The sequence below is a fragment of the Streptomyces axinellae genome (assembly GCF_039532135.1).
Lineage (GTDB): Bacteria > Actinomycetota > Actinomycetes > Streptomycetales > Streptomycetaceae > Streptomyces > Streptomyces axinellae.
The window spans coordinates 1-57,671 of the sequence record NZ_BAAARJ010000008.1; the positions used below are offsets into that span (position 1 = coordinate 1).

The 57,671-nt window shown below is 72.6% G+C and carries 42 protein-coding genes and 4 pseudogenes (1 of these 46 running past the window's edge); 29 read left to right on the forward strand and 17 right to left on the reverse strand.

Features of this window, described 5'->3' with window-relative positions; all coding sequences use genetic code 11:
• Positions 1-831: 831 nt before the first annotated feature.
• Entirely contained in the window at positions 832-1,434 is a 603-nt protein-coding gene (locus tag ABD339_RS13530; protein WP_344565686.1) for a TetR/AcrR family transcriptional regulator, read from the reverse strand.
• A gap of 587 nt (positions 1,435-2,021) precedes the next feature.
• Between ABD339_RS13530 and ABD339_RS13535 the strand changes: the two genes are divergently transcribed.
• From ABD339_RS13535 to ABD339_RS13565, 7 genes and pseudogenes are all read left to right on the forward strand, one after another.
• A complete protein-coding gene (locus tag ABD339_RS13535) occupies positions 2,022-2,201 on the forward strand; it encodes a hypothetical protein (protein ID WP_344565687.1) in 180 nt (59 codons plus the stop codon).
• Complete coding sequence (locus tag ABD339_RS13540; RefSeq protein ID WP_344565688.1) at positions 2,194-2,694, forward strand: flavin reductase family protein; 501 nt, start codon at positions 2,194-2,196, stop codon at positions 2,692-2,694. Before ABD339_RS13535 ends, ABD339_RS13540 begins: the two co-directional genes overlap by 8 nt.
• A 94-nt stretch (positions 2,695-2,788) precedes the next feature.
• A complete protein-coding gene (locus tag ABD339_RS13545) occupies positions 2,789-3,142 on the forward strand; it encodes a VOC family protein (protein ID WP_344565690.1) in 354 nt (117 codons plus the stop codon).
• Between the two features lie 57 nt (positions 3,143-3,199).
• Positions 3,200-3,381, forward strand: a pseudogene (locus ABD339_RS13550) (hypothetical protein); the annotation flags it as partial.
• Positions 3,382-5,314: 1,933 nt separating this feature from the next.
• A complete protein-coding gene (locus ABD339_RS13555) occupies positions 5,315-6,337 on the forward strand; it encodes a helix-turn-helix domain-containing protein (RefSeq protein ID WP_344565693.1) in 1,023 nt (340 codons plus the stop codon).
• A 164-nt stretch (positions 6,338-6,501) separates the two neighbouring features.
• Positions 6,502-8,772: an AAA family ATPase gene (locus ABD339_RS13560; RefSeq protein ID WP_344565695.1), complete on the forward strand. Its 2,271-nt coding sequence runs from the start codon at positions 6,502-6,504 to the stop codon at positions 8,770-8,772.
• Between the two features lie 77 nt (positions 8,773-8,849).
• Positions 8,850-9,404, forward strand: coding sequence for a sugar O-acetyltransferase (locus ABD339_RS13565; RefSeq protein ID WP_344565697.1), 555 nt, complete (start codon positions 8,850-8,852; stop codon positions 9,402-9,404).
• Positions 9,405-9,525: 121 nt separating this feature from the next.
• On the opposite strand, the gene ABD339_RS13570 is transcribed toward ABD339_RS13565, so the two are convergent.
• Together ABD339_RS13570 and ABD339_RS13575 are read right to left on the reverse strand one after the other, a co-directional pair.
• The gene (locus tag ABD339_RS13570; RefSeq protein WP_344565699.1) at positions 9,526-11,160 is read right to left on the reverse strand and encodes a hypothetical protein; all 1,635 of its coding nucleotides are present in this window, start codon (positions 11,158-11,160) and stop codon (positions 9,526-9,528) included.
• A 241-nt stretch (positions 11,161-11,401) separates the two neighbouring features.
• Positions 11,402-11,625, reverse strand: a pseudogene (locus ABD339_RS13575) (hypothetical protein); the annotation flags it as partial.
• Between the two features lie 127 nt (positions 11,626-11,752).
• On the opposite strand from ABD339_RS13575, the gene ABD339_RS13580 reads away from it, so the two are divergent.
• From ABD339_RS13580 to ABD339_RS13590, 3 genes and pseudogenes are all read left to right on the forward strand, one after another.
• Entirely contained in the window at positions 11,753-12,577 is an 825-nt protein-coding gene (locus tag ABD339_RS13580; RefSeq protein ID WP_344565700.1) for an SCO6745 family protein, read from the forward strand.
• Positions 12,568-12,864, forward strand: a pseudogene (locus ABD339_RS13585) (glycosyltransferase family 2 protein); the annotation flags it as partial. The gene ABD339_RS13580 and the pseudogene ABD339_RS13585, both read left to right, overlap by 10 nt.
• Positions 12,865-13,484: 620 nt before the next feature.
• Complete coding sequence (locus ABD339_RS13590; protein ID WP_344565702.1) at positions 13,485-13,745, forward strand: class F sortase; 261 nt, start codon at positions 13,485-13,487, stop codon at positions 13,743-13,745.
• 60 nt (positions 13,746-13,805) lie between these two features.
• Here ABD339_RS13590 and ABD339_RS13595 read toward each other — a convergent pair whose 3' ends face one another.
• Positions 13,806-14,249, reverse strand: a complete 444-nt coding sequence (locus ABD339_RS13595; protein WP_344565704.1) for a MarR family winged helix-turn-helix transcriptional regulator — start codon at positions 14,247-14,249, stop codon at positions 13,806-13,808.
• Between the two features lie 191 nt (positions 14,250-14,440).
• Here ABD339_RS13595 and ABD339_RS13600 point away from each other — a divergent pair, with 191 nt between their 5' ends.
• The 4 genes from ABD339_RS13600 to ABD339_RS13615 all read left to right on the forward strand — a co-directional run bounded on the left by ABD339_RS13600 (position 14,441) and on the right by ABD339_RS13615 (position 21,802).
• Positions 14,441-15,679 carry an MFS transporter gene (locus tag ABD339_RS13600; RefSeq protein WP_344565706.1) on the forward strand — a complete coding sequence of 413 codons (1,239 nt, stop codon included), beginning with the start codon at positions 14,441-14,443 and terminating at the stop codon, positions 15,677-15,679.
• A gap of 553 nt (positions 15,680-16,232) precedes the next feature.
• Positions 16,233-17,579, forward strand: coding sequence for a glycoside hydrolase 5 family protein (locus ABD339_RS13605; RefSeq protein WP_344566116.1), 1,347 nt, complete (start codon positions 16,233-16,235; stop codon positions 17,577-17,579).
• Positions 17,572-20,667, forward strand: coding sequence for an alpha-mannosidase (locus ABD339_RS13610; protein ID WP_344565708.1), 3,096 nt, complete (start codon positions 17,572-17,574; stop codon positions 20,665-20,667). The genes ABD339_RS13605 and ABD339_RS13610 overlap by 8 nt, the downstream gene beginning before the upstream one ends.
• Positions 20,668-20,758: 91 nt before the next feature.
• A complete protein-coding gene (locus ABD339_RS13615; RefSeq protein ID WP_344565710.1) occupies positions 20,759-21,802 on the forward strand; it encodes a zinc-dependent alcohol dehydrogenase in 1,044 nt (347 codons plus the stop codon).
• A gap of 42 nt (positions 21,803-21,844) precedes the next feature.
• On the opposite strand, the gene ABD339_RS13620 is transcribed toward ABD339_RS13615, so the two are convergent.
• The 3 genes from ABD339_RS13620 to ABD339_RS13630 form a co-directional block, all read right to left on the reverse strand.
• Positions 21,845-21,964, reverse strand: a complete 120-nt coding sequence (locus tag ABD339_RS13620; protein WP_344565711.1) for an LPFR motif small protein — start codon at positions 21,962-21,964, stop codon at positions 21,845-21,847.
• A gap of 186 nt (positions 21,965-22,150) precedes the next feature.
• Positions 22,151-22,657: a methylated-DNA--[protein]-cysteine S-methyltransferase gene (locus tag ABD339_RS13625; RefSeq protein ID WP_344565712.1), complete on the reverse strand. Its 507-nt coding sequence runs from the start codon at positions 22,655-22,657 to the stop codon at positions 22,151-22,153.
• A gap of 198 nt (positions 22,658-22,855) precedes the next feature.
• The gene (locus ABD339_RS13630) at positions 22,856-24,319 is read right to left on the reverse strand and encodes an FGGY family carbohydrate kinase (RefSeq protein WP_344566118.1); all 1,464 of its coding nucleotides are present in this window, start codon (positions 24,317-24,319) and stop codon (positions 22,856-22,858) included.
• A gap of 156 nt (positions 24,320-24,475) precedes the next feature.
• Between ABD339_RS13630 and ABD339_RS13635 the strand changes: the two genes are divergently transcribed.
• The 3 genes from ABD339_RS13635 (at position 24,476) to ABD339_RS13645 (ending at position 27,703) form a co-directional block, all read left to right on the forward strand.
• Positions 24,476-25,180, forward strand: coding sequence for a histidine phosphatase family protein (locus ABD339_RS13635; RefSeq protein WP_344565714.1), 705 nt, complete (start codon positions 24,476-24,478; stop codon positions 25,178-25,180).
• 15 nt (positions 25,181-25,195) lie between these two features.
• Positions 25,196-26,005, forward strand: coding sequence for a DeoR/GlpR family DNA-binding transcription regulator (locus ABD339_RS13640; protein WP_344565716.1), 810 nt, complete (start codon positions 25,196-25,198; stop codon positions 26,003-26,005).
• Positions 26,006-26,194: 189 nt separating this feature from the next.
• Entirely contained in the window at positions 26,195-27,703 is a 1,509-nt protein-coding gene (locus ABD339_RS13645) for an FGGY-family carbohydrate kinase (RefSeq protein ID WP_344565718.1), read from the forward strand.
• Positions 27,704-27,785: 82 nt separating this feature from the next.
• Here the strand turns inward: ABD339_RS13645 and ABD339_RS13650 are convergent, their stop codons facing one another.
• Positions 27,786-28,670: a phosphotransferase gene (locus tag ABD339_RS13650; protein WP_344565720.1), complete on the reverse strand. Its 885-nt coding sequence runs from the start codon at positions 28,668-28,670 to the stop codon at positions 27,786-27,788.
• Positions 28,671-28,957: 287 nt separating this feature from the next.
• Between ABD339_RS13650 and ABD339_RS13655 the strand changes: the two genes are divergently transcribed.
• From ABD339_RS13655 to ABD339_RS13665, 3 genes and pseudogenes are all read left to right on the forward strand, one after another.
• Positions 28,958-29,758 carry a polysaccharide deacetylase family protein gene (locus ABD339_RS13655; protein ID WP_344565722.1) on the forward strand — a complete coding sequence of 267 codons (801 nt, stop codon included), beginning with the start codon at positions 28,958-28,960 and terminating at the stop codon, positions 29,756-29,758.
• Between the two features lie 191 nt (positions 29,759-29,949).
• Positions 29,950-30,465, forward strand: a complete 516-nt coding sequence (locus ABD339_RS13660; RefSeq protein WP_344565724.1) for a lytic polysaccharide monooxygenase auxiliary activity family 9 protein — start codon at positions 29,950-29,952, stop codon at positions 30,463-30,465.
• A gap of 464 nt (positions 30,466-30,929) precedes the next feature.
• Positions 30,930-31,832 (forward strand): annotated as a pseudogene (locus tag ABD339_RS13665) (MFS transporter); the annotation flags it as partial.
• A gap of 287 nt (positions 31,833-32,119) precedes the next feature.
• On the opposite strand, the gene ABD339_RS13670 reads toward ABD339_RS13665, so the two are convergent.
• A complete protein-coding gene (locus ABD339_RS13670; RefSeq protein ID WP_344565726.1) occupies positions 32,120-33,280 on the reverse strand; it encodes a baeRF2 domain-containing protein in 1,161 nt (386 codons plus the stop codon).
• A 219-nt stretch (positions 33,281-33,499) separates the two neighbouring features.
• Between ABD339_RS13670 and ABD339_RS13675 the strand changes: the two genes are divergently transcribed.
• The 5 genes from ABD339_RS13675 (at position 33,500) to ABD339_RS13695 (ending at position 38,212) form a co-directional block, all read left to right on the forward strand.
• Positions 33,500-34,291, forward strand: coding sequence for an alpha/beta fold hydrolase (locus ABD339_RS13675; protein WP_344565728.1), 792 nt, complete (start codon positions 33,500-33,502; stop codon positions 34,289-34,291).
• Positions 34,292-34,396: 105 nt separating this feature from the next.
• Entirely contained in the window at positions 34,397-34,666 is a 270-nt protein-coding gene (locus ABD339_RS13680; RefSeq protein WP_344565730.1) for a hypothetical protein, read from the forward strand.
• A 96-nt stretch (positions 34,667-34,762) separates the two neighbouring features.
• Complete coding sequence (locus ABD339_RS13685) at positions 34,763-35,794, forward strand: glutathione S-transferase family protein (RefSeq protein WP_344565732.1); 1,032 nt, start codon at positions 34,763-34,765, stop codon at positions 35,792-35,794.
• A gap of 116 nt (positions 35,795-35,910) precedes the next feature.
• Positions 35,911-37,362 carry a membrane-associated oxidoreductase gene (locus ABD339_RS13690; protein WP_344565734.1) on the forward strand — a complete coding sequence of 484 codons (1,452 nt, stop codon included), beginning with the start codon at positions 35,911-35,913 and terminating at the stop codon, positions 37,360-37,362.
• Between the two features lie 43 nt (positions 37,363-37,405).
• Positions 37,406-38,212, forward strand: a complete 807-nt coding sequence (locus ABD339_RS13695) for a nucleotidyltransferase domain-containing protein (RefSeq protein ID WP_344565736.1) — start codon at positions 37,406-37,408, stop codon at positions 38,210-38,212.
• A gap of 92 nt (positions 38,213-38,304) precedes the next feature.
• On the opposite strand, the gene ABD339_RS13700 is transcribed toward ABD339_RS13695, so the two are convergent.
• The 4 genes from ABD339_RS13700 to ABD339_RS13715 form a co-directional block, all read right to left on the reverse strand.
• Positions 38,305-39,693 carry an NADP-dependent succinic semialdehyde dehydrogenase gene (locus ABD339_RS13700; protein ID WP_344565739.1) on the reverse strand — a complete coding sequence of 463 codons (1,389 nt, stop codon included), beginning with the start codon at positions 39,691-39,693 and terminating at the stop codon, positions 38,305-38,307.
• Positions 39,694-39,704: 11 nt separating this feature from the next.
• Positions 39,705-39,908: a hypothetical protein gene (locus ABD339_RS13705; RefSeq protein WP_344565741.1), complete on the reverse strand. Its 204-nt coding sequence runs from the start codon at positions 39,906-39,908 to the stop codon at positions 39,705-39,707.
• Between the two features lie 149 nt (positions 39,909-40,057).
• Positions 40,058-40,678 carry a helix-turn-helix domain-containing protein gene (locus ABD339_RS13710; protein ID WP_344565743.1) on the reverse strand — a complete coding sequence of 207 codons (621 nt, stop codon included), beginning with the start codon at positions 40,676-40,678 and terminating at the stop codon, positions 40,058-40,060.
• Positions 40,679-40,741: 63 nt separating this feature from the next.
• On the reverse strand, positions 40,742-41,158 hold the full coding sequence (locus ABD339_RS13715; RefSeq protein ID WP_344565745.1) for a CBS domain-containing protein: 417 nt from the start codon (positions 41,156-41,158) through the stop codon (positions 40,742-40,744).
• Positions 41,159-41,397: 239 nt separating this feature from the next.
• On the opposite strand from ABD339_RS13715, the gene ABD339_RS13720 reads away from it, so the two are divergent.
• Together ABD339_RS13720 and gdhA are read left to right on the forward strand one after the other, a co-directional pair.
• A complete protein-coding gene (locus tag ABD339_RS13720; RefSeq protein WP_344566119.1) occupies positions 41,398-43,161 on the forward strand; it encodes a glycoside hydrolase family 15 protein in 1,764 nt (587 codons plus the stop codon).
• Between the two features lie 92 nt (positions 43,162-43,253).
• Positions 43,254-44,606: an NADP-specific glutamate dehydrogenase gene (gene gdhA / locus ABD339_RS13725; protein ID WP_344565747.1), complete on the forward strand. Its 1,353-nt coding sequence runs from the start codon at positions 43,254-43,256 to the stop codon at positions 44,604-44,606.
• 334 nt (positions 44,607-44,940) lie between these two features.
• Here gdhA and ABD339_RS13730 read toward each other — a convergent pair whose 3' ends face one another.
• The 4 genes from ABD339_RS13730 to ABD339_RS13745 all read right to left on the reverse strand — a co-directional run bounded on the left by ABD339_RS13730 (position 44,941) and on the right by ABD339_RS13745 (position 50,623).
• Positions 44,941-46,314: a glutamate-cysteine ligase family protein gene (locus ABD339_RS13730; protein WP_344565749.1), complete on the reverse strand. Its 1,374-nt coding sequence runs from the start codon at positions 46,312-46,314 to the stop codon at positions 44,941-44,943.
• 330 nt (positions 46,315-46,644) lie between these two features.
• Positions 46,645-48,561, reverse strand: coding sequence for a bifunctional metallophosphatase/5'-nucleotidase (locus tag ABD339_RS13735; RefSeq protein WP_344565751.1), 1,917 nt, complete (start codon positions 48,559-48,561; stop codon positions 46,645-46,647).
• Positions 48,562-48,872: 311 nt separating this feature from the next.
• Positions 48,873-49,616, reverse strand: coding sequence for an MIP/aquaporin family protein (locus tag ABD339_RS13740; RefSeq protein WP_344565752.1), 744 nt, complete (start codon positions 49,614-49,616; stop codon positions 48,873-48,875).
• A 233-nt stretch (positions 49,617-49,849) separates the two neighbouring features.
• The gene (locus ABD339_RS13745) at positions 49,850-50,623 is read right to left on the reverse strand and encodes a VOC family protein (RefSeq protein WP_344565753.1); all 774 of its coding nucleotides are present in this window, start codon (positions 50,621-50,623) and stop codon (positions 49,850-49,852) included.
• A gap of 169 nt (positions 50,624-50,792) precedes the next feature.
• On the opposite strand from ABD339_RS13745, the gene ABD339_RS13750 reads away from it, so the two are divergent.
• Positions 50,793-57,050: an SDR family NAD(P)-dependent oxidoreductase gene (locus ABD339_RS13750; RefSeq protein ID WP_344565755.1), complete on the forward strand. Its 6,258-nt coding sequence runs from the start codon at positions 50,793-50,795 to the stop codon at positions 57,048-57,050.
• Positions 57,047-57,671, forward strand: partial view of a thioesterase II family protein gene (locus tag ABD339_RS13755; protein WP_344565757.1) — the 5' portion only. The gene runs 149 nt beyond the window's last position; only the first 625 of its 774 coding nucleotides appear in the window; its start codon is at positions 57,047-57,049; the stop codon falls past the right edge of the window. Before ABD339_RS13750 ends, ABD339_RS13755 begins: the two co-directional genes overlap by 4 nt.

A 57,671-nucleotide genomic window follows, 5' to 3' on the forward strand; every position in this document is an offset into this window, starting at 1 on the left:
AGCAGCACCTCCTCGATCAGCTCCCGATAGCGGTGCTCATGCGTGAGCCCGACCGGGGTGTCCCCCTCAGTCATGAGGATGAAGTCCATAACGCCCCTTCCACCAAATGTTAATTGCCGATAACGTAGAAGGTGGTCCATCCCAGGTCAAGACTCCAGCAGGAGACACGTAGGGTTAGGGGGTAGTAACAATGAAGGCCGGGCTGAGCATGCATCGCCGACCATGCCCGGGGGCGTACCGACGTCGACCAGGAGACGGTCTCGCTATCCGGTCCGGTGGAGAACGGCTGCGCCGCTGAGGGGTCGTCAAGGTTGCGGACGGTGACACCGCCCCGGTGCCACGCTTTCGCGGATGGCACGGCACGCGCAGCGGGCGACACGCCCCACGGCGCCTGAGCCCGCCAGGCAATCAACGATCCCCTGCGACGCCTACGATGTCCCGTCATCGGCGGGCGAGCGTCGGACCTGCCGTGGAGCGACTGCGGCCGGGGATCAAGCCCTGCCCTGCCGACACGGAGGGCAAGTGCAGTGACTTAGCGCTTCGGCCCTACCCCAGGGCCCCGCCGCCCCATCTCACAAGCCTCCTCAGCCACGACCACACCTGTGATGTGGTCGCCATGGCGGTGGCCGGCGCTGATACCAAGCACGGCACCCGTCGAGGCGATTACACATGGGTGCTGGCACTTTCGCAGAATGAGCCGTGCCGCGAAGGAGGGCCGGCCCGCTCACGCTTCCGCCAAGCAGTTGACTGGCAAGAACCGCGTGTCCTCTGGGTCTTGGAGCTCAGTGCCGTTCAGCGCGCATAGACGGATGTACTGCGCACTTCTCCGTATCAGATGGTGTCCGTTGGGATGAGCAGTGCGTTGATGGCGGCGGTGCGGATGGTGGTTGCTACGGTCTCGGGGTCGAGTCCGCTGTTGAACTGCGGGACGGCGTTGATCATCGAGAAGACGGCGTGGGTCAGGATGCGGGTCTGGGCGTCTGACAGGTCGGGTCGCAGCCGGGTGACCAGGCCGCTCCACTCCTCGGCGTAGAGGCGCATCATGCGTCGCATGCGATGGCGTTCGTCGTCGGGGATGTTGTGTTCGTTCTTCAGGAACACCAGCGTGGACGGCACGCTGTCGAGGGTGCGTCTGACGTGGTAGTCGATCATCGCTTCGAGTGCCTGGCGTGGATCCGAGATCTCGGCCGCCGTCTTGCGCGCGTTCTCCAGCAGCTCGTTCAACGGATCCTCGAGCACGGCGATGAGCAACGCCTGCTTGCTGGGGAAGTGCCGGTAGAGGGCGGGGCCGGTCACGCCGGCGCGGGAGCCGATCATCTCCGTGGTGACCGCATCGAAGGCGCGCTCGTTGAACAGCTCGCCGGCGACCTTGATCAGCACCTGCCGACGTGTCGCGCGCGGAGATGCAGTACGAGGAGAAGGTGAGCTAGTCATGTACGAAGCTTACGTGAGTCGTCGATAACGGATCGTTGCGTGCGTCGTGAATAGTCGGCGACGGCGTTCTGGCAGGCAAACCCCAGCTCAGAGGACATGCCGTGAGGGTTGCCGAGTACTCCGTCGGACGCGGCAGCCTGGATGCCGTCGGTAAACAGCCGCGTCGGAAGTCGGCTCGCCGGGATCAGCAGCGGCACCGGTGTTCTCGAGCCTCGGCCCGCAGCGAAAACGTCCAGCGCACGGTCCGCACCGGCGATCGAGTGCGCTCCTTCTGTTCAGGGCGACAGCGGGTCGTACCGATCGGCTAGGGGGCCCAGTCGCCGCGGCTTGGCGTGCACCGTGCTGCTCCCTGGCACATAGCGACATGACCGCGTGCGCATGCCGCTCCCGGGGAGTCCGCGATCTCGACGAGCCCGGATGCCCGCGACTCTCGCTCACGTGTGGTTGCTCCTTCCCGGTCGAGCCTCTCGTTGTTACTGCCACTTAACGCCATTCGCTCATCGGTAGCCACTTGACCTGGGGAGAGCCATCTTCTATGTTATTGACGCCTAACATTCGGTGGAAGGGGCGTTATGGACTTCATCCTCATGACTGAGGGGGACACCCCGGTCGGGCTCACGCATGAGCACCGCTATCGGGAGCTGATCGAGGAGGTGCTGCTGGCGGAGCGGGTCGGCTTCGATGCTTTCGGCAGTTCCGAGCAGCACGTCGCCCTGGGTGCGACTTCGGTCGCCGCGCACCCTGCCCGTGAGGTGTGGAATGGCTAATCAGGTCCAGGGGCTGGATGCGGCCGCCTTCCGCTCGGCGCTGGCTCAGTTCCCTTCAGGTGTGACGATCGTGACGACCGGAGGTGCTGGCGGCACGCCGTACGGATTCACCGCGACCTCCTTCGCGGCCTTGTCGCTTGACCCGCCACTCATCCTCATTTGTCTGGATCAAGGGGCCGACTGCTTCCCGGTCTTCGTCGCGGCTGAGCAATTCGTGGTGAACATCGTGACGGCCGAACATGCGAAGTTGGCGATGAAGTTCGCCACGAAGGGCGAAAACAAGTTCGCACACGGGAGCTTCGAATCTGACGAAAATGGTCATCCGGTACTGCCCGACGCCGCCGCGGTCATCCGCTGCGATCTGGAGGACGTAGTCCCCGGAGGAGACCATGTAATCCTCATCGGCCGAGTGCGCGGCACCCGGATAGGCGGCGGCAAGCCGGTGACGTGGTATCGAGGCGACTTCCTCCACCTCGGAGAGAGCGTTGCATGAACCACATCGGGCCCAGGCCGACACTCGTGGTGGACCGCAGCGCTGTGGCGACCCTCCGCTCGAGCCGTGCTGCGACGGTACGGTGAGTGATCCCGTGAAGTCCGACCGCGTGAAGATCGGAAACGTACTGCACCCGGTGGCAGACGTCGACGCCGCCGTGCGCTTCTACACCGACATCTTCGGCCTGGCCACGATGTTCGTCGATGGTGACCGCTACGCCGCCCTCGATGCCGGCAGCACCACGTTGGCCCTGGCCGGCCCGACCGAGGACGTTACCGGCGGCGTGCCTGCGGCGTCGTTCAAGGTCCCCAACGTGGCCTCGGCGCTCGCAGCCCTCGTGCAGGGTGGCGGGTCCGTAGTCCGGGAGCTCGAGCGTGGTCCGCATGAGATTCGGGCCGTAGCCCGGGACCCATGGGGCAACACCGTGGTGATCTACGGACCGCAGTAGGTGAGTGCGATAGCGGGTCCATGGCGTTCGGCATGTCCCCGGACTGAGACGTCGGGGCTGGCCGACGGCGAGCTCGTCACCACCCTGGGCACCGAGGAGAAGCGCACTGGTGCCCTCGTCCTGGACAGGAACAACAAGGAGATCGCGCGGCCGAGAACTGCCTGGGTGCGCACGGCGAGGCCGCCGCCAAGGGCGACGTCGTCGGTCTCGGCCGCAAGAACGGCGCACCCCTCTACAAGGCCCTGTTCTCGTACAGCTACAGCCAGGTGGCGTGTAGCGCTGAGTAACGGTCTGGGCCTCGTATCCCGCCGCCGGTCGGCTCGTTGAGCTGAACGAGTGATCTCGGCGGGCGAGGAACGCGGATCCGGAGGACCTGGTCGAGGTCGGGACGCTACTCGAAGACGACATGAAGAGGGGGGCGGAACAAGTCCGGGGCGACCAGGCTCGGATTCGCGCTGCTGCCGAAGTTCTTCGAGGTGGAGGCTCGGTTCCCGGAGACGGCCAGGGAGGTACCGGTCGCTGCGGTGGAGTACGTCGCCCAGCAGGTGAAGTCCCGGCCGAAGCGTAGGCGGCATACGACTGCAGGGCGACCGGATCAAGCGGCACCGCAAGGAGATCCGGGCGGCGTACGGATTCCGGGCGAACACCGAGGAGGACCAGGAGCGGCTGGCCCAGTGGCTGACCGCGGAGCTGTGCCCGGTGGAGCTGTCGCGCGAGCGGCTGTCGCCGGCAGTGGTAGCACGGTGCCGCAACGGCCTCATCGAACCGCCGACCCCAAGACGGGTCGGGCGCCTGGTGGGCCGGGCGGTCAAGGAATTCGAGGCCCGCGTCCGGCTGGTGCCTGAACTCGCCAAGGCACTCAACGTGCCGACCCCGCCGTGCGCAAGCCCGGCGGGGTCTGGGCCGAGCTGCCCCGCCGGTCAACGCCGACGCCCGCGCCTCGACCGCCCGGCAGCCCCTCGACGCACAGCTCGACTCCCTCGGCGGGGCCGGTGTCACCCGGGTCTTCTCGGCGAAGATCTCCACCCGCGCCACCACCCGGCCCGAGTTGTACAAGGCGGTCACTCTCGCCGGTGAACTTCGGGCGCTTCCGGTGTCCACGTCCCCCTCGTCGTCCACGAGCACAAACGGCTCGGCCGCGGCATCGGACTGGCGACGCTCGCCCCGCCCCCTGGAGGGCCACGAATCCGCCCGCACCCGCGGCAAGGCCGTCGGCCGGAGGCGGGGCTGACGCAGCTTCGGGCGACAGATGTCCCCCGATCTCGCAGCAGCCCCCTGTGATGAGGCGAAGCATTGTGTTATCAGGCGAATATGGCTGACAAGAGTCTGTTACTCGCTGGTGGGGCGAGGTCGTTACCCCTCCGTGTTGGCCGATTCTCGGACCCCCGGCACCGGGAAGTCCTGCATTGCGCCGGGGTCACCCGTAAAGGTGACCAGCGGTGCGTACGCTGCGACTGAGGCGATTCATGCTGACCTCTCGATCGACCGGGGGAAATGTCCGTCTCTTCGATAGTTGCTGCTCAGGACGGCCTTCCCGTCAGGTAAACACCCAGGTCAGCAAGACTGCTCCCCGCGCATGCGGGGATGGACCCTGTTCTCGTCGCGCTTCTGTGGCGTTCGGCTCCTGCTCCCCCGCGCATGCGGGGATGGACGCGGCAGCAGCCACAACAAGGCCGGGAGGCACTGCTCCCGCGCATGCGGGATGCCATTGCATGTGGTGCCACTGGTGGAGCTGACGGAGCTGGATGCCGTCCACGAATCCGCCCACCCCCACCCCAGCCCCCATCCCAGCACCATCCCCGGCAGCCGCAGACTGCCGGAACCGCAGTGGCCCGGCCCCACCCGCGCGTCGCCTGCCGCCATCGCGCCCCTCCGTCCCTCGGGTCGGCGCGGTCTGCGGTGCGCGCCGCCCGCCTCGGGTGTCCCGCACGGGCGCGGGCCGAGCACGCGGTCTCCGCTGTTTCCGCCGTCCGATCCAATCCGTCGGCTCGCCCCACGCCCGCCCGGGTCCGGCCCGGCGGCTCGCCTCGCGCCGTCCGGGTCTGTCCGGTCCACATCCGGTCGCGGCAATGGGGCGAGGGTGGTGGCCTGGTGCTCGCGTGCTCGCGTGATTGCTGATGCATGCATGTCCGGCTGTGGCGTGTGGGGCGGGTGGGTGCTAGAAAATCGAACATGGCGCAAGACTCCCCGCACCGGGTCGTCGCGATCGTGGACGAGAATTCCAACCCCTTCGAGCTGGGCTGTGCGACCGAGGTCTTCGGTCTGAGCAGGCCCGGCATCGGCCGTCGGCTGTACGACTTCACGCTCTGTTCCCCGGAGCCGCACACGCTGATGCGCGACGGGTTCTTCACCCTCACCGGGGTCGCGGGCCTGCACGCCGCCGAGCACGCCGACACCCTCATCGTCCCCAACCGGCCCGACACCGAGGTCCCGCGCCGTCCCGCCGTGCTGCGGGCCGTCCGTCGGGCGCACGCCCGAGGGGCCCGGCTGGTCGGCTTCTGCAGCGGCGCCTTCACTCTGGCCGAGGCCGGGGTGCTGGAGGGACGAAGGGCCACGGCCCACTGGCAGTGGGCGGACCAGTTCCGCGCGCGCTTTCCCGGGGTGCGGCTGGAGGCCGACGCGCTGTTCGTGGACGACGGTGACATCCTCACCGCGGCCGGGAGTTCCGCTGCCCTGGACCTGGGCCTGCACCTGGTGCGACGCGATCACGGTGACGAGGCCGCCAACGCGGTCAGCAGGCGGCTGGTCTTCGCCGCGCACCGGGACGGCGGCCAGCGGCAGTTCGTCGAGCGCCCGCTGCCCGCCGCCCCCGACGAGTCGCTGGCCCCCGTCGTCGCCTGGGCCCAGGAGCACTTGGCCGAACCCCTCACTGTCGGCGATCTCGCGGCCCGTGCCGGGGTCAGCTCCGCCACCCTCCACCGCCGCTTCCGCGCCCAACTGGACACCACTCCGCTGGCGTGGCTCTCCAGCGAACGGGTCGCCCTCGCGTGCCGCCTCATGGAACGGGGCGAGGATCGCCTGGAGGTGGTGGCCCGCCGCAGCGGGCTCGGCACGGCCGCCAACCTGCGCTCCCGCCTGCGCCGGGAAACGGGCCTGAGCCCCTCCGCCTACCGTCTGCGCTTCGGGCGCGGGGAGGACCAGCGCGTACAGCGCGACCGACGCGACCAGCGGGAGCGGGGCCTGGCCGGCGTCTGAGTCCGGGGACTCCACTCGCGGACGGCACACGCCCGGCGGAGTGCGGGATATCCGCACGTCTCCTGCTCGGGCGGGCTCCCGAGCGAATTCGATCGGCGTCCGGGGGGACACGTACCACCACGGGGAACTCGTCGAGCCGGACGTGAAGGGGGCGTGAACAACCCATGTCAGAGCCCGAGCCGCGATCAGGGCAGGCGCACCGGCCGGAGTCCGGCGCCGCATCCCCCTGGCGACTTCCTCCGGAGAGCGCGTACTTCATGGGCCGCGACGAGGATCTGCGCGCGCTCGACCGGCTGGCCGGCCGGCCCTTCGACGACGCTCCCGGCTTCGCTCCCAGCCCCGGTCCCGCTCCCGGTTCCACTCCCGGTCCTGGTTCCGGTCGCGATGCCGCCGGCGGCCCCGGCCGGGGGTCCGGCGGAGCTCTCCGTACCGGCGGGCCCGCGACGGCGCTGGTGGTCAGCGGGCCCGCCGGAGTGGGGAAAACCGCTGTGGCCAACCGGTGGCTGCGCCGTCACGCGGGCTCCTTCGCGCGGGTCCTGTACGCCGATCTGGCCGCGCACGCCCCGTACGGTCCCACGCGCGCCGCCGACGTACTGGAGGGGCTGCTGCGCGCCCTCGGGGTCGATCCCGTGCCCCCCGACCCCGCCGAGCGGGGCACGCTGTGGCGTGTCCTGGCCGCCGAACTGCCCGTCGCCGTCCTGCTGGACGACGCGGCCAGCGCCGCGCAGGCGCGGCCCCTGCTGCCCGCCGCGGGTGAGGGCGGGCTCGCCGTGGTCACCAGCCGGGGCTCCCTCTCCGCGCTGCTGGCCGACGGCGCGGTGCTGCACCCCCTCGGCGCCCTCACCCCCGATGCCGCCGTCAGCCTGCTCGCCCGCGCGGGGGACGGCGAGCGGACCGGGCGGGAGCCCCATGGCGCCATCGACGTGGTCACCCTCTGCGCCTGCCTGCCGCTGCCCGTCCGGCTGGCCGCCGCCCAACTCGCGCTCCACCCGGAACAACCCGTCGGGGCGCTCGCCGCCGCGCTGTCCCGGGGCCGGGGCGCCCTCGACTCCGCCGCGCCCGCCGAAGGCCAGGCCGCCGTCTCCGCCGCGCTGGACGAGTCCTACCGTCTGCTGCCCTCCGCCGCGGCCCGCACCTACCGGCGGCTGGGGCTGTTACCCGCCCGCTCCTGTACCCCGCCGCTGGCCGCCGCCGTGTGCGACCGCACTCCGGGCCAGGCCGCCGCCGACCTGGCGACGCTGGTGCGTGCGGGCCTGCTGGAGCCCCCGGGCCCCAACGGCTCCCACCGCTTCCACGACCTGGTACGCGCACACGCTCGCCGAAGGGGCGAGCGGGATGAGACCGTGCTGGTCCAGGAGCAGACCGTCCGCCGCTACGCCGAGTGGTCCCTGCACACCGCCACCCGTGCCGTCGCCGTCCTGGCCCGAGGCTCCCGCACGCCCGGACGCGCCCCCCACGCGCTGCCGCCCCCGCCTGCCCCCGACTCCGCTCCCTCCACTCCCTCCGCCCCCGCCACCGATTCCACTGCCTCCCCTGCCTCCCCTGCCTCCACTGCCTTCACCGGAGAAGAGGCGGCGCTCTTCTGGCTCGACGACGAACACGACAGCCTCATGGCCGTCCTCCGCCGCAGTTCCGCCGCCGGCTGGGACACGGTCTGCTGGCGTCTGGCCGATGCCATGGGGACGCTCTTCAGACGGCTGAACGCCACTGCCCAGTGGACCGAGGCGTACGAACTCGGCCTCGCCGCCGCGCGGCGCGCGGGATCGCGCGCGGGCGAAGGCCGGATGCTGCTGTCCGGCGCCGAGGGACTGCGCGAGGCGGGGCGCTACGAGGAGGCCGCCGAGTGTTACGCGCTCGCCCGCCATCACGCGGAGCAGGACAAGGACCCCTACCAGCAAGCCGAAGCCCTCGACGGCCTCGCCACCACCCGGTTGCGGGTGCGTCGGCTGCCCAGCGCGGCGGCGGGATTCCGGGACGCGCTGCGGCTGCGGGAGGAACTCGCGGACGGGCACGGGGCCGCGCTCTCCCGCCTCGGCCTCGGCGAGATCGCGCTGCTCGCCCACGACTGGGGCAGCGCTGTGCGCCAACTCGCCCGGGCCCAGGTCGAGTTGACAGCCTACGGGGACGGCCACGGCGCCGCCCGTGCCTTGACCCTGCTGGGCCAGGGCAAGGCGCGGGCCGGGGACAGCCGGGGCGGCGAGCGGGAACTACGCACGGCGCTGGCCGCGTTCGAGACCCTGGGCGCCACCTACTGGCAGATGCGCGCGCTCGAACTGCTGGGCCAGGTCGCCCATGCCGACGGCGACCGCGAACGGGCGCACGCGCACTACGCGCAGGCCAGGCGCCTCGCCCGGCACCTCAGCCCGGCGACCGTACGGCGCCTGGAAGAGCGCCTCCGGGAGCTGTGCGGCGGGGGACCGGTAGGGGAAGTGTGAGGCGCCGCCGCCGGGCCACGGGGGCGGTGGGGCATGATCGGGTTCTGCGGAACAGCCGAGCGTGGGAGAGGACAGCGGTGGGCGAGAACAAGGAGCGCATGCTGGCGGGGGACTGGTTCATCCCCGACGACGAGGAACTGGCGCGGGAGACCGCGCGGCGCGCCGAACTGTGCGCGGCCTACAACGCGGCGGCCACCGCGACGCCCGCCGAACGGCGGGCGATACTGGACGAGCTGATCGGGGACCTCGGCGAGGATGTCCGCATCCGGCCGCCGTTCGCCTGCGACTTCGGCACCTACGTGACGATCGGCGCCAACACCTTCGTCAACTTCGGTGCCGTCTTCCTGGACTCGGCCCCCATCACCATCGGCCGTGACGTGCAACTCGGCCCCAATGTGCAACTGCTGACATCGACCCATGAGATGGACGCGGAGCGGCGGCGGGCCGGGTGGGAGAAGGCCGTCCCGATCACCATCGGTGACAACGTGTGGCTCGGCGGCGGCGTCATCGTCTGCCCCGGCGTCACCATCGGCGCCAACACGGTCGTCGGCGCCGGAACCGTCGTCACCGAGGACCTCCCCGGGAACGTGCTCGCGGTGGGCAACCCGGCCCGCGTCGTCCGCGAGCTGTAGCCGCCGGCCCCGAGCACGCTTGCCGGGCACGCTTCAGAGGCCGGACCAATACCGGGCCGTGAGCGGTACCGGGACCGGTACGGGCGCCGGGGGGCGGGGCCGACCCGGCCCCGTCTGTCTGTCAGCCGGTGAAGCCGAAGCTCATGGTGCGCTTGATCACGTCCAGTGCCTCGTCCGCCCAGCCGATCGCGTGCAGGCCCGAACGCAGGTTGCCGGGCGGGTGGTTGATGAGGGTGTCGCGGCGTACGAGCCGGGCGAAATCGACCTGTACGGGGTCGGGGCGCGGCCCGCCATCCCGGGGCCTGCGGAACTCCACCCCGGCCGAGCGCATCACGGTGATCAGTTCCTGGGCGAGAATGCCGTAGGCGACCGTGGTCGGGTGGACGCCGTCCAGCGAGAACAGTCCGCCGTCCGTGCGCCGTTCCCCGTCGCTCAGCAGGAACCGGGAGTTGGGCACCGGGTCGAGCGCGCGCAACTCCTCCGGCAGCGGATAGGGAGTCCACCAGCCGGGCCGGGCCTGCTCGTCCTCCGCGAACCGGCGCGAGGCCATCCGGTCCAGCAGCCCTGCGGTGTCCAGGAGATACCAGTCACGGCCCGCGCGCCGGGCACTGCGCACGACCTCGGCCATCGCGTCGTTGTACTCGTCTATCGCCTCGTCCACGGACTGCGCCTGTGCGCCGGTGATGTGCGGGTCACGCCGTGCGTCGAAGTCGTGGTCGCTGATCCAGGGGCGGGTGTAGTGCGGGAAGTAGCGCGAGCCGGACTCCATCTTGGTGGTCACGCCGCGCGCTATCGGCGCGATGGTGACGTGCGGGACCGCGCACCAGATGACGTGCCGTGCCCGGATCCGCTCCACCGCCGCGGCCACCTGGTCCAGCTCGGCGGCGAAGTGCTCGGGCCGCCACACCGTGAACTTCCCCTTCGTACGCAGGTCGTCGTAGCCCGCGCCGCTCCATGCGACCTTCAATTCGATGACCGAGGAGAGCGCGTTGTTGGCGCCGAGGAAGACGATCAGCGTCTCGATGCCGTGATCGGGATCCGCCTCCCGCTCCTCCTCGGGCCCGCCCGTCTGCTCGCCGAGCGCGGCGGCGGCGCCGAGCTGGGTGAGGGCGCCCCTTTCCGGAGGCTGGGTCGGCAGCGCCCGCAGGGCAGCACGCTCGACGGCGTTACTGGTCAGCTGCCGCACCAGCTCGTCCTTGTGCGCGCCGATCATCGCGCGGCACACGTCCGCCGACTTCTCCAGCGCGTCGCGCAAGTCCCAGCTGAAGACCGCCAGATTGTGGTGGATCGCGGTGGTCGAGGCGGGTGTGGCGCCCGGCCCGCGCTCCCAGTGGTCCTCCACTCGGTCCATGTAGCGGCGGGCCCGGAAGAGCGCGGGGGCCATCTCCCACCAGTCGAAGTCGCTGCCGTAGCGCTCCTCCAGATCGCGCAGCAGGAACTCCAGGTTGAGCGGCAGCCCGCCGCAGCCGGCGTAGTCGGGGTGGCGGAAGCGGTCGGCCCAGCCCAACTCGTGCGCGATGATCGCCGGGTAGGACAGATCGGTGGTGAAGACGGCGCAGCTCTGGAAGCCCTGGGTCAGGGAATCCCCGATCGTCACCAGCCGGTTGACGGGCTCGCCGCGCCATGAGGTCCGCACGGGTATGCCCAGCGTCGGATCGGTGTACGGCGCCCCCGGCTCGGCCCGCCTGGTGGCGGTGGCGGTGGCGGTGGGTGTGGCGGTGGAGGTGGGTGTGGATATGTGTGCGGGTTCGGTCATGTCACGCCCCCGGTGATCGGCTCCCGTGAGGTTCGGTACGCCTGCGCCCTTCGAGAGGCGCACGTCGCGCTGCGTACGCCGCATTGAGTGCGGCAACCCAGGGCGGTATGCCCCGGCGCCCGGTGATGTAAGCCTCCGGGCAGCCTCCCGGGGCGCGATCGAACGCCCCGGGGAGCACGCCGACTCCCGTTCATGCGCCCGGACTTCGGAACCCGGGGGGCGTGGGATTCGCGAGGTGCCGTTATGCCGGGCCGCTGTGCGAGGTGGCGGTCCCGGTGTCGGGGTGAGTGGATTCGCCGGGGTGCGTGGATTCGGTCAGGCCGGTGGCGGTCAGGGTGAGGTACTGGACCAGTACCTGGGCCGCGGTGTCGGCGTCCCGGGCCAACACCGCCTCCTCCAGCCGGCGGTGTTCCTCGGCGCGTCCCGGCCGGGGTTGCGGTGCGCCGACCATCGCCTGGTCAGTTCGCCCCCCGGTATCGGCTCCGCAGCGCCGTTCCGGTCGGGGGGAGCCTGCCCAACACCCGTCACCCCCCCTGGTTCGTGAAATATTCACGGAACTACCCGTACATGAATGAACAGCCGAAGGACAGATATGAACGCCGTGCGTGAGGCCAGCCTCGCCATCAGCTCCAGCCACTGGTTCATCTACTTCGTCCCCGAGGCCGCGGAGGAGGCCGCCAAGTTCGGTGTGAGCGACCGCGGACCCGCCTACTTCGCGTTCCGTTCGGCCCCGATGGGAGCGGTCCCCTGGCAGGTCACGCTCGCGACCTTCTACAACTTCAGCCCGCGCGCGGTGCGTTCCATGACCGGAGTGTGGGATGCCGCGTCGCCCGAGGAGTGGCAGGCCGCCCGCTTCGTGACAGCCGACCGTGCCTTGCGGCGCGTCGGTGTGGGGCTCACGGCCGACCAGATCGCGGAGGCGCGGTCACTGATCGACCCGGTGGTCGCAGGTGCCGACTACGCCGGTAGGCCGCTGGCCGCCGCCAACGCGTCGGTCGCGCTCCCGGAAGACCCGCTCGTCGCGCTGTGGCAGCAGGCCACGGTGCTGCGCGAGTGGCGCGGCGACGCCCATCTCGCCGTGCTCGCCCACCACGGCCTCGGGCCGTGCGACTGCGTCGTGCTGCAGTCCGCCGCGGGCCGCTTCCCGGCGAAGCTCGCGCAATCGACCCGGCAGTGGAACGACGAGGAGTGGGCCGCGGCGACCGAGCGCCTCGTCGCGCGCGGCTGGCTCGCCCCCGACAACACCATGACCGAGGCGGGCACCGCGGCGCGCGAACAGATAGAGACCGAAACCGACGAGCACTGCGCCGCCCTGTGGGCGCCGGCCGGCGAAGCGGGCGCCCGCCGCCTCGCCTCGCTCCTCACACCGATCAACGAGGCGTTCGCCGCGGCCGGGACATTCGAGTTCCTGAGCTGATCGCGGCTCGGACTGCAGGGACAGTGGCGCGGCACGCGGCCGACTACCGCTTCACCGCCCGCAACCGGGTGTGGCTCGCCAAGCGGCGGCTGCCCGCGCCGCTGGTCCCCGTCTACCTGGGCATCTGGCTCCTGCTCACCCTGGCCCGCACCCCCTCGGCGCGCGGCCTCACACCCTGGTGCGCCGGATTCCTGGAGGGCGTGCGTACCCCGTACGGACCGCGCCGCCCGATGAAGTGGCGCACGGCCTGGGCCATGACCCGGCTCGGGCGGCCCCCGGTCATCTGAACCGCGCGCTCCGGCAAGGCACAGGATTCGACGCCGTCGTACGGGAGTCGGCGCCGTGCGGGGAGTGCCGGGCGTCGGCGGGGGAGTGCCGGGGCGGCAGGGGGAGCCCCGGAGTGTCGATGAGCTCGTTTCCTCCTGAATCGCCTGGCCGGAGGTCTGGCGTGGTGAGGTCTGGCGGGATGCGGCTTCGGGGTCCTCGTGCCGAGGGGCGGGGGATCGTCGCGGCGAGATCGGCGGTCAGCGGTGGGTTTCGGTGTCGGCCAGGACGACCAGGGCGGGCAGGAGCGTGGTGGCGTGACGGGTGTTCACGCACCGGGCCGCCCGCACCGGCCACGATCTCCATGATCCGCCGATAGTCCGAGGCCAGGGTCTCCGGCCCCATTCGTTCGCGCGGTCCGGGACCAGCCGCGTCCCGCCGCCCCCGGCGTCACCGCCACCGGCTGCACGGTGCCCGACGACCGCCGCCCCCCGCCGGTCGCATCGGCCCACTGTCCGAGCACCGCTTCGGCGACCCCCGGACGGGGCAACTCGCTCTGGATCCCGGCCAGTTCCTTGCGCAGCGGCTCAGCGCGCCCTCCATCTGAATCCGCCGCTCGACCGTCCACGTCAGCACGTCCGACATGCGCATCCCTCCCGCTGCCGGACCTGTGCAGCGGACCCGGGCCGCGGCCGGAGAATCCACGGCCGACTCGGTCGCCACGTTCCAGAAGGGCAAGTTCCCGACAGGCGGGGTCTGCAGGGACGACGGCACGTCCGAGCTCCACCTGATCACCTGCGGCGGCGAGTTCGCCAAGGAGCGCCACCGGGACTCCAGCGTCCTCGTCTTCACCGGGCTCAAGGGCAGGATCAGGGCATGGGCACCGGGCGCTGCTCCGCCGTGATCTCTACCGACTCCTGGCGCGGCAGCCCGGCCCGCTCGGGCCTGGGTCCGGGTATCCGGCTCAGGCCGGGTCTTCCAGGGCTTCGATGAGGAGATGAGACAGGCGGCGGAATTCCTCGGTGTTGGCCCTGCCGAACTTCTCCAGCGCCGGAGCCAGTCGGGCCTCAATCTGGATGAAGGTCTCATCCATCACTTTGTGCCCCTTGGCCGTGAGATGGTTGTCCATCACCCGGCCCCGGGCCGGGGAGCGCTCCACCAGTCCCTCTTCCTGGAGGGTCCGGACGAGACGGCTGACGGCCTGCGGCGTGTGGACCGCGGCGCGCGCGAGCTCAGAAGCGGAGGCGCCGGGTGTCCGCTTCAGTTCCCGCAGCACCGTCCACTGCCCGAGGGTGAGCCCCAGAGGGTGGATGATTTGCTCGATCCGGTCGGCGAAGTGTTGCCGAACGATCCTGGACAGTGCACCGATTTCGATCCCCTGGGGTAGCGGGTCGCCCGAGTTCTTCATGTTTGACATGCTACTCGTCGCGTTCTATGTAGAATTGAAGTTCAATATGGAACTCTGATTCGAGATGAGTCGGCTGCTCGCTGGAGCGATCGAGGTGTCCGTTTCAGGCCAGGACACAGGTCCTGGGCCGGCCGGCCTGTGGAGCCGGCCCGGCTTCCGCCCCTCCCCACGTCCGTATCCGGAGACAGACCATGCCCGTGCCCACAGCCGCCCGTGCCACACCGGAGTCGAACGCGCGACAGCGAGCCCTGCCCGGCCGGCTGGTCGTACTCCTGGCAACTTCCTGCGGGCTGACCGTGGCCAACCTCTACTACGCCCAGCCGCTCCTGGAGATGCTGCGCCGGACCTTCCAGCTCCAGGACTCGACCGCCGGCCTGCTGATCACCCTGACCCAGCTCGGCTACGCCGCCGGCATGGTGTTCCTGGTCCCCCTCGGCGACCGCATCGAGAACTCCCGCCTGGTCTCCGTCCTGCTCACCGTCACGGCCCTGGCCATGGCCGCCGGTGGCCTCGCCCCCACCTTCACCGTCCTGCTCATCGCCGCGCTCGTCGCGGGCGCCACCTCCGTCGTCGCACAGGTCCTCGTCCCCTACGCCGCCGACCTCGCCCCCGATCACCTGCGCGGCGCCGTGGTGGGCAAGGTCATGAGCGGGCTGCTCGCCGGGATCCTGCTCTCCCGCACCGTCGGCAGCCTGCTCGCGGACGTCGCGGGCTGGCGCACCGTCTACCTGGTCTCCGCCACCCTGATGGCGATCCTGGCTCTCGTCCTGCGCCGCGCGCTGCCCCACCGGGCCCCTACCAGCACCGATTCCTACACCGCGCTGCTGCGTTCCACGGCCCGCCTGATCCGCGTGCACCCGCAGCTGCGCCGCCGTTCCTTCTACCACGCCTGCATGTTCGCCGCCTTCAGCGCGTTCTGGACGACCATCTCCTACGTCCTGACCACCGCGCCGTACAACTACTCCCAGCTCCAGGTCGGCCTGTTCGCCTTCGTCGGCGCCGCCGGTGCGCTCGTCGCCCCTCTCGCGGGCCGCCTCGCCGACCGAGGGCTCGCCCACCGGCTCACCCCCGTGACCTGCCTGCTCGCCTCCGCCACCCTCATCTGGGCCGGCCTGGCCGCCCACCGGATCCTCGTCCTCGCCGCCGCCGCAGTCCTCCTGGACTGCGCCGTGCAGTGCTCCCTTGTCTTCGGACAGCACACCATCTACCAACTCGACGCAGACGCCCGCGCCCGGATCACCAGCGTCTACATCGCCACCTTCTTCATCGGCGGCGCCATCGGCTCCCAACTCGGCACCCTTGCACATCACTTGGGCGACTGGCATGCGGTCACCCTCACCGCGGCGGCCTTCCCCGTCATCGCCGCGCTCACCTGGATCACCGACCGCACCCACACCAGCAGGAACAGCCCGGCAGCAGGCACCACATGAAGCCTGCTCCGCCTGCCCCGCCAACTTCGAGGCCGGCTGCGCAGCCCTCAAGCTCTCGGTCGGCACCGAGGCTCCCGAAGGCGTCCCACACCGTGCGCCGCACGAGATGACCCACAGCTGCCGGACAGTTCACACCCGCCGCACCCAGGCCGAGAACCCCCTCGGCGCCTGACCCGGCACGCCTACGACGACTACCCGCTCACTCTCCAACCGGCCCGGGGCTGTTCGAGACCGGTTCGAGGCCAGGGACGCGATCTGGACGAGGGCTGGGGGCGCGGTTGCGGCCGGGACGCCTGTCGGCAGGCATGCCGATGGGCCGCGGGCCGGGGGAGTGACCGGGGCCGCGCGGTTCACGCGGTGAGGCGGCAATGGCTCAGCTCGTCGTGACGGGCGGATCGTGTCCGGGTGGCCGGCCTCCGATCCTCCGCGTCGCTGCCCGGTGGGGCCGGATGGCCCTACGGTTGATTGCGGAGAGCCTCAGTACCGGCGGGGAGCCCCCGGGGCGGAAACTGGCGTGGACCGCGTCGCTCGCGCACCCATGGAGGCCCGGCTCATGCGTTTCGGCGTCAACTACACGCCCACCCACGGGTGGTTCCACCACTGGCTCGACTTCGACCTCGACGAGATCCGGGCAGACCTCGACTCCATCGCGGCCCTCGGCCTCGACCACGTGCGCGTCTTTGCGCTCTGGCCGCTCTTCCAGCCCAACCGCACCCTGATCCGCCCCCGCGCTGTCGAGCAACTGGTCGCGCTGACGGACGCCGCCGCCGAACGCGGTCTGGACGTCGCCGTCGATGGTCTGCAAGGGCACCTGTCCAGCTTCGACTTCCTCCCGTCGTGGACGGTGACCTGGCACCGCAGAAACCTCTTCACCGACCCCGAGGCCATCGAGGCGCAGGCCGCGTATCTGCGTACGCTCGCCGCCGCCCTGCGCGAGCGGCCCAACTTCCTGGGAATGACACTGGGAAACGAGATCAACCAATTCTCCGGCGGCCCGCACCCCGACCCCCATCCGGCGAGCGCGACGCGGACCGGCGCATGGCTGCGCCGGATGCTCGCCGCCTGCGAGCAGGGCGCCCCCGGCCGCGCACACCTGCACGCGGGGGACGACGCGACGTGGTACCGGCACGGTCACCCCTTCACCCCGGAGCAGGCCGCGACCGTCGGGGCCATGACCGCCGTTCACTCGTGGGTGTTCAACGGCACGGCGCAGCGCCACGGCCCCGCGGGCCGGGCCACGGAACAGCACGCCGCCTACCTGATCGAACTGTCCAAAGCCTGGGCGACGGATCCGGCGCGGCCCGTGTGGCTTCAGGAGGTCGGGGCGCCGGCGCCGCACATCCCGCCGGAGCGGGCCGCCGCGTTCACCGCCGCGACGCTCGGCGCCGCCCTCGACTGCCCGCACCTGTGGGGCGTCACCTGGTGGTGCTCGCACGACGTGGACCGCGCGCTGGCCGACTTCCCCGAGCTGGAATACGGCCTGGGCCTGCTCACCCACTCCCGGCGGCCCAAGCCCGCCGGCCGCGAACTGGCCCGTGTCGCGGCCGGATGGCGCGCTGAGGGCCCCAGCCCGGCGCTCCGCACCACAGCGCTCGTCCTCGATCCCCAGCCCCAGCCCCAGACCCCGCCCCGGACCCGGGCCCAGGACCAGCTCCAGGACCAGGCTGCCCAGGCTCAGGTCCGCACCGCGTGTGCGCCCGGCGGCGCGTTCTTCGAGGCGTGGGCGGCGCTCGCCGCCGAGGGGGCCCGTCCCGCCGTCGTACTCGCGTCGCGTGCCGCCGACCCCGCACACTTGGCCGCGCGCGGTATCACCGAGACGGTGCGCCCCAGCGAGGTGCCACTCGGCGCGGTGCCGCCGCCCGCACGCCGTACGTCCCGGGAGGATGGCCCGCATGCATGACGACCGCACACTCGTGGAGGCCCGGCTCGCCAGGGTGCTGGAGGAGCGGGTGCGGCCCGCGCTGTATCCCCGCTCCGTACCGCTGGAGGTGGCCTCCTGGCAGACGCCGGGTGAGCCCGTACCCGTGGCCGAGGGGCTGGACGCGGACTACGCGCCCACCGAGGCGGGGGCCGCGTGGGGCCCGCCGTGGGGGACGACCTGGTTCCGGGTGCGCGGCGGTGTGCCCGCCGAGTGGGCGGGGCGGACGGTGGAGGCGCTGCTGGACCTCGGCTTCGACGGCACCATGTCCGGGTTCCAGTGCGAGGGCCTCGTCCACCGCCCCGACGGCAGTCCCGTCAAGGGTCTCCATCCGCGCAGCCAGTGGGTGCGGATCGCCGAACGGGCCCGCGGCGGCGAGGAGATCACCCTCTACGTCGAGGCGGCGGCCAACCCCGTCCTCCTCGGTCACGGCCGCCCCTTCCACCCCACTTCGCTGGGCGACCCGCGCACCGCCGGCACCGACCCTCTCTACCGGCTCGGCCGCATGGACCTGGCCGTCCTCGACACCGAAGTGTGGGAGCTGATCCTGGACCTGGAGGTGCTCGGCGAGCTGATGGCCGAACTGCCCGTGGAGGGCGAGCGCCGCTGGGAGATCCTGCGCGCGCTCGACAGCGCTCTGGACGCGCTCGACCTCCAGGACATCGGCCGCAGCGCCGCAGCCGCCCGCGCCCGCCTGGCCGGTGCGCTGGCCCGGCCCGCCGGGGCCACGGTCCACCGCGTCAGCGCCGTCGGCCACGCGCACATCGACTCCGCCTGGCTGTGGCCGCTGCGTGAGACGGTGCGCAAGGTGGCGCGTACGACGGCCAACATGACGGCGCTGATCGAGGACCCCGACGTCGATGAGGAATTCGTCTACGCGATGTCGCAGGCCCAGCAGTTCGCCTGGGTCAAAGAACACCGGCCGGAGATCTACGCGAAGGTCCGCGAGGCCGTCGCCGGCGGCCGGTTCGTACCGGCGGGCGGCATGTGGGTGGAGTCGGACACCAACATGCCCGGATCCGAGGCGATGGCCCGGCAGTTCGTCCACGGCCGCCGCTTCTTCCTCGACGAGTTCGGCGTCGAGAACGACGAGGCGTGGCTGCCCGACACCTTCGGCTTCGCCGCCGGCCTCCCGCAGATCATCAAGGCCGCCGGGGCCAAGTGGCTGCTGACCCAGAAGATCTCCTGGTCGGCCACCAACCCCTTTCCGCACCACACCTTCTGGTGGGAGGGCATCGACGGCACCCGGATCTTCACCCACTTTCCGCCCGTCGACACCTACAACTGCACCATGTCCGGCGGCCAACTCGCGCACGCGGCCCGCAACTTCAAGGAGAAGGGCCGTGCCACCCGCTCCCTGGCACCCACCGGCCACGGCGACGGCGGCGGAGGCACCACCCGCGAGATGATCGCCAAGGCCCGGCGGCTGCGGGACCTCGAAGGGTCGGCCACCGTCACCTGGGAGAAGCCGGCCGACTTCTTCGCGCAGGCGCAGGCCGAGTACCCCGATGCGCCTGTCTGGGCGGGCGAGCTGTATCTCGAACTCCACCGCGCCACCCTCACCACCCAGGCCAGGACCAAACAGGGCAACCGCCGCAGCGAACACCTGCTCTACGAGGCAGAGCTGTGGGCGGCGACAGCGGCCGTACACACAGGCGCCGACTACCCCTACGAGCGGCTGGACCGGCTGTGGAAGACAGTGCTGCTGCACCAGTTCCACGACATCCTGCCCGGCTCCTCCATCGCCTGGGTCCACCGCGAGGCCGAACGCACCTACGCGCGGGTGACCGCCGAGCTGGCGGAGATCATCGGCGACGCCCAGTCGGCACTGGCCGGGGAGGGCAGCGCCGAGCTGCTCTTCAACTCGGCCCCGCACGCCCGCGCGGGGGTGCCCGCACTCGCCGCGGGTCCGGCACGGACCGAGGGCGCCCCGGTGTCCGTGACCGCCGACGAGGACGGCGGCCTCACCCTGGACAACGGGCTGCTGCGGGTCACCGTCGATGCGCGCGGACTCGCCGTCTCCGCCTACGACATCCCCGCCGGGAGGGAGACCCTCGCACCCGGCACGGCCGCCAACCTCCTCCAGCTCCACCCCGACCTCCCCAACAAGTGGGACGCGTGGGACGTGGACGCCTTCTACCGCAACGTCGTCACCGACCTGACCGACGCCGAGGAGGTGCTGCTCACCCAGGAGAGCGACGAGCGCGCCACCGTCCGCGTGACCCGCACCTTCGGGCAGACCGGGGAGAAGAGCTCGCGCGCCGTCCAGCACCTCACCCTCGCGCGCGGACAGCGCCGCCTCGACCTGGAGACCGAGGTGGACTGGCACGAGACGGAGAAATTCCTCAAGTCGGCCTTCCCCCTCGACCTGCACACCGACAGGTACGCGGCCGAGACCCAGTTCGGCCACCTCCACCGTCCCACCCACACCAACACCAGCTGGGAGGCGGCCAGGTTCGAAGCGTGCGCGCACCGGTTCGTGCACCTGGCCGAGCCCGGCTGGGGCGTGGCACTCGTCAACGACTCGACCTACGGGCATGAGGTGACCCGCACCGTCCGCGAGGCCGACGGCGGCACCACGACCACCGTGCGCCTCTCCCTGCTGCGGGCCCCGCGCTTCCCCGACCCCGAGACCGACCAGGGCCTCCACCGCTTCCGCTACGCCCTCGTCCCCGGCGCCGGGATCGCCGATGCCGTACGCGAGGGCCACCGCGTGAACCTCCCCGAGCGCCATGTACGGGGCGCCGTCGGCGGCGTGCCGCCGCTGGTGTCCGTCAACAGCGACGCGGTGACACTCTCCGCCGTGAAGCTGGCCGACGACGGCAGCGGCGATGTCGTCGTACGCCTCCACGAGGCGCACGGCGGGCGGGCCCACGTCACGCTCACGCCCGGCTTCCCGGCCGGATCCGTCCGCCCCGCCGACCTGTTGGAGCGGCCGTTGGCCTCGCCACCCGAGGGCACCGGCCTGGAGCCGGGGCAAGACGGCGCCGTACGGATCACGCTGCGTCCCTTCCGGCTGCTCACGCTGCGCATGACCCGGGCCGCGGGCGCGAAACGGCCCATGTCATGATCCGTGCGGTGCCGCCCGCCGTCTCCGCACGCCGTGCGCGGTGCGAGGAGCGGCGTGACCGAGCGCCGCACGAAGCCTGGGAGGACGTGCGATGAAGGGGAACTGGCCCGAGGGCCGGATGCGTGCCGCCCGCGTCACCGGTATCGGACAGACCGACCTGGCCTCCGTGCCGGTGCCGTCGCCCGAACCCGGCACCGCGCTGGTACGCACCCGGCAGGCCGGGATCTGCGGCACCGACCTGGAGATCCTGCACGGGACCTCCGCGTTCCTCCAGGACGGCCGGATCACCTTCCCGCATGTGTTCGGGCACGAGTGGTACGGCGAGGTCGTCGCGCACGCCGACGGGGTGCCCGAGGGCGCGCCCGCTCTCGGCTCGCTCGTCGTCGGCCGGACGATGGTGCCGTGCGGCGCCTGCGCCCGCTGCCACGCCGGACGCCCGCAGATGTGCCCCGCGCTGCGCGAGACGGGACTGTACGGACTCCAGGGCGGCGCGGCCGACTATGTACGGATGCCGGTGCACGCGCTCACCCCGCTGCCGGAGAGCCTGCCCGAGCCGGCGGGCGCGCTGATCGAGCCGGCGGTCTCGGTCGTCGAGGCGTTCGAGCGGGCCCGGCTCACCGGCGATGACCGGGTCGCCGTCATCGGCACCGGCACGATGGGCCTGCTGGCGGTGCAGTACGCCCGCCGCTACGCCGACCAGGTGCACGCGGTCGGCATCGACCAGGCCGGACTCGACCTGGCCCTGGCCTGCGGCGCGGACGCCGCGCACCACGCGGACCAGGCCCCGGAAGGCGCCTGCTCGCTGATCGTGGAGGCATCAGGTGCGGCCTCGGCGTTCACCGCGGCGCTGCGGCTGGCCGAGCGCGGGGCGCGGATCGCCCTGGTCGGAGTGGCGCGGGAGCCGGTGGCCTTCGTGGCGGGGGAGCTGTCCCTCCAGGGCGTGGACGTGCTCGGCATCCAGCACGGCATCTCGCACTACGACCGCACCGTCGCCCTGTTCGAGCGCGGCATCCTGGACGCGGCACCGCTGGTGGCCGAGGTCTTCCCGGCCGAGTCCGTCAGCGCGGCGTTCGCGCTGCTGGAGAGCGGACGCAGCGGGCCGCCGAAGATCCTTCTGGACTTCGGCGGCCGGTGACACACGGCGCGGCGGGCCGGTGGCCCGCGGCGCGCCCCGGTGTCAGTGGGCTGAGCGGGAAGCCCCGCCGAACAGCCTGGCGAGGGCACGGAAGGGAAGGGTGACGACGGTGGCGATCGCGCCGCCTGTAGCGCGCAGCACATCGGCGATTGCGCGGAACATCGTGTCCTCCAAAGCGAGACGGTGGTGCTGGTACGCGCCCCGGGTGGCCGCTCCCCGGGGAGGTAAACCCGCCGTCCACGCGCTCCGGGCACGGCGGGGCACACCACCGCCCCAGCCCAGCCGCCGCCCCAGCCCAGCCCTCCGGGCACGCCTCGGTGCATGAGGCCGCCGCCGGCGCCATCGGCGTCACGCCATGCTGGGGAAGGGCAGCCGGCCGGACAGGCCCCGCTCGAAGTCCAGGAGGTAGCGCTTGCGTTCGAGGCCGCCGCCGTATCCGGTCAGCGAGCCGGTGGAGCCGATCACCCGGTGGCAGGGGATGACGACGCTGATCGGGTTGCGCCCGTTGGCCAGCCCCGCGGCGCGGGCCGCGCCCGGCCGGCCGATCTCCTCGGCCAACTCCCCGTAGGTGACCGTCATGCCGTAGGGGATGCGGCGCAGCCCGTCCCACACCGTGCGCTGGAAGTCGGTGCCTTGCGGAGCCAGTTCGAGGTCGAAGTCGGTGCGCTCTCCTGCGAAGTACTCGCCCAGCTGCGCGATCACCGCGCCGAAGGGCCCGGCATCCGGCTCGCCGAACGTCTCCTTCGGCGGCAGGTGACGCTGCCGCTCCATGTAGACGCCCGACAAGGCGCCGTCCGTCGCGACCAGCGTGAGCGGGCCCAGCGGGCTGTCGGTCACCGTGTACGTGCGTGTCATGCGGGTCCTTTCCGGCGGTCGGACACCCAGCTTCCCTCGCCGACGGCCCGCGGGCTGGCGGAAATGCGACATCACCGTTCCGGGTGACCAGTGCCGGACAGCGCCCCACCCCCTGCCGGGGGCACTCGCCCCGTGCCGGGCGGGCACGCCACCCGTGCCGGGCCGTCCGTCAGCTCTGCCCGCGCCGGATCCGGAGGTTCAGGCCGAACGCGCGTCCCAGCGCTCCCGCGAGGACTCCACCCGTGCCCGGTAGTCCGCGTACCCCCGCTCGTACAGCTCGCGCACCCCGGGGTCGGGCTCGACGATGCGGTGGTCGGCGTGCCAGACCTCCTCGTCGGCCGGGTCGCCGAGCGAGGCGCGGGCCACGAGCGCCGCGCCCTTCGCGCCGACCTCCGACTCCAGCGGCACCCGTACGGGACGCCCGAGGATCCCGGCGAAGGCGCGCATCCACCCCGCCGAGCGGGCCCCGCCCCCGCAGGCGGCCAGCGTTCCGGTCAGCCCGGCGCTCTCCAGGCAGTGCCGTGCCGCGTAGCCCACTGCCTCACACATGGCGCGGACCACGTCGGCCCGGTCGTGCGCCAGGGACAGGCCCTCGAACGCGGCACGCGCCCTGGGTGAGACGAACGGCGCCCGCTCCCCGGCCTCGGACAAGAACGGCAGCGCCGTCACCCCGTGCGCCCCGGCCGGGCTCTCCGTCAGCAGTGGCTCCAGGTCCTCCGTGGTGGCGCCGACGAGGCCGAGTGCCCAGTCGATGCCCGCCGTCCCGACCATCGCGGGCATCGCGCGCAGCCAGCGCCCCGGCTCGGGAGTGCACAGCCACATTCCGGCGGGTTCGGTGCCGGCGCCCGGCTCCACGTGGTCGGTCAGCACCTGGCAGGCCAGCGTGGTGCCGACCGTCAAGAGCCCGTCGCCGGGCTCCCGTACCCCGCTGCCCAGGGCGCAGGCGGGCAGGTCGTAGGGTCCGGCGGTCAGCGGCAGGCCCTCGGGCAGGCCGAGCAGCGCCGCGCCCGCGCGGTCCAGTGCCAGCACGGCGCCGGGCGACGCCGGTTCGGGCAGCAGGCGGGCGAGCGCGGAGACGCCGCAGGCGGCCAGCGCGCCGGGGGAGTAGGTGCGGCCGGCCGGATCCAGGAACGGCAAGGTGGCGTCCGAGGCGTCCACGCCGATGGTGCCGGTCAGCCGCTGGGCTATCGCGTCCACGCAGTACCCGGCCACGGCGGAGCGCTCCAGGGTCGCCGGCTCGTGCTCGTTCAGCCAGGCCAGCAGCGGCGCGTGGCAGCCGGGGAACATGCCGGAGCCGGTGTGCCGGAAGACCTCGGCCACGGTGCCGTCCCGCTGCCAGCGCCCGACCAGCGGTGCGGCGCGGCCGTCCAGCCACGAGATCATGCGCCGGGTCGCGCGCCCCTCGGCATCCCGCAGCCACAGCCCGTCGCCCTGTCCGGTGAGCGCGAGCGCTGCCGGGGGCGCGGGCAGCGCGGCGGCCACCTGCCGGACGACCTCGGCGACGCTCGCCAGCACCTCCTCCAGATCCTGTTCGACGATTCCGCCCGGCTCGCGCAGCAGCGTGGAGCGGCGGGCCGCGGTGTGCAGCGCGCGGCCGTCACGGTCGAAGGCGACGGCCTTGGTGACGGAGGTGCCGATATCGACACCGACGATCGTCCCGATGGTTGAGGTCATGGCCGTACGCCCTCCAGACGCCTGTTCTCCACACTGAGATTGTTATATTTATAGCGCTCGACGTGAAGAACCCCAACCCACTCCGGCTCCACAGACCCGCCAGCGGTCCGGCAGAGCCCGGCCCCACCCCGTCCAGGAGGACAGATGAGCGCCCGGCTCCTGCTCGTACGGCACGGTCAGACCGTCTGGCACGCCGAGAACCGCTACTGCGGGATCTCCGATGTGGCACTGACCGACGCCGGGGAACGCCAGGCCGAGGCACTGGGCCGGTGGGCGGCCGGGCACGCCGGCGCGCACGGCATCCAGGCCGTCGCCTGCTCGCCGCTGTCGCGGGCCCGCCGCACCGCTGCTCCCGCGGCCCGCGCCCTGGGTGTGGCGCCCGTCGTCCACGAGGGCCTGCGCGAGGCCGACTTCGGCTGGGGCGAGGGGCGCACCATCGCCGAGATGACCGCCGAGGACCCCGGGCTCGTGCGCGCTTTCCAGCAGGACGCCGAGCGCGGCGCGTTCCCCGGCTCCGAACCGCCCGCCGCCGTGGCCGGGCGGGTGTGCGGGGCGCTGCGCGAGCTGGCCGCGGCACACGAGGGTGGCACCGCGTTGGTCGTCGCGCACAACACCGCCTTCCGCGTCGCCCTGTGCGCACTGTTCGGCATCCCCCTGGGCCGCTACCGGCAGGTGCTGCCGAGGCTGGAGAACGCGGCGGTGACGGAGATCGAACTGGACGGCGCGCCGGGCGGCCGGGCGGCGCTGCGCTCCCTGAACGTGCCCACGGGCGAGTCGGCAGCCCCGGCTTCCGGGGTGGCCGGAGCTTCCGAGGCGTACAGGCCGCCGTCCGCAACCACCCCCAGGTGAGCGAGACTTGACGCCATGACGAATCCGGCCGCATCCGCCGGTTCTGCCCGCTCGCAGGAGAACCGCAGACAGCTCATCGCCGAACACGTGGTGGAGCACGGCACCGTGACCGTCTCCTGGCTCGCCGAGGTGACGGGCGTGAGCGTGATGACCGTCCACCGGGACCTGGACGCGCTCGCCGGACGCGGGGTGCTGCGGCGCTTCCGCGGCGGCGTCTCGGCGCTGCCCACCAGCGTCTTCGAGAGCAACCTCGACTACCGCCTCGGCGTCCATGTGCCCGAGAAGGAGGCCGTCGCGCTGGCCGCCGCCGAACTGGTGGAGCCGGGCATGTCCGTGATGCTGGACGACTCCACCTCGGTGCTGGCCCTGGCCCGGCTGCTGCCGGCCAAGGCCCCGCTGACGGTGCTGACCAACGCGCGCCGCGTGCTGGAGGTCTTCGCCGGCTGCGAGGAGATCCGGCTGATCGCCCTCGGCGGGGAGTACTCCCTGACGCACGACTCCTTCCTCGGCGTGCCGTGTGTGGAGGCCATCGAGTCCATGTCCGTGGACCTGGTGCTGGTGAGCACCTCGGCGATGAACGCGCGGATGACCTTCCACCAGGAGCAGGACGTGGTCCTGGTCAAGCGCGCCATGCTCGGGTCCGGGGCGCGGACGGCGCTGCTGATGGACCACTCCAAGGTGGCCCGCACCGCCTTGCACCGGCTGTGCCCCGTCGCGGACTTCGACCATGTGGTGGTGGACGACGGGGCCGGGCCCGAGCTGCTGGCCGAGCTGCGCGAGCACACGGACGTGCGGGTCGCCCCGGCGGCGAGGGCGAAGGAATGAGCCACCCGGAGCCGAAGAGGCCGAAGGGGGAGCCCGCTGGCAGCCGCCCCCGCATGTGCGATATCACATCTACTGTGTGAATTTAACAGCGCTTATGAAATGAGCAGCCGAGCGGCGCCGAACACGAGCCCGCCCACACCACGGCAACCAACTCGACGGACAGCCGAACAGCCCGAGGAAAGGGAGCCCATGCCCAGCCCAGCCCCGGCCTCCCCGCCGCCCCCGCCCCACCCCGCAGCCGCCCCCGTCGTCGCGGGGATCGACATCGCGACGGCCGCCGTCCGCGTCCTGTGCGCCGACGCCCACGGCACGGTGCTCGCCGAGGGCCGGGCCCCGCTGCCACAGCCGGTGCGGGAGGAGGGCCGCAGCGAACAGGACGCCCGCGAGTGGTGGCCGGCCACCGCCGCGGCCCTGCGCCAGGCCACCTCGGCGCTGCCCGCGCGCGGCGCCGAGGTCACCGCCGTCGCCGTCTCCGCCACCTCCGGCACCCTCGTCCTGGCCGACGCCGACGGCGCACCCCTGGGACCGGCCCTCATGTACGACGACCGACGGGGCGAGCGGCTCAACGCCCGCGCCCAGGAAGCCGGGGCGCCGCGCTGGGCCGCGCTCGGTCTGACCGTGGGCCCGACCGCCGCGCTGGGCCGGGTCGCCTGGTACGCCCGGCACCCCGACCGGCACCCCGGCGCCGCACGCGTGCTGCACACCCCCGATCTGATCGGCGCGCGGCTCACCGGCGGCCCCGTGCCCGCCGACTGGAGCCACGCGCTGAAGTCGGGGTATGACCCGCGCACCCGGGAGTGGCCCGCCGAGGTCCTGGACGCGCTGGACATCCCCGCGAGCTGGCTGCCGGACGTCCGCGCGCCGGGCAGCGGCGCCGGTACGGTGAGCGCGCGGGCCGCTGCCGAGACCGGACTGCCCGAGGGCTGCGAGGTACGGCTGGGCATGACCGACGGCTGCGCGGGCCAGATCGCCACCGGGGCCGTACGCCCCGGCGAGTTCGTCGGCGTCCTGGGCACCACCTACGTCCTCAAGGGTGTGACCCGCGAACTGCTCACCGACCCCTCCGGCGCCCTCTACAGCCACCGGCACCCCGACGGCTGGTGGCTGCCGGGCGGCGCCTCCAACACCGGCGGCGAAGCCCTCGCCCAGGTTCCCCCGCACCGGCTCCCCGCACTGGACGCGGCAGCCGGGGAGCGGGGCCCGGCCTCCTGTGTGAGCTATCCGCTGCGCCGCGAGGGCGAACGCTTCCCCTTCGTCAGCGGCGCGGCGCGCGGCTTCACCCTGGGCACCCCCGCCGACGACGCCGAGCGGCACCGCGCCGACCTGGAGGGCGTGGCCTTCCTCGAACGGCTCGGGCTGGAGCGGATCCGCGCGCTGGGGATCCCGGTCTCCGGCCCCTTGTACGCGGCGGGCGGCGGCAGCCGCAGCCCGCTGTGGACGCGGCTGCGCGCCACCGCGCTCGGGATGCCGCTGCGGGTGGCGGCACGGGCCGAGACCGCGTTCGGCGCCGCGCTGCTCGCCGCCGCCGGCACCCTGCACTCTTGCCTGGAGGAGGCCGCGGGCGCGATGACGGGCGGCGCCGGCGAGGGGCGCCTGGTGGAGCCGGTGCCCTCGGAGAAGGGCGCGCTGGACGACTCCTACGGCCGCTTCGTCGCCGAACTGGAGCGCCGGGGCTGGCTGTCCTCCCCGACGCCCTGACCTGCCCGGCGCAGGGGAGCCCCGGGGACCGCGCCAGAACGGGCGCAGTCAGAGCGGGCGCCGGACCAGAGCGGTGGACACGTCAGAACGGGTGCCAGCGCACCGCCGGGTCCGCGTCGCGCAGCGAGGCCACGCGGCGCAGGAACTCCTCGCGCGCTGCGGGGTTGCCCGGCGCGTGCTGGGAGACCCACGCGCAACTGGCCGTCTCCCGGGCGGCTCGCAGCACCGCGCACCCGTCCCACTCGCGCACGTCCCAGCCGTAGGTCTCGCAGAACGCCTCGTACTCCGCCTCGGGCAGTCCGTAGCGGTCGCGGCTGAGCGCCATCACCACCAGGTCGTGCTCGCGCAGGTCGGCGGAGAAGGTCTCCAGATCGACCAGCAGCGGGCCTTCGGCGGTGACGTGGACGTTGCGCGGCAGCGCGTCGCCGTGCAGCGGGCCGGGCGTCAGCCGGGGGAGCAGTCCCGGCAGCGCGGCGGTGAGGTCGTCACGGCGGGCGCGCAGGAACGCCGCGTCCTCGCGCGGCACCGCGTCCCCCGCGAGCCGCAGCCAGCGCTCCACTCCGCCGAGCAGCTCCCGTGGCGGCAGCGCGAACGGCGGTGCGGGCAGGTTGTGTACGAGCCGCAGCAGCCCCGCCAGGTCCGCGGCACCGGCCGGGCGTACGGCCTCCGGCAGTCGGCGCCAGAAGGTCACCGGATGGTCCCCGATCAGCCGGGGCGCCGGGTCGGCGGCGCGGACGGCGGGTACCCCCTCCTCCTCCAGCCAGGTGGCGACGCGTAGTTCGTGTTCGGCACGGGCGAGCAGTTCGGGGCTGCGGCCGACCCGTACGACGGTTTCACCCAGTGCGAAGACCGCGTTCTCGCCCAGGGACAGCAGCCGCGCCGTCCCCGCCCGCTCGCCGGCCGCCGTGGTCAGTACCTCGCGCGCCCGTTGTTCGGTGAAGGCGTCACTGCTCACACTGCTCACCATGTGCCTCTGCTCTCCCTCTTGTTCCAGCTTGTCCCAGGCTCGTGGCTGGGCCTGGTTCGGCTCATCCCGGCTTGTCGCGGCTTGTTTCAGCGCGACCGCATGTTCAGCCTGTCAGGTGCGCCGTGCGGGTTCCGTGGCGGCCCGGCCCAAATGCGGCGTATCTCTCATGTCCCACGCGGAACCGTTGTTACGCCCGTGGGATCTGCATCATTGACAAGCACGGTGAAAACGGTCAGTTGGGAGAGGTTTTGTACAGCAAGGGGAGCAGTCGGCCGGGAGCCGTGGCGATGATCGCCGCTACGGGAACCGTCGCGGTCGGTCTGCTGACGGCGTTCGTCGGGACGAGTTCGGGGGCCGTCGCCTCGGCCCCTCACCCGGGCTGGGAGCAGAGTGTGCGCGGCGGTTCGGGCGCGCAGCCGCAGTCCGGGGCCAAGGAGGGGAAGCGCCCGGCGGTCAAGCGCTCGAAGCCGAAGGCGGTGCCCAAGTCGAGCAGGGCGCTCAGCCATCACTCGGCGGCGGGTGGCCATTCGGTCGCGCTCACTCTGGATGACGGGCCGCACCCGGAGTGGACTCCCAAGACGCTGGATCTGCTGCGCAAATACCAGATAAAAGCGACATTTTGCCTCATAGGCCCGAACGCCCGCCGCTATCCCCAACTCGTCAAGCGGATCGTCGCCGAGGGGCACCGGCTGTGCGACCACTCCGTCGATCACGACACCGGCATGGACCACGAGGCGGACGGCTACCAGAAGAAGCAGATACTCGACGCGAAGAGCATGATCGACAAGGCGTCCGGCGGGGCTCGCGTCTACTACTACCGCGCGCCGGGCGGCGCCTTCACCCCCTACAGCCGCCGCATAGCGGCGGACCAGGGCATGCGCCCACTCGGCTGGATCGTCGATCCTGGCGACTGGAAGCGCCCGGGTGTGGACGCGATAGTCCAGCAGGCCAAGGAGCAGACCCGGGACGGCGCGGTGATCCTCTTCCACGACGGCGGCGGCGACCGCTCCCAGTCCTACGAGGCGCTGCGCCAGTACCTGCCGTGGCTCCAGGAAGAGGGCTACGGCTTCAGCTTCCCCAAGGCGTGACGCGGGCGGGTCCAGCGGGTCCGGGCCTCGTCCGGACCCGCCGGACCCGGACCCGGTGTCCGCGTGGGTGGCCTTGGGGGCGGGTGGGCGCCGCCGGCATCCGGCGTGCGCGAGGGTTTGACGGCGCACGGTCAGCCGCTAAAGTCTAGACCAATTTCGATGTGCTCGGCCTCTTCCCCCCAGGAGCTGCAATGCACAAGAGACGGAAGTTAGCGACACTGCTCGGCGCCGGACTGTCCCCCTTCCTGGTTCTCGGCCTCTCCGTGACCCCCGCCGGCGCACACGGCTGGATCACGGACCCCGCGAGCCGGCAGGCCCAGTGCGCCACCAACGTCGTCCAGTGCGGTGAGATCAAGTGGGAACCGCAGAGCGTCGAAGGCCCCAAGGGGCTCAAGGACTGCGCGGGCGGCAACGCGCGATTCGCCGACCTGCGGGACGACAACAAGGGCTGGAAGGTCGCCAACGTCGGCGGGTCGGCGACCTTCGACTGGAAGCTGACAGCCCGTCACCGCACCACGACGTGGCAGTACTTCATCGGGAACACGAAGATCGCCGAATTCGACGACGGCGGCGCGACACCCGGTGAGTACGTCTCGCACAACGTCAACTTCCAGAGCTTCAGCGGCAGGCAGAAGGTGCTCGCCGTGTGGAACATCGCCGATACGGCCAACGCCTTCTACGCCTGCGTGGACGTCAACATCGGCTGATCCCGGCCCCGTTGGCGGCCCACACCCCCTCCCGCCACACCGATCCATCCCGGCCCGCCCGGTCCATCCGGTCCCGCGCGGCCCGCTCGGCCCCCGGTTCCCCCGGGGGCCGAGCTGTGTCACGGACGGCTCGCCCTCGCCCTCGCGCACCGGAAGCCGGCTGGGGGTGACGGTCGGCACAACGGCCGCCCATACCCCGCCAGGTGTGATTCTTCGCGGTCCGATTTATCCCGACTGCCGTACTCCCAGGGCGAGTTCGGGAAAATTCCCAAATCCTGCTATGGACAGCTTTTTTGGGGAATTGTTTGATCCAATCCTAAAGTGCCCAACCTCAATTGAAGGAAAGACTCGCCCGTGGCGAGCCGTGAATCCCCCGCCCCCACTCCGCAAGGAGGTCCCCGTTGCCCCTTGCCCTCTTGGCCCTGGCCATCGCGACGTTCGGAGCCGGCACGGCCGAGTTCGTGATGATAGGTCTGCTGCCCGAGGCGGCCTCCGACATGGGTGTTTCGATCTCCGACGCGGGCGGCTACGTATCGTCCTACTCGCTCGGCGTCGTGGTCGGCGCACCACTGCTCACCATCGCCGGTTTGCGGGTGCGCAGAAAGACGATGCTGCTCGTCATGTCCGCAATGTTCATTTGCGGAAATGTGGCCTCAGCGCTTGCCGCCACCCACGAACTGCTCCTCGCGGCCAGGTTTTTCTCGGGGCTGCCGCACGGGGTGTTCTTCGGGGTCGGTGCGGTCGTCGCCGCCGGTCTCGTAGGGCCGGAAAAGCGTGGCAGAGCACTCTCACTGGTCCTCGTGGGTGTGCCGATGGCCAACATCGTCGGCTCCCCGCTGGGCACCCTGCTCGGCCAGACCGTCGGCTGGCGCTGGACGTTCATGGTGGTCGCCGGCATCGGGCTGTTCGGACTCGTCTGCCTCGCGCTCCTCATCCCCCTCCAGCCGGGGCCCGCGCGAGGCTCCGTACGCGGCGAACTCGGCCTGTTCAAAAAGCCGCAGGTCTGGCTGGCCTACGCGGTGGTCGTCTTCGGGTTCGGCGGCACCTCCTCGTTCTACACCTACATCCAGCCGCTGGTGACCGAGGTCAGCGGCTACACCCCCACGGCGGCCACGGCCTTGCTGGCGCTGTCGGGGGCGGGCATGACAGTGGGCACGATGCTCGGGGGCCGGCTCGCCGACTGGCCGCTGCGCACCATGTGCTCCGCGCTGTTCGCCCTCGCGGTCTCGCTGGCCATGTTCCTGTTCACGGCGCGGAACTCGATCCTGGTGGCGGTGAACGTCTTCCTCACCGGTATCGCCGGCATGGCCGCCATCCCCAGCGTCCAGGCCCGCATCCTGGACCAGGGCGGGGAAGCGCCCGAACTGGGCTCCGCCAGCGTCCAGTCGGCGTTCAACATCGCCAACTCGCTGGGTGCCTCCCTCGGCGGGGTCGTGATCGCCGCCGGCTTCGGCTTCACGGCACCCAGCACGCTCGGGGCCATGCTGGCGCTGACGGGCGCCGGGTTCGGGCTGCTCGCCGGGTGGCTCGACCGCGGCTCCCGCTCCTGGGACGTGGCGGCCTCACCACGGTGGAAACGGGTCAAGACCGAGGCGTTATGGACAGGACCCGGTGGGACGGGGGGCCCCGTACGTGCCCCGCCCCGCCGGGAGCGTCAGACCGTGCCCGGCGCCGGGGCCCCGGCGTCCTCGTCGTACGTCCAGCGCAGGAGCGCGCCGAGGCCGCCCACCGGAAGGTCGTCCTCGGGGCCCGCCACCAGGACCTCGGCGTCCGTCGCCACGGCGCACCGCAGCAGCGCGTCATCGGCGCGGGCGGCGGCCGGGTCGGGGGCGCCCAGGTACTGGAGTTCGGAGCGGCGCACACCGATCTGGTCGGCGGTGGGGCCGACCCACACCTCCTGGTCCCGGTCCGGCCCGCCGGGCCGCATGACCAGCGTGCCCACCCGGTGCTCGCGTGCCGCCTCCACCAGCTCCGGTACGGTCTCGGCCGTGCCGCCCCCGGGCGCGGGGCCGGGCCCCGCCGCGTGCCCGGCGCGCAGACCGGCGAGAGCCTCGCCGGTCCGGCGTTCGGTGAAGTGTTCGCGGGCCCGCCGCGTGTCCTGGTCGAGCAGTTCGCTTCCGGAACCGGCGGCCCGGCCTCCGTGCGACGTCTCGATCGCGGCCTCGCGCAGCGGCTCGGGGAGCCGGTCGTGGACGGCGCGGCGCTCGCGCGGGTCCCCGCTGAGGACCAGCACGTCGGCATCCGTCTCCTGGAAGCGCTGGGAGACCGCCTCGGCGATCAGCCCCGCGTTGTTCTCCCAGGTGTTCTCCACCCGCAGCTGGAAATGCCGCTCGGACGGGTCGCCCGAGGCGGTGCGGTGCACGGGCCAGTCCTCTCCGAGCGCTTGCCCGGCGGGCCGGACGCCGTACGCGTCGCGCAGCTCGAAATCGGCGCCGGTGCGATCGATGCGGGCCGTCAGGCACAGCGGGTTCTCCCGCATCAGCCCTGGCAGCGGGCCCAGGTGCGGCAGTGCCGACCAGCTCGTCCGCGTCCGCTCGGGCGGCTCGGTGAGCGGCAGACCGAGCACGACCTCACCCTGCGTGGCGAACACGGCACTGCCGTGCGGCTCCTCGTTGGGCGAGAGCGCCTCCAGGCGCTCCACCACGGCTTCGGCGGTCCGGGAATCGGCGCCCTGCCGCATCAGCTCGTCGCCCGCCGCGCGCGCCGTGAGCCGCCGCTCGGCCCCGGCGGACTCGGTGGCCCGCGCCGTATCGGTGTAGACGGTGGCCCACGGTCCGTTACGGGTGAGAAGAGGGGCGAGGGATTCGAGGCGCATATTTCCTCCCTGCGGCTCTGTGACTGTGATGAGCGGTTGTGGTCGCAGCGGGTACCCAGCGCCCGCCCACCCGACACGGCCCGCCTGGCCCCACCTGGTCCCGCCCGCCCGCCCGGCCGGTCCGGTCCCGGCGGGACCGACCCGGCTGTCAGTGCCCTCTGTTAGAAGTTTCCAAGTACCGGAACCGGGCGGAACCGCCCGCACAGAGAGGGGTCGCACATGACCGTCAGTACCGTCACCTCACCTGATGGCACCCGGATCGCCTATGAGCGCCATGGAGAAGGTGCGCCCGTGCTGCTCGTGGGCGGCGCGATGAGCACCCGTGAGGCCGGTGTGCCGCTCGCCCGGGAGCTGGCCCGGCTCGGCATGTGCGGTATCGCCTACGACCGCAGAGGCCGGGGCGACAGCGGTGATACGGCGCCCTACGCGCCTGAGCGCGAGGCCGAGGATCTGGTGGCGGTGGCCCGGGCCGTGAGCGGTGGGGGAGAGGTGCCCGCGTTCGGGATGTCCTCCGGCGGCTTCGTCCTGCTGGAAGCCGTGCGCGCAGGGGCGCCCCTGTCGAGGATCGTGCTGTTCGAGCCGCCCTTCACCGGTGCCGCGGGGCAGCCGCAGCCTCCCGGGCACCTCGCCCGGCTGGCCGAGTTGACCGCGCGGGGCGAGTCCGGCGAGGCGATCGCCTACTTCATGACGGAGGTCGTCGGGCTGTCGCCGGAGGCCGCCGAGGGGGCGCGGCAGTCCCCGGGGTGGGAGGGCCTGAAGAAGCTGGCCCCCACTCTCGTCCACGACATGACACTGATGGGCGACGGCACCCTGCCCGCGGCGGACCTGGCGCGGGTGAAGCTCCCCGTTCTGGTACTGAGCAGCAGCGCCAGCACGCCCGTGCTCCAGGAGGGCGCCCGCCGCACCGCCGAAGCGCTGCCGGAGGGGAGGTTCCGGTCGCTGCCCGGCGGGTTCCACGAGGTGCCGGTGGGTGACCTGGCTCCCGTGGTGCGGGATTTCGTCACCGGCTGAGAACCCCCGGTTAAGAGTTCCCCAATGGTGTGTCAACTCCCTCATTATCAGTCGCAGTTGGGGAAGTCACTCGTCGGCACGGGCGGAGCGACACGGGGTGGGGACATGGGCAGTGGGAAGACGGCGGATGGCGCGCGCAGGTGTCCGGCCGCGGACGCGAAGGACCCGACGCCGTGCGAGGGCAGGCGTTCGGCCGTCACCGTTCTGACCGGTGACGGCCGGCAGTACACCGGCTGCGTCCACCACACCGCCCGGCTGCTGGCCAGTTTGGAAGGCGCACGGCTGCACCCGTCGGCCGCGGCGCTGCCCTGGGCCGTCGAGGTGTACTGCCGGGCCGCGCAACTTCCCCCCTTCGCCTGGCAGATAGGCCGCTGAACCCGGTCCCTGCCCCATATCGTTTGGGGTCACGTGTCGTTTGGGATCACGCCGGGAGGACGGCCTCCTGGCCCGGTCCCGCGAGGAGGAGACCGTATGAGCCCCGCTGACCCCGGCGACGGTGCCGGGAACACCGAGTACGGCCGCAAGGCGTTCAAGAGGTCCAAGAGCCACTTCGCCGACCGGATCACCGCCGACGGCGCGGACGGCTGGCCCGTCGAGGCCGGCCGCTACCGTCTCATCGTCAGCCGCGCCTGCCCCTGGGCCAGCCGGGTACTGGTGTCACGGCGGCTGCTGGGCCTGGAGAGCGCGCTCTCCCTGGGGGTCACCGACCCCCTTCAGGACGACCGGAGCTGGCGCTTCACCCTCGACCCCGACGGCCGGGACCCGGTCCTCGGCATCCGCTTCCTGCACGAGGCGTACGACAAGCGCGAGGCGGACTACCCCGGCGGGGTGAGCGTGCCCGCCATCGTCGATGTACCCAGTGGCCAACTGGTCACCAACGACTTCCAGCAGATCACCCTCGACCTGGCCACCGAGTGGCGCGGACTGCACCGGCCGGGCGCCCCCGACCTGTACCCCGAGCACCTGCGCGAGGAGATCGACGAGGTCGCCGAGGGCGTCTTCCGTGACGTCAACAACGGCGTCTACCGCGCGGGATTCGCCACCGGGCAGGAGGAGTACGAGGCCGCGTACGCGGATGTCTTCCGCCGCCTGGACCTGCTCTCCGAGCGGCTGCGCGGCCGGCGCTATCTCGTGGGCGACACCATCACCGAGGCCGACATCCGGCTGTTCACCACCCTGGTCCGCTTCGACGCCGTCTACCACGGCCACTTCAAGTGCAACCGCAACAAGCTGGCCGAGGACCCCGTCCTGTGGGCGTACGTCCGCGACCTGTACCAGACCCCCGGCTTCGGGGACACCGTCGACTTCGACGACATCAAGCGCCACTACTACGTCGTGCACACGGGCATCAACCCGACCTCGATCGTCCCGGCGGGCCCGGAGCTGTCGGGCTGGCTGACCCCGCACCACCGCGAGCAGCTGGGCGGGCGCCCCTTCGGCGACGGCACCCCGCCGGGCCCACCGCCCGCCGACGAGGAGATCCCCGCCGCACACCGCCCCTGAGCCCCCGGCGCCCGGCCCGGCACCCGAGTCCGGCGTCCGGGCCCGGCGCTCGGGCGCCAACCGGGGCGCACCGGCCGCCGGTTGACTCGCTGCCGAGATCGCGGAAGAGTCCCGGCGTGGAGATCAACGAGCTGACCGAGCCGGAGCGGCGCGTGTGGGAGGCGTTCCCCCGGGGTGCGGCCGTGGACCTCACCGGCGCGCCGGAGCGGGAGATACGCGCCCGCGTGCTGCGCTCCCTGCTGCTGACCGCACCCACCGAGGACGGCGAGATCGCGGGCCTGCGGCTGCTGGGCGCCCGCGTCACCGGGGAGCTGGATCTCCAGTACGGCCTCATCCCCTGCGCGGTGACCCTCTGGGACTGCGACTTCGAGCGGACTCCCAGGCTCTACGGAGCCGAGTTCCGGCAGCTGAACCTCAGCAAGTCCCGGCTGCCCGCTCTCTGGGCCGCCACGCTGCGCGTCGATGGCGTGCTGCGGCTGACCGACTGCCGTATCCCCGGGCCCGTGGCCCTCGCCGGAGCCCGGATAGCGGGCGCGCTCTTCATGGACCGCGCCGTGCTCGGCACCGAGAGCGACGGCAGCCAGGAGTGGCGCGACAGGGCCGGACGCGCCCTCCAGCTCGACCATGCCACCATCGGCGACGACCTGTGGGGCCCCCACCTGACCGTATTCGGCAAGGCCCGGCTGGACGGCGCCACTGTCACCGGGGTCGTCCAGCTGGACTCCGCCCGCTTCCACCACCCCTCGGACACCGCGCTGGACGCCGAGACCCTCGCCGTGGGTACGGACCTGCACGCCATGCGGATGCGGGTGGAGGGCCGCCTCAACCTGCGGGGCGCCACCATCCCCGGCCAGCTCAACCTGGCCTTCGCCCGGCTCGCCAACCCCGGCGGAGTCGCGCTGCGCGCCAGCGGCTGCACGGCGGGGGAGTTCTGGATGCGCGAGGCCGCACCCGTCGAAGGCGCCCTCAACTTGCGCCGGGCCCGCTTCGACCTGTTGCACATCGCGCCCGAGGTGTGGCCGGGCGAGGTCCGCACCGACGGGCTCACGTACACGGCACTGGCCCCCGTCCTCCCCGCAGCCGACCGGCTCGCCCTGCCGCTCCGCGACCCGGACGGCTACGTGCCCTATGCCTACGAACAGTTGACCGCCTCCTACCGCCGCATCGGCGACGACGCCGCGGCGCGCACCGTCCAGCTCGCCAAACAGCGCAGACACCGCACCACCCTGCCCCTGTACGGAAGGCTGTGGGGACACCTCCAGGACGTGACAGTCGGCTACGGCTTCCGCCCCATGCGCGCCGCGGGCTGGCTCCTCGGACTGCTCCTGCTCGGCGCCCTCGTCTACGGACTTCACCACCCCCGCCCCCTCAAAGCCGACGAGGCCCCCGCCTTCAACGCCCTCGCCTACAGCCTCGATCTGCTGCTGCCCATCGTCGACTTCGGCCAGGAGCGGGCCTACACGCCCGCCGGTGCCTACCAGTGGCTCTCCTACCTGCTCATCGCCGCCGGCTGGATCCTGGCCACCACGTTCGTCGCGGGCGTGAACCGCGCGGTGAACCGTCCCTGACCGGCCTGCGGCGGCCAGTCACTCCTTCCCCGATCGGACTCCCATGACCGACCCGCACCACCACCACGGCACCGCCCACGGGCACGAGGCCGACACCGACACGGACACCGACCAGGCGTTTCTCGACCTCGTCGCCGACCGTCTCGCCGCGCTGCCCGCCGTGTGCGCCGTCACCCTCGGCGGCTCCCGCGCCACCGGCACCCACACCCCGGACAGCGACTGGGACCTGGCCCTCTACTACCGGGGCAGCTTCGAGCCCGCCGTGCTGCGCGCGCTGGGCTGGGACGGCGAGGTCTCCGAGGTCGGCGACTGGGGCGGAGGGGTGTTCAACGGCGGCGCCTGGCTGACGATCGAGGGCCGCCGTGTGGATGTCCACTACCGCGACCTGGACGTGGTCGAGCACGAACTCGCGGAGGCGGAACGGGGGCGCTTCCACTGGGAACCGCTGATGTTCCACCTCGCCGGCATCCCCAGCTACCTCGTCGTCGCCGAACTGGGCATCAACCGTGTGCTGCGCGGATCGCTGCCCCGCCCCGCCTACCCGGCGGCGCTGCGCGAGAGCGCGCCCGCCCACTGGCGCGGCTCCGCGGATATGACGCTCGGCTATGCGAGGGCCAACAGCGCGCCGCGAGGTGCCCTCACGGAGGTCGCGGGGGCGCTGGCGACCGCCGCCATGCAATCCGCGCACGCGCTGCTCGCCGCCCGGGGGGAGTGGGTCACCAACGAGAAGCGCCTCCTGGCCCGCGCCGGGCTGCGCGGCATCGACGAGGTGATCGCCGGGCTGCGCCCGGGTCCCGAAGCGCTGACCCGGGCGATCGACCGGGCCGAGGAGCTGTGCGGGCTGCGGTGAGACCGGCCCGGCCCCGGCTCGGCCTCGGGCCTATGCCCCGGCCCGGGGTGGGCACGATCCGGGCCGGGGCACAGATCCGGGGCCGGGGAGAGTCAGGCGCGCCAGACCGTCGTCATGTTGCAGAACTCGCGGATGCCGTGCCCTGCCAGCTCGCGCCCGTAGCCCGAGCGCTTGACACCGCCGAAGGGCAGCGCCGGGTGGGAAGCGGTCATCCCGTTGACGAAGACGCCACCCGCCTCCAGATCGCGTACGAACCGGTCGACTTCGGCCTCGTCCCGCGTCCACACGTTGGAACTGAGGCCGAAGGGGGTGTCGTTGGCGAGCGCCACGGCGTCGTCCAGGTCGCGTACGCGGTAGAGCGTGGCGACCGGCCCGAACGCCTCCTCGCGGTGGATGCGCATGCGGTCGGTGACGCCGGTGAGGACCGTCGGCTCGTAGAACCAGCCCCGCTCGAAGCCCGGCGGCCGACGGCCGCCGCACAGCGCCTCGGCGCCCTGGACGACCGCGTCGGCCACCAGTTCCTCCAGGTCGGCGCGGCCCTGCTCGCTGGAGAGCGGGCCCACGTCCGTGGCCGCGGCCATCGGGTCGCCGACGGTCAGCTCGCGCATCCCGGCGGCGAACAGCTCGGCGAACGCGTCGTAGATCTCGGTGTGGACCAGGAAGCGTTTGGCGGCGATGCAGGACTGGCCGTTGTTCTGCACCCGCGCTGTCACCGCCGTGCGGGCCGCGGCCTCCACATCGGCGGACGGCATGACGATGTACGGGTCGCTGCCGCCCAGTTCGAGGACGGTCTTCTTGATCTCGTCGGCCGCGATCGAGGCCACCGAGCGGCCCGCCGGCTCGCTGCCGGTGAGGGTCGCGGCGACCACCCGCGGGTCGCGCAGCACGCCCTCGATCGCGCCGGAGGACACCAGCAGCGTCTGGAAACAGCCCTCGGGAAAGCCGGCGCGCCGGAACAGCTCGCCCAGATACAGCGCCGTCTGCGGCACGTTGGAGGCGTGCTTGAGCAGGCCGACGTTGCCCGCCATCAGCGCGGGCGCCGCGAACCTGATCACCTGCCAGAGCGGGAAATTCCAGGGCATGACGGCCAGTACGGGCCCCAGCGGGCGGTAGTGCACATGGGCGGAGACGGCGCCCGAGTCCTTCACATCGGCCCCGGCCGGATGCTCGTCGGCCAGCAGACCTTCCGCGTGCGCGGCGTACCAGCGCATCGCCTTGACGCACTTGGCGGCCTCGGCCTTCGCGGCGGCGAAGGTCTTGCCCATCTCCGTGGTCATCACGCGCGCGATCTCGGCCGCCTCCCGCTCCAGCAGGTCGGCCGCCGCGTTGAGCAGCCGGGCCCGCTCTTCGAAGGAGGTGGAGCGGTAGGTGCGGAAGGCCCGGTCGGCCTCGGCCAGGCGCCGCTCGACCTCCTCGCCGGGGTGCGGATCGAACGTCTTGAGGGTCTCGCCGTCAGCGGGGTTCACCGTGGCGATAGGCATGAACGGGCCTCTCAGCGCTCGGGGGTGTCGGTCGCGGGCGGAACGTCCTCCGGGTCGTAGTCCTCCAGCCCCGCCTCGGCCCGTTCCGCCTCGGTGCGCCTGGCCAGTTCTTCGTCGTCGGTACGATCCGGCATCCCGCCGTGGATCTGCCGCTCACCCGGACCCCGGGCCTGATCGGCCTCGTTGCCTGCCTGGTCTGGTTGGCGCTTGGACATGTCCAGCTCCTCACCTCGCGGGAGGGTGCGTTCGTTCCCTCCCCAGGGAACACCCATCCGCCCGGCAGCGCCAAAGGAAGTCGGGGCTCATTTCGACGTTTGTCCTGGTGGGATGGGGGAAGCGGCGCCCACGGGTCGAGCTGTGGCGGCTATCCGGAGGCGGCGGGCCTGGCCCGCACATGGACGCGCTCGCCCTGCTTGCCGAAGATGACGAGGAACTCCACCGGGTGCTCATCCGCGCTCTGGAAACCGTGCGGCACGCGGGTGTCGAATTCGGCCGCCTCGCCCGGCGCGAGCACCAGTTCGTGCTCGCCCAGCTTCATGCGCAGCCGTCCGGACAGCACATAGAGCCACTCGTAGCCCTCGTGGGTACGCTGCTCGACCTCGCCGCCGCCCGGGGGCCGGTGCGTGTCCCCGGGGACGACCTGCTTGTAGGCGTGCAGCCCGCCCATGTGCCGGGTCAGCGGGATGAACGTCCTGCCGTCCCGCACGAGGGGGCGCGCGTGCACCCGGGGGTCCCCCGTCTGGGGTGCGCCGACCAGTTCGTCCAGCGGGACGCGATGCGCCTTCGCGAGCGGCAGCAACAGCTCAAGGGTGGGCTTGCGCTGCCCGGACTCCAGGCGGGAGAGGGTGCTGACGGAGATCCCGGTGACCCGGCTCAGCTCCGCCAGGGTCTCGCCGCGCCCGGTGCGCAGCGTGCGCAGGCGGGGGCCGACGGAATCCAGTACGCCGCTCAGTTCCTCGTCGTCGCTCACCGTTTCATTTGCCATCACGGCAACGTCATTTGTCAACCGGGCTGTGGCCCCGCCCCCGGCCTCCGAGACCCCCGGGCCTCAGACGGTGGCCTCGGCGGCGCTGATCTCGCTGAGCGCCGACTCGGGATCCAGCTCCATCGCCAGGTCGCCCAGCGACACGACTCCGACGGCCTCGCCGCTCTCCATGACCGGCAGCCGCCGCAGGGTGTGCTCCCGCATGAGCTGCACCGCCCGGCCCGCGTCGTCGCCGGGCGCCACCGTCACCAGTTCGGGGCTGCACACCTCGCTGACCGTCGTCCGGCCCGGCTCCAGGCCCTCGGCCAGCACCCGTACCACCAGGTCCCGGTCGGTGACCAGCCCGCGCAGTGTGCTGCCCTCCACCACCAGCAGGGCGCCGATGTCCTCGTCCCGCATCCGCTGTGCCGCCTCGTTCACGCCGGTGAGCGTGCCGACAACGACCGGCGCCGATGTCATGACCTCGCGGACCTGCGTCATGTCCGTCCTCCCATCCCGCCGGTGGCGGCCCGCTCGCCGCCTCGGAGCCACCGGGTACCCGCAGCGGCCCGCCCCCACGCCCGCCCCGGGGAGACAGCAGGCCCGACAGGCCAGGGAGGCCCTCAGCAGGGCGTACTAGGGTCGCGGGCATGACGCACCAGGCACCCGGCCGCGCGAACACATCCGAGGCGGCGGAAGCAGTGGACACAGCCGACGCGGCGGGCGGCACGGACTCCCAGATGCCCTGGGCGCTGCGGGACTACGCGTTCCTCGGGGACGGCGAACGCGGCGCCCTGATGAGCCCACGCGGCGAAATCGTGTGGCTGTGCGCACCGCGCTGGGACAGCGGAGCGGTCTTCTCCCAACTCATCGGCGGCGTCGGCCAGTACGTCGTCCGCCCCCAGGACAACTGGCATGTCGCGGGCGGTTCCTACGAGGACGGCTCGCTCATCCGCGTCAGCCGCTGGGTGACCGCGGACGCCCTGATCGAGTGCCGCGACGCGCTCGCCCTGCCCGCCGAACCGGGGCGGCTCGTCCTGCTCCGCAAGGTGCGCGCCGAGCGCGCGCCCGCCGGCGGGACCGGCGTGCGGGTACTCCTCGACCCCCGCCCCGGCTTCGGCGCCACCCGTATGAGTGCCCCGCGCAGCGAGCCCGGTGAGAGCGGCACCGGACATCGCGGCGCGGTGTGGACCTCGACCGGGGGCGGGCTGCGGCTGCGCTGGGCCGGCGTCCCCGAGGCCGAGCCCGGTGACGACGGCTCCCTGCGGGCCGGCTTCACCCTGCGCCCCGGCGAGTGGCGCGACCTCGTCCTGGAGATCGCCGTCGAGGAGGCCGCCGGCGGCGCCGACATCCTGGACCCCGGGCGGCTGTGGGCGCGGACCGAGCGCCACTGGCGCCAGTTCGTGCCCGACTGCTCCGGGCTGCTGGCACCCCGCGACGCGCGCCAGGCGTACGCGGTGCTGGGCGGGCTGACCAGTACCGCGGGCGGCATGGCCGCGGCGGCCACCACCTCGCTGCCCGAACACGCGGGGGAGGGGCGCAACTACGACTACCGCTACGCCTGGCTGCGCGACCAGTGCTACATGGGTATCGCTGTCGCGGCCCACGGCCCCCACACGCTGCTGGAGCGCACCGTCGGCTTCGTCACCGACCGGGTGCTGGAGGCCGGGGACGAACTGCGTCCCGCCTACACCGTCACGGGTGAACACGTCCCCGCCGAGCGCAGCCTGCGACTGCGCGGCTATCCGGGCGGCAGCGACCGGGTGGGCAACCACGCCGGCAGCCAGTTCCAACTCGACACCTACGGCGAGGTCCTCCAGCTCTACGCCGCAGCCGCCCGCCACGGCCACCTCGAAGACCCCCGGGTACGCCGCGCCGCGCACACCGCCGTCACCGCCGTCGAACACAACTGGCAGCGGCCCGAAGCCGGGCTCTGGGAGCTGGAAGAGCGCTGGTGGACCCACTCGCGGCTCAGCGTGGTGACGGGGCTGCGCGCGCTTGCGGAACACCTCCCGGAAAAGGAGGCGCGCCACCCGCGCGCACTGGCCGACACCGTGCTGGCCGAGACCCGGCGGCGCTGTCTGCGGCCCGACGGGGTGTGGGCGCGCGCCGCCGACGACCCCACGCTGGACGCCGCCTTGCTGCTGCCGCTGGCCAGGGGCTGTCTGCCCCCCGGCGACCCGAGCACGGGCCGTCTCCTGGCGGCGGTGGAGCGGGAGCTGTCCGAGGACGGCTTCGTCTACCGCTTCCGGCACGACGAGCGCCCGCTCTCCGACGCCGAGGGCGCGTTCTTGCTGTGCGGCTTCATGATGGCCCTCGCCGCCTGGCACCAGGGCGATACGACCGCCGCCGTCCGCTGGTTCGAGCGCCAGCGCTCCGCCTACGGCCCGCCGGGGCTGTACGCCGAGGAATTCGACGTCGTACAGCGGCAGTTGCGCGGCAACCTGCCCCAGGCGTTCGTCCACGCACTGCTGTTGGAGAACGGCGTGCGCCTGGCGCGCTGAGGAGCACCGCGAGCCGTGCTCAGAGCTTTCACCCGTACCCTGCGAAGGCAGCCCGTTCGCCCCGGAATGGGCGGACAGTGCGAAGGACGAGGATGATGCACGTGGATGTCGGCGCCCGTATCGAAGCCGTGTACGCGGAAGTTCTCCGGCGCAACCCCGGCGAGGCAGAGTTCCACCAGGCCGTGCGCGAAGTGCTGCACAGCCTGGCGGCGGTGCTGCGCAAACGGCCGGAGTACGCCGAGGCCAAGCTGGTGGAGCGGCTGGTCGAGCCGGAGCGGCAGATCCTCTTCCGGGTGCCGTGGAGCGACGACAGCGGCGAGGTCCACGTCAACCGGGGCTTCCGTGTGGAGTTCAGCAGCGCGCTGGGCCCCTACAAAGGCGGCCTGCGCTTCGCGCCGGAACTGGCGCTGGACACGGTCAAGTTCCTCGCCTTCGAGCAGATCTTCAAGAACGCGCTGACCGGGCTGGGCATCGGGGGCGGCAAGGGCGGCGCCGACTTCGACCCCAAGGGCCGCAGCGACGCCGAAGTAATGCGCTTTTGCCAGTCGTTCATGACCGAATTGCACCGCCACCTCGGCGAGCACACCGATGTCCCGGCCGGCGACATCGGCGTCGGCACCCGCGAGATCGGCTACCTGTTCGGCCAGTACAAGCGGCTCGCCAACCGCTTCGAGGCCGGCGTGCTCACCGGCAAGGGCACCGGCTGGGGCGGCTCACAGGCCCGCACCGAGGCCACCGGATACGGCACCGTCCACTTCGTCCGCGAGATGCTCGCCACCCGGGGCGAGGACCTGACCGGCCGCCGCGTCGTGCTGTCCGGCTCCGGCAACGTCTCCCTGTTCGCCCTGGAGAAGGCCCAGTCCTTCGGCGCGCAGGTGATCGCCTGCTCGGACTCCTCCGGCTACCTCGTCGATGAGCGGGGCCTCGACCTCGACCTGCTCAAGGAGATCAAACTCAACCGCCGCGCCCGGCTCGACAGCTACGCCGAGGCCCGCCCCCGCGCCGGCTTCCACACGCGCGGCTCCGTCTACGACGTGCCGTGCGATATCGCGCTGCCGTGCGCGACACAGAACGAGCTGAAGGAGCCGCACGCCGTCCGCCTCGCCAAGAACGGGGTCAAGGCCGTCGCTGAGGGCGCCAACATGCCCTGCACACCCGAGGCCGTCCGGGTGCTGCGCGAGGCCGGGGTCCTGTACGGGCCCGGCAAGGCCGCCAACGCGGGCGGGGTGGCCACCTCGGCGCTGGAGATGCGGCAGAACGCGGGCCGCGACTCCTGGACGTTCGAGGAGACCGAGAAGCGGCTCGCCGCCGTGATGCGTGACATCCACGCCGACTGTGTGGCGGCGGCCGAGGAGTTCGGCACCCCCGAGGACTATGTGCTGGGCGCCAACGCCGCCGGGTTCCTCCGGGTCGCGGACGCGATGCGGGACCAGGGCGTGGTCTGACCGGCCGCCGGGCACCCCGGCCGGGGACCGTACACCGGCTGGAGCGGGGCGCCGGCCAGTACCTGAAATACCCCTGATGTGGTGCCCCTTGGCCCCTGTGGTGCGGCGCGCGGGCCGCGGAGCAGGGGGTGGGCTGCCGGTGTGAGCCGGCCCTGCTCGGCTGCGGATCAGCATGTCGAGGACGCTCAGCCGGCAGGGCGGCGGATGCGGGCCGCGGGCCGCTGATCGGCGACCGCGGCGACACCGGCGCTGACACCGGCTTCGGCCAGGCCGGAGAGGGAAGGCTGTGGCTTCGCCGTCGTCCGCCCGCGCACCGCCCCCGTGGCGAAGCCGCTCAGGGGATCCGGTGTGCTGCCACGAACCGTTCCGGGAAGCTCGTGGGGTCCTCGCGCCACAAGGCCAGGGTCCGTTCGGCGAAGGTGGCTTCCGTGGCGAGGACCTCGTGCAGCGGATCGAGGCAGGCGAGGGCAGCCGGGCGCTCCAGGCCCGCCGCGATCCGGGCGCGCAGTCCGTCCGCGCTCAGCCGCAGTAGTTCGGCGGCGACCTCCCGCACCGGACGTCCGTCGAAGCGGGCCGCCAGTCCCCGCCGGGCGATGTCGTCCAGCGCCTCACCGTGCTGCCGGGGTCCCGCGCCGCGCAGCAGCTCCCAGGCGGCGAGGCGGGAGGGGCGGTGGTAGGTCAGCCCGCTCCAGAACGCGGGAACCGCCGTGAAGGCGCCGAACGGCGGTCCGTCGAAGGCGCGCGTCTCCAGCGTCTCGCGCAGCCGCACATCGGTGAACATCTGCGACAGATGGGCCCGCCAGTCCAGCAGGTCCGGCCGGGTGCCGTCCTCGAACCCCTCGGTCAGCAGCGTTCCGAAGGGCACCTGCGGGACGCTTCGGCGCCCGCCGTCCGGGGTGGCACGGTGGATCATCGGCAGGGACAGGGCCCAGTCGACGAAGAGATCGACGCTGAAGTCCTCGCGCAGCGTCACCGGGACCACCCGCGTGCGCCACGGGTCCGTACGGCTCAGATAGTGCATGCGCCGGGACAGCATCCCGCAGGGCCGGCCCGCCTCCATCGGCGCGTTGACGAAGAGCGCGGCGGCGGGTGTCGAGGCGGCGACCAGGGTGCGCAGCTTCTCACCCAGGTCGGCGGGGGAACCGAAGTCGAACGTCGCCTGCGTCGAGAGGGTCATCGACATCACGCGCGGCCCCCACGCCCCCGCCTCGCCCAGCCGGGCGAAGTGGCGCCGCATGAGGGGGGTGCGCGAGTGCGGCACCCAGCGCACCTCGTCGATGGCGGTGCAGGGGTACTGGCCCCCGGGCACCAGAGCGAAACCGAATCGCCGGGCCCGCTCGGCAAGTTCCCGCAGCGCCCGGCCGCCGGTCCCGGCCAGCTCCGCCACACAGCGGGCCGGCGGTGAGGAGAACTCCACGGCTCCGCCGTGTTCGAGCGAGACGGCGCCGCCCCCGGCCAGGCGCACCCCCACCAGCGCGCCCCGGTCGTATTCGGGTTCGGCGCCCGGTTCGGCGGCGAGGGATGCCAGCAGTGCGCGGACGCCGCGTTCGCCCTCGTAGGGCACGGCGGCCCCGGTGACCGGATCGAGCGCCGCAGCCTCCACCTCGATGCCGACCAGCTCCCCGGCACACTCGTCCGAGCCGCCGTGGTCGAAGACGCTGCGCAGTTCGGCGCGGGAGAGCGAGGGAGTACGGGAAGCGGTGACCATGACGCACCTCGGGGTCTCGGCGGGAGAGGACCGGAAGAAACGACATCATCCCCGGCGCCGGTTCGCCCGTACGCGGCAGAGCCGACGAGTCGGCGCAAACCCTTCGGACGAGGACCGCACCGGGCGGATGTGCCGCCTCCTTCCGGGGGTGTGCGCGCCGCTTGCCGGCGCGCACACCCCCGGAACCCGTGCCGGACCGGGAGCGGAAGAGCACCTTCGGCCGAAGAGACCTTCAGCTGGAGAACGCCTTCGGCCGGGGCGCGGGCCCCGGGGCCGGAGCCTCCGGGCCTGGAGCCCGGGGCGTCGGTGGTGCATGGGGCGTGGAGCGCCTCAGTGCCAGGTGATGCGGTCGGCCTTCGGCGGGGCGATCGGCTTGGCGGCCGAGGAGCGGGTCTTGAGGTAGTCGGTGAAGGCCGCGAGGTCGGTCGTCGTGCTCTCGCGGTGGGTCCCCTCCTTGAACACCGTGAAGCCGTTGCCGCCCTCGGCCAGGAAGTCGTTGACCGTCACCCGGTAGGAACCGGACGGGTCCACCGGCTTGCCGTCCACCCGTACGGTGTCGGCCAGCAGCCGGTCGGCTCCCTCGCGGGACATGTCGGCGTCGAAGCGCAGCGCGTCGGAGAGCTGGAGCACCTGCGGATAGCCCGCGTTGGCCCCGGAGAACTGCTGGCGCAGCACCTCGATGAGCTGCTTGCCGGTCAGCGTCATCGTCACCAGGGGATTGTCGAACGGCTGCACGCGGAATGCCTCGCCGTACGTCACCACTCCGTCGCCCTCCTTGCCGGAGGTGCGGTACACCAGGTCGGAACGCATGCCGCCCCAGTTGAGCAGCGCGAGTTGGGCGCCCTCGGCACGAGTGGCCTCGGCCTGGGTGTCGGTGATCAGGTCGCCCAGCGGGGTCTCGGGCCGGTCCGAGCCGCGCCCGGGGATGTCGTCGGAGATGTGACCGACCGGCTTGTCGGCCAGCTCCGCCGAGCGCTGCCGCCACTTCTCCACGATGCGGTCGGTCTTGCGCTGCCTCGGGGTGTCGAGGGGAACGATGTGGTTGCGGGCCGAGGCCGAGGAGCGCACCAGTTCGCCCGTGGAGCGGTCGAGATCGAAGCGCAGGTCGGTGAAGGTACGGCCGAACGAGGCCGCCTGGGTGACCAGCCGGGGGTTTCCGGCCGGATCCTCGACCGTGCACACGTACGCCTCGTGCGAGTGCCCGGTGACGAACAGGTCCACCTTCGGCGACGCCTTGGCCGCGATCCCTTTGATACGGCCGTTGAGGCCGCTGGCCGGGCCGTCCTTGTCGCAGTCGGCGTCGTAGGTCTTGCCCGGCGGCTCTGCGCCCTCGTGCACCAGCGCCACCACGGCCTTGACCCCCTTGCGGTCCAGTTCGTCCGCGTAGCGGTCGATGGTGCGCACCTCGTCCTCGAAGACGAGGTCGCGGGTCATCGAGGCGCTGACGGCCGAGGGGGTGTCCTTGGTGGTCAGGCCGATGAACCCGATGCGCTCACCGCTGGGCAGTTTCTTGATCCAGTACGGCGGCAGGATCGGCTTGCGCGCCTTGCGGGCCTCAGCCCGCCGGGAGGGAGACTTCGCGCCCGGGGCCTTGCGCGGATCGGCCTTGGCCGATTCGGCCTTGCCCGCACCGGACTTGCCCGTATCGGTCCGCGGCAGCACGTTGGCTGCCAGATACGGGAAGTCGGCGCCGTCGTAGGGCCTTTGGGGGTCGGCGCAGCCGTCCTTGGGGTGACAGCCGCCCTTGTCCATGCGGGCCAGCTCGCGCGGCCCCTCGTCGAACTCGTGGTTGCCGACGGAGGAGACGTCCAGGCCCACGGTCTCCAGGGCCTCGACGGTCGGCTCGTCGTGGTAGGCGGCCGACAGCAGCGGGCTGCCGCCGATCATGTCGCCTCCGCCCACGGTCAGTGAGGCGGCGCCCTTGGCCGTGCCTCTGGCCCGGTCCAGCAGGGTGGCGAGCCGGGGGACTCCGCCGGCCTGGACCCGCTCGGGCTCACCGCCTGGCCCGTCGCGGTAGACGGCACCGGCCGGGCCCTCCACGGCGTCGAGGTTGCCGTGCAGGTCGTTGACGGCGAGGAGTTGGACGGTCGTGGTCCTGCCTCCGCCCGGAGCCGGGCCGGAGGGCGGGGACGCGGCCGAGGCCGCCGTCAGGGCCGGTACGAGAGCGAGGACCGCTCCCGCGCCGGCCACGGCGAGACGTCGGCGGGTGTGTCCACGGGCGCGGGCGCGCTGTGGTGCTCCTTGCACGGTGGTGCCTTTCCCGAGTGCTGGTCCGCGCGGCGACGGTGTGCGCTGCGGCGATGGTGCGCCGCGTGGCAGTCGGCGATCGCCGGCGATCTTTACGGACCGATCCAAGCGCCCGCGGTGGCCGCGTCGGCGGCGCAGCGCTCTGATCCACTCGTAGGAGTGCATGGAGCGGCGAGCGGGCCCGCACCCTGGTCAGGCATTCGATTCCGGCCGCGTCGGTCAACCGGGCAGCGCCCGCCCGGTCCGGCGCCCGCCCGGTCCGGCGCCCGTTCGGACACCGGGGCCGGGGCCGGGGACCGGGACGGGCCGGGTCAGGCGCTCGGGTAGGCCAGGTACAAGAGCGCCGCCAGCACCCCGCCGAGCAGTGGCCCGACGACCGGCACCCAGGAGTAGGCCCACTGGGCCGGGCCCTTGCCCTTGATGGGGAGGACGAACGCGTAGGCCAGGCGGGGGCCGAGGTCGCGGGCCGGGTTGATGGCGTAGCCGGTGGGGCCGCCCAGCGAGGTGCCGATCACGAGTACGACGAAGGCGACGCCCGCGTAACCGAGCGCGGAGTTGCCGAAATCGGGGACACCGTCGGCTTGCTTGTAGGCGGGGGAGAACAGGACGAAGGCGACGAGGACGAAGGTGCCCAGCGTCTCGGTGACCGTGTTCCACAGCTTGTTCGGAATGGTGGGCACCGTCGAGAACACGCCCAGGGTGCCGGCCGGGTCGTCGTGGTCGTCGAACTGGAGCTTGTAGGTGGCCCAGCACAGTACGGCACCGAGGATGCCGCCCAGCATCTGCGCGAGGATGTATATGGGCACATCGGCCCAGTCGGTCTTGTCGGCGACGGCCAGCGCGAGGGTGATGGCGGGGTTGAGATGCGCGCCGCTGGGCGCGGCCAGGCTCGCCCCTGTGAAGACGGCGAAGCCCCAGCCGATGTTGACGAACAGGGTGCCGGTGTCATTGCCGTTCGTCCTGCGCAGCACGTTGTTCGCGACGACGCCGGTACCCAGCAAGATGAGTACCGCCGTGCCGAGTAGTTCCCACAAGAAGATCGAGCCCGCGCTCATCCGTAACCTCCACAACGTCGCGGCTCAACACGCCGTTCGGGCGACGGCGATGGCCGCGCACCCTACTTCCTCGGCACCGGCCGCTCCACAGGCGGGGAAGAGAATTCATGGAATTGCGATGCGGCGCGGGGGGAATTGCCGTATGCCGGGCGTGTGGAGGAGGAAACCAGCCGGAAAGGACCGGAAAAGAGAGGGCGCCTTCCGGTGGGTTCCGCCGGAGGGGAGTGGAACACTCAGGCCGGAGCGGGGAGTTCGAGTACGGCGAAGACGGCACCGGCGGGGTCGGTGAGTACGGCCACCCCGCGGCCCTCCGCGTTGGTCCCCGAGTGCAGTACTGAAGCTCTTCCGCGCACGGCCGTGTCCACCGCCCGCCGGGCGTCCCGCACCCCGAAGTAGGGCATCCAGAACGGCTCGGCCCCCTCGCGGCCGGGCGGGAGCAGGGTGCGGCCCGCCACCGCTTCCCCGCTGCCCAGGTGGAAGGCCGCGTAGTGCTCCTCTTCCGCCGCGGCGTGCCGTCCGGCGCGCAGCCCGAGCGCCGCGCGGTAGAAGCTGTCGGCCGCCTCGGGCTCGTGTACGGCCAGTTCGGCCCAGCACAGCGCCGAGACCTCGTCGAAGAGACCGGCGCCGATGTGCGCGCGTGGCTGCCAGAACCCGACGTGTGCGCCACAGCTGTCCACGGCGCTCACGCTGCGGCCGAGCACCCCCATGTCGGCGGGCCCCTCCCGTACTTCGCCGCCCGCCGCGACGACCCGCGCCGCCAGCGCGTCGGCGCTGTCCGTCGCGAAGGAGACGACCCAACTCGCCGCGTCGGCGGCCGTGTCGGGTGTGATACCGGCCACCATGTGGCGGCGTGAGGTGGCGTATGTGAAGCGGTCGGAGGATGGGCCCACATGCTCGTACTCCCACCCGAGGACGGCGGCGTAGAAGCGCTCCGCGGCGTCCGGCTCCGGGGTGTGCAGGTGCGCCCAGCACAGCGCTCCGGGCGCGTACGAGAGGGGTTCGGGCACCGGCACGCTCCTTCGTGGGTGAGCGGGCCGTCGTGGCCCGCGTGGGCGCGACTTTATGCCAAGGTGCGGCTCGGAAGCATGGACAGCGGGGTCAGGCGCGACAGAACATGTACGAAACTTAGTCAAGGGGGGCCGTGCAGTGGGCAGTTCAGAGCCAAAGGGTTCTCAGGTGGAATCTCGGGACGAAAAGGACCTCATCGCGGTCATCGGAATGTCGCTCCGAGTTCCCGGCAGCGCCGATCTGGACACCTTCTGGGACCGCCTCATGGACGGGGTCGAGTCGGTCACCCGCTTCTCCGAAGAGGAACTGCGAGCGGCCGGAATTCCTGATTCCGTCCTCAGTGATCCCCACTACATAAGGGCGAAACCGGTCCTTGAGGACGTGGCCGAATTCGACGCGGCCTTCTTCGGCCTGACGCCCCGCGAAGCACAGGTGCGCGATCCCCAGCACCGGCTCTTCCTGGAGTCCGCCTACACCGCGCTCGAACACGCGGGATATGACCCCTTCCACTGCCCCGGAGCCGTCGGCGTCTACGGCGGCGGCGCGCCCAACCTCTACCGGGAGTGGAACCTCAACTCGCACCCCGAGGCGTTCGCCTTCCTCGGCGAGGTGGGCGTCGCGGTCGCCAACGCGACCGACTACCTCACGACCGCCGTCTCCCACGTACTCGGGCTGACCGGCCCGAGCGTCAACGTCGTCACCGCCTGCTCGACCTCGCTGGTCGCCGTGCACATGGCCTGCCAGGCGCTGCGCGCCGGGGAGTGCGACACGGCCGTCGCCGGCGGCGTCCAGGTCGAGCTGCCGCGCAAGACGGGCTATCACGCCGCCGAGGGCGGCATGTTCTCGCTCACCGGCCGGATCCGCCCCTTCGACGCCGGGGCCGACGGCACCATCTTCGGCACCGGCGCCGGCACCGTCGTCCTCAAGCGCTACGCCGACGCGCTCGCCGCGGGCGACCACATCCACGCCGTCGTACGGGCCTCCGCCGTCAACAACGACGGTGCCCTCAAGTCCGGGTTCACCGCGCCCAGCGTGGAGGGGCAGGCCATGCTCATCCGGCGGGCGATGACGGCAGCCGGCCTCGACCCCGAGCACGTCGGCTACGTCGAGGCGCACGGCACGGGCACCCGGGTCGGTGACCCGATCGAGGTCAACGCGCTGACCCGCGCCTACCGCGACCTGGGCATGAGCGGCGTCCGCAGCTGCCCGATCGGCTCGGTCAAGGGCAACGTCGGCCACCTCGGCCCCGCCGCCGGGATCGTCGGCCTCATCAAGACCGTGCTGGCCCTCAAGAGCGGCCGGATCCCTCCGAGCATCAACTACACCACCCCCAACCCCGAGATCGACTTCGAGCACGGCCCCTTCTACGTCAACACCGAGCCCGCCGACTGGCCCGCGCACCGGCCCACCCGCCTCGCCGCCGTCAGCTCCTTCGGCGTGGGCGGCACCAACGCGCACGTCGTCGTCGAGCAGAGCCCCGTGGAAGCCGCCAGGGGTGGCTCGGAATCCGTCACCGGTCAAGCCGGTGACGCGGAAACCACCCCCCGCCGCCCGGTGATCCTGCCCCTGTCGGCCCGCACCCCGCAGGCGCTCGCCCAGGCCGTCGACAACCTCGCCGCCCACCTGGCGGCCCGCCCCGGGGAGCGGTCCGGCCGCCCCGACCGTCTCGATGACGTGGCCGCCACCCTCGGCCGGGGCCGCCCACGCTTCCGGTACCGCGCCGCGATCGTCCCCGGCGAGGAGGGCGCGACAGCGGCGCTGCGCGCCGCCCGCGCCCCCGCGTCCGCCGCCCGGGCCGTACCCGCCGACGGAGCGCCCGTCGCCTTCCTCTTCCCCGGGCAGGGCTCCCAGCACCTCGGCATGGGCAAGCGGCTCTACGAGCAGGAGCCGGTCTTCCGCGCCGCCTTGGACGAGTGTGCCGAGCGGGCCCGCCCCCTGCTGGAGGCCGACCTGCGCGAGGCGGTCTTCGCCGAGGCCGGCCCGGACGCGGCGGACGGCCAGGGGGCCGCGGCCCGGCTGACCCGCACGAGCATGGCCCAGCCCGCCCTGTTCGCCGTCGAATACGCCATGGCGCGGCTCCTGATGAGCTGGGGCATCACGCCGCGGGCGATGGCCGGGCACAGCGTCGGCGAGTACGTCGCCGCCTGCCTCGCGGGGGTCTTCACGCTGCCCGACGCCGTACACCTGGTGGCCCGCCGTGGTGCGCTGGTCCAGGAGCTGCCCGGCGGAGGCATGCTGGCGGTCTCCGCGCCCGCCGAAGAGGTCACCGGACTGCCCGGCACCGACATCGCCGCCTACAACAGCGCACGCCTCACCGTCCTCTCCGGCCCGCACGAGGCCATCGAAGCGGCCCAGGCGACGCTCGCCGGACGCGGCGTGCGCGGACACCGGCTGCACACCTCGCACGCCTTCCACTCGGCCATGATGGAGCCCGCGCTGGAAGCCTTCGCCGCCGAAGTGGCCAAGGTCGAACTCCACGCACCCACGCTGCCGTTCGTCTCCAACGTCACCGGCGAGTGGATCACCGACGAGCAGGCCACCGACCCCGCCTACTGGAGCGGACACCTGCGCGCCCCCGTCCGCTACGCCCCCGGCATCGCCCGGCTGCTGGAGGACCCGGACCTGGTGTTCGTCGAGGCCGGGCCCGGCCAGGTGCTCACCGGCCTGACGCGCGCCCAGGCCGTAGCCGCCGGGGACCGGACCCGCACCATCGTGCCGGCCATGCCGATGCCCCAGGGCACCGAAGACGGTCCCCTGTGCCTGGCCCGTGCCGTGGCCGCGCTGTGGGCGGCCGGCGCCCCGCTGGATCCGAGCGCCTACTGGGACGGGGACTGGCAGCGGGTCCCGCTGCCCACCTACCCCTTCCAGCGCACCGTCCACTGGCTCGACCCGGTGGCCCCGCCAGTGCCCGACCCCGGGCAGACCTCCCGCCAGGGGGAACCGGAGGCGGCCCAGGAACAGGCGCAGGACGAGGGCCGACGGCCCATCGAACGGGCCCTGTTCCGCCCCGAGTGGCGTGAGGACACCTGCCCGCCTCCCGCCACGGCCCAGCCGGCCGCCACCTGGCTGCTCTTCCGCCGGGGCGACGTCCTGGACCCGGTCATCAGCGCGCTGCGCTCAGGGGGCGCCCAGGTCGTGACGGTCGAGCCGGGTGAGCGCTTCGAGCGGCTGACCGGCAGCCGCTACGTGCTGCGCCCCGGACACCGGGAGGACTACGACGCGCTGGCTTCCTCTCTCCTCGCCGACGGGCTGACGCCCCAACGCGTGCTGCACGGCTGGCTGACCGGGCCGCCGGACGCACAGGCCGCCGCCGAGTCCGCCGCTGAGAAAACTGCCCGCTGGCTGGACCTGGGCTTCTACAGCGTGCTCTTTCTCGCCCAGGCGTGCGCCGGGCACAGCGGCCTCGCGGACGCCGGCACGCGCTGGGACATCGTCGGCTCCCGCCTCCGCCCGGTCACCGGGGCCGAACTGATCGAGCCCGCGCGGGCCGCGGTCACCGGCGTCTGCGACGTCATGGCCAAGGAACTGCCCGAGATCGCGGTCCGCTGCATCGATGTGAGCGAAGACCGTTTCGTCCAGGGCCTGTTGGCGGAGCTGGCCCGGGCAGGCGAGCCCGCGCCCTCCTTCGCGGCCTGTGGGGATCGCTGGGTCGCGATGCGGGGTCGCGGACGCTGGCTGCTGAGCTGGTCCCAAGTGCCCGAGCCGCACACCCTGGACGGCGCCGGGCCGCTGCGCGAGCGCGGCACCTACCTGATCACCGGGGGGCTCGGCGGTATCGGACTGACCATCGCCGAGGCCCTGGCCAAAGCCGTGCGCGCCCGGCTGGTGCTGACGGCCCGCTCCGCGTTCCCGCCCCGCGAGGACTGGGACCGGCTACTGGAGGAGGCGGAGTCGGCAGCCGGTCCCGGCCCCCACACGGGCCTGCTGGAGACCGTGCGGCGGCTGCGGCGTATCGAGGGGTACGGCGCCGAGGTGCTGGTCTGCCGGGCGGATGTGGCGGACGAGGCCGCCATGCGTTCCGCGGTGGCGTGCGGCGAACGGGACTTCGGCCCCGTTCACGGCGTCTTCCACGCGGCGGGCGTGCCCGGCGGCGGGCTGCTGGCCCTCAAGACCCGCGCCGAGGCGGAGCGCGTGATGTCGGCGAAGGTGACCGGGACGCTCGTGCTGGACCGGCTGCTGGGGCAACGGGTCGAGCTGATGGTGCTCTGTTCCTCGATCGTCTCGGTCGCGGGCAATCTCGGCCAGACGGACTACGCCGCCGCCAACGCCTTCATGGACGCCTACGCGCACGCCCGTTCGGCCGACGGCCCCGGCCTCACGGTCTCCGTCAACTGGGACGCGTGGGCGGAAGTGGGCATGGCGGCCCACGCGGACGCCCTGGCCCCCGCCGCGTTCCGCGCCCTCCAGACCGGCGCGGCTCCGGCGGAGGCCGTCTCCTTGGCCACCTCCGCCGCCGGACCGTCCCCCGCGAACGGGCCGTCCCCCGCGAACGGGGCGTCCCCCGCGAACGGGCCGTCCCCCGCGAACGGGGCGTCCCCCGCGAACGGGCCGTCCCCTGCCGAGGGCGCGGCCCCCGCCAACGGCCACGGCCGGGCGGACGACCACGGCAGGCCGGAGAGCCACGGCCTGGAGGCGGGGCCGGACGGCGCGCGGCCCGGCGCACAGGCGTACGCCGAGATCGGTCCGCAGGCCGGTCCGCCGCTCAACGGCGCCGTACGTGCGCTCACCAACGGGCACATGCCGGGGCACGGCGACGGCAGGGCGCCGGAGAACGGCCCGGCGGTCGACAACGACAGCGCGCCGGACCGGGCGGGCCACCCGGTGCCCTCGTCCCGCCCCCGCTCCCCGGGCTCCTCGGGCCCCGTACCCGTCGCCGCATCCACCACCGGCCCCGCCGTCGTCCACCCGTTGCTGGGGGCGCGCGCCGACGGGCCCGATGGCACGGTCACGTACCGCACGGTGGCGGACGGCGACACCCACTGGGTCAGTGGCGAGCACCAGGTTGCCGGGACACCCCTGTGGCCCGCGACGGCCTACCTGGAGATGGCGCGCGCGGCGGGCGCCGACGCGCTGGCGGAGGCGCTCGGGCGGGACGGGGCGGACCTGCTGCTGACCGACGTCACCTTCCTCCACGTCCTCCCCCTGGCCCAACGCCGCACTCTGCGCACGACGCTGACGCCGGAGCGAGGCGGCTTCCGCTTCAGCATCGCCAGCGCGGGAGCCGGCCAGGAGTGGACCGAGCACGCCACCGGCCAACTGCGTGCCGCGCCCGGCGACAGTCCGCAGGTGCAGGACCTGGACGTGCTGCGCGAGTGCTTCCCCGTCGTCAAGCCGGACACCGGGTCGTTCCACCCCGAGGTGGGGCTGATCGACTTCGGGCCGCGCTGGGCGAACATGGCGGAGATCCGCCGCGACGACTCCTCGGCGCTCGCCCGGATCGAGATGCCCGCGCCCTTCGCCGCCGACCTGTCCGCCTACCCGCTGCATCCTGCGCTGTTCGACGCCGCGACCTCCAACGCCGTCTATCTCCCCGAACTGGGCGCGACGGGAGAGAGCTATCTGCCGTTCTCGATCGCCGGAATCACGGTGCGCGGGCCGCTGCCGCCGACGGTGTACGCGTACGCGCGGCGGCGCGGGGCGCATCAGAACATGGTGACCTTCGACATCACGGTGACCGATGCCGAGGGCCGCGAGGTCGCCGATGTCGTCGGCTACACCGTGCGCGTCTGGGACCCGGAGGATTTCCGCCGGGCGCTGCGCCGCGTCATCGACGAGTGGTCGGCCGCGGCGGAAGCGGAGGCCCCGGGGGTGGGGGAGATCCCCGGGACGGGAGAGGTGCTCAGGGCGGGAGAGGCGCCCGGAGCGCAGGGGCTCGGCGGGACGTTCGCGATCCGGCCCGAGGAGGGCGTCCAAGCGCTCTGGCACATCCTGAGCGACCGGCTCGGCCCGCAGATCGTGGTCGTACCCGAGGGGATCGGGGCCCGGCTGCGCGCTGTCGAGCGCCTCACCCAGGACGTGATCGCCGAAGCGGGACAGCCGCCCGCCGACCAGCCGCCCGCCGTACGGCCGGACCCCGCCCGGCCCCGGGCAGGCGCGGCACGGCGGCCCGGGAGCGGCCGGGCCGAGCGGAGAGCGGCCGGCCAGAACGCGAGCGCCGGCCCGACGGCCACTGCGGGCGCGGTGACCACCACGGCCGCGGCGGGCGCGGCGGGCACCGTCCACGCGCGGCTCACCCGGCTGTGGTCCGAGGCGCTGGGCATCGATGACATCGGCGTGGACGACGACTTCTTCGGACTGGGCGGCAATTCGCTGGTCGGGGTCCAGCTGGCGGCCCGCGTCCGCCGCGAGTTCGACACCGACCTGCCGATCGCCACCCTCATCGAGAACCCGACGGTGCGGGCCATCGCGGAGATCATCAGCACATGAGCGCCACCACACCGGAGAGCCGGAGCCGCAGTCCCTGGATCCCCTTCCCGCCCCCCGACTCCGGGGGGCGGGCCCGGGTGCGGCTCCTGTGCTTCCCCTGCGCGGGCCAGGGCGCCTCCGCCTACCGCCCCTGGCAGCGGCTGCTGGCGCCGGACATCGACGTCGTACCGATCCAGCTCCCGGGCCGGGAGAACCGGGCCGCCGCCGCTCCGTACCGCGACATGGACAGCCTGATGGACGGTCTGCTGCCCGTCCTGCTGGAGCAGGCGGGCGCCGCACCCGGCGGCTACGCCCTGTTCGGGCACAGCATGGGCGCCGCCGTGGCCTTCGAGGGGGCGCGCCGGCTGGAGGCCGCCGGCCGGCCGGCCCGGGGGCTGATGGTGGCGGCCCAGAACCCGCCCCATGTGCCCAGTGGCCGCAGGCCGTTGCACGACCTGCCGCGCGCGGCGTTCATGACCATGCTGGGCGTCTACGGGCAGGTGCCGGTCGAACTGTTCGACGATCCGGCCGCCGTGGAGCGGGCGGCGGCCGTTCTGCGCGCCGACTTCACCCTCGTCGAGACCTACGCGCCCGCTCCACGGCCGCCGCTCAGCTGCCCGGTGACGGCGCTGGCCGGGCTGG

Coding starts and splice junctions, on each gene's coding strand:
- ABD339_RS13645 (WP_344565718.1), top strand. CDS start 26,195: ATGCCCAGCCCAGCCCCGGCCTCCCCGCCGCCCCCGCCCCACCCCGCA.
- ABD339_RS13640 (WP_344565716.1), top strand. CDS start 25,196: ATGACGAATCCGGCCGCATCCGCCGGTTCTGCCCGCTCGCAGGAGAAC.
- ABD339_RS13710 (WP_344565743.1), bottom strand. CDS start 40,678: ATGGCAAATGAAACGGTGAGCGACGACGAGGAACTGAGCGGCGTACTG.
- ABD339_RS13620 (WP_344565711.1), bottom strand. CDS start 21,964: ATGTTCCGCGCAATCGCCGATGTGCTGCGCGCTACAGGCGGCGCGATC.
- ABD339_RS13680 (WP_344565730.1), top strand. CDS start 34,397: ATGGGCAGTGGGAAGACGGCGGATGGCGCGCGCAGGTGTCCGGCCGCG.
- ABD339_RS13720 (WP_344566119.1), top strand. CDS start 41,398: ATGCCCTGGGCGCTGCGGGACTACGCGTTCCTCGGGGACGGCGAACGC.
- ABD339_RS13605 (WP_344566116.1), top strand. CDS start 16,233: ATGCGTTTCGGCGTCAACTACACGCCCACCCACGGGTGGTTCCACCAC.
- ABD339_RS13610 (WP_344565708.1), top strand. CDS start 17,572: ATGCATGACGACCGCACACTCGTGGAGGCCCGGCTCGCCAGGGTGCTG.
- ABD339_RS13715 (WP_344565745.1), bottom strand. CDS start 41,158: ATGACGCAGGTCCGCGAGGTCATGACATCGGCGCCGGTCGTTGTCGGC.
- ABD339_RS13660 (WP_344565724.1), top strand. CDS start 29,950: ATGCACAAGAGACGGAAGTTAGCGACACTGCTCGGCGCCGGACTGTCC.
- ABD339_RS13590 (WP_344565702.1), top strand. CDS start 13,485: ATGCGCATCCCTCCCGCTGCCGGACCTGTGCAGCGGACCCGGGCCGCG.
- ABD339_RS13570 (WP_344565699.1), bottom strand. CDS start 11,160: ATGACCGAACCCGCACACATATCCACACCCACCTCCACCGCCACACCC.
- ABD339_RS13730 (WP_344565749.1), bottom strand. CDS start 46,314: ATGGTCACCGCTTCCCGTACTCCCTCGCTCTCCCGCGCCGAACTGCGC.
- ABD339_RS13740 (WP_344565752.1), bottom strand. CDS start 49,616: ATGAGCGCGGGCTCGATCTTCTTGTGGGAACTACTCGGCACGGCGGTA.
- ABD339_RS13705 (WP_344565741.1), bottom strand. CDS start 39,908: ATGTCCAAGCGCCAACCAGACCAGGCAGGCAACGAGGCCGATCAGGCC.
- ABD339_RS13625 (WP_344565712.1), bottom strand. CDS start 22,657: ATGACACGCACGTACACGGTGACCGACAGCCCGCTGGGCCCGCTCACG.
- ABD339_RS13580 (WP_344565700.1), top strand. CDS start 11,753: ATGAACGCCGTGCGTGAGGCCAGCCTCGCCATCAGCTCCAGCCACTGG.
- ABD339_RS13615 (WP_344565710.1), top strand. CDS start 20,759: ATGAAGGGGAACTGGCCCGAGGGCCGGATGCGTGCCGCCCGCGTCACC.
- ABD339_RS13595 (WP_344565704.1), bottom strand. CDS start 14,249: ATGAAGAACTCGGGCGACCCGCTACCCCAGGGGATCGAAATCGGTGCA.
- ABD339_RS13540 (WP_344565688.1), top strand. CDS start 2,194: ATGGCTAATCAGGTCCAGGGGCTGGATGCGGCCGCCTTCCGCTCGGCG.
- ABD339_RS13670 (WP_344565726.1), bottom strand. CDS start 33,280: ATGCGCCTCGAATCCCTCGCCCCTCTTCTCACCCGTAACGGACCGTGG.
- ABD339_RS13600 (WP_344565706.1), top strand. CDS start 14,441: ATGCCCGTGCCCACAGCCGCCCGTGCCACACCGGAGTCGAACGCGCGA.
- ABD339_RS13695 (WP_344565736.1), top strand. CDS start 37,406: ATGACCGACCCGCACCACCACCACGGCACCGCCCACGGGCACGAGGCC.
- ABD339_RS13650 (WP_344565720.1), bottom strand. CDS start 28,670: ATGGTGAGCAGTGTGAGCAGTGACGCCTTCACCGAACAACGGGCGCGC.
- gdhA (WP_344565747.1), top strand. CDS start 43,254: ATGATGCACGTGGATGTCGGCGCCCGTATCGAAGCCGTGTACGCGGAA.
- ABD339_RS13560 (WP_344565695.1), top strand. CDS start 6,502: ATGTCAGAGCCCGAGCCGCGATCAGGGCAGGCGCACCGGCCGGAGTCC.
- ABD339_RS13530 (WP_344565686.1), bottom strand. CDS start 1,434: ATGACTAGCTCACCTTCTCCTCGTACTGCATCTCCGCGCGCGACACGT.
- ABD339_RS13635 (WP_344565714.1), top strand. CDS start 24,476: ATGAGCGCCCGGCTCCTGCTCGTACGGCACGGTCAGACCGTCTGGCAC.
- ABD339_RS13555 (WP_344565693.1), top strand. CDS start 5,315: ATGGCGCAAGACTCCCCGCACCGGGTCGTCGCGATCGTGGACGAGAAT.
- ABD339_RS13655 (WP_344565722.1), top strand. CDS start 28,958: ATGATCGCCGCTACGGGAACCGTCGCGGTCGGTCTGCTGACGGCGTTC.
- ABD339_RS13535 (WP_344565687.1), top strand. CDS start 2,022: ATGACTGAGGGGGACACCCCGGTCGGGCTCACGCATGAGCACCGCTAT.
- ABD339_RS13685 (WP_344565732.1), top strand. CDS start 34,763: ATGAGCCCCGCTGACCCCGGCGACGGTGCCGGGAACACCGAGTACGGC.
- ABD339_RS13675 (WP_344565728.1), top strand. CDS start 33,500: ATGACCGTCAGTACCGTCACCTCACCTGATGGCACCCGGATCGCCTAT.
- ABD339_RS13700 (WP_344565739.1), bottom strand. CDS start 39,693: ATGCCTATCGCCACGGTGAACCCCGCTGACGGCGAGACCCTCAAGACG.